The organism is Planomicrobium okeanokoites (genome assembly GCF_003428875.1).
GTDB lineage: Bacteria > Bacillota > Bacilli > Bacillales_A > Planococcaceae > Planococcus > Planococcus okeanokoites.
Map to the genome: position 1 here is coordinate 346,029 of NZ_QQRS01000004.1, position 44,717 is coordinate 390,745.

Below are 44,717 nucleotides of genomic sequence, written 5' to 3' on the forward strand. Positions count from 1 at the left end.
GCTGCCGGAGATGCGGTTTTCGACAGCTTCGACGCGATTTTTGCGAGCTCCGACTTCAGCGGATTTTTGCAGCATCCGGTCGACTCCGGTATCGATTTCATCCAACGAAACTTTTTCGCCGGTACGAAGGTTTTGCGCTGCTTCCGTCAGTTTCGCGAACAGTCCAGCTTCTCCTTGACCGAATAATTCGCCTGCTTTCACGCCAACTTCGAGCGTCAGGCCGTCCGCAATGGTGAAAGTTTTCAATTTCACATCAGTGAAATCAGCTGTTTCATGCGAATTTTTGTCTGCGTAAGGCGGATTTTTCGTATCCGTCCCATTGAACAGGTAATTGCCGTTCACTTGGGTGTTGGCGAACTGGCGAAGCTGCTCCGTCAATTCTTCGACTTCCGTCGCGATGATATTGCGATCTTCATCGTTCAACGTATCGTTATTGCCTTGTACAGACAATTCGCGCACACGCTGCATGACATTGACCATGCTGTTGATCGTCTGGTCCGTTTCATCCAGCACCAAATTGGCTTCACTAGTATTGCGCTCGTATTGGCCGTTTGCCGAAATGGCTGACTTCAATTGCATCGCTTGGCTCACACCATGCGGATCGTCTGAAGGCTTATGGATCTGCTTGCCTGTCGAAGCGTCGTTATACGCTTTGTTCAGGCGGCTCATGTTCTGGCTGACATGGTTCATTGAATTCTGATGTAGCATCTGATGTGAAATTCTCATTTTACTTACCTCCGGTTACCGATTATTAACGTGCAGCCATCCGGTTAATAATCGTATCAAGCATCTGATCCGTCGTCGATATCAGCCGAGCTGCGGCACTGTATGAATGTTGGAATTTAACAAGATTGGCCATTTCTTCGTCCAAAGAAACGCCTGTTACAGACTGGCGGCGATTTTCCGTTGCCTGCAAAGTCGCTTCAAAGTTTGCAACTGAACGTGTTGCCGATTGGCTCTCAGCGCCTAACGTGCTGACCAGCTTCTGGTAATCAGATTTTACGCCTTTAATGTCCGACTCCATCTCTGCTGCCGGTGCACCAAGTGTTGCGCCGAAGTCGACTGCCATTGCGGCAATGCTTGTGGTATTACTGAACAGCGGCGTACCGCCTTCTGTTTTATTGTTGGCTGCTGCAAATGTTGTTGCCACTGACATCAATGCACTGTGGTTTGATTCAACTTTACTTTCAGCTGCAATCAAACCGGCGATCTTCCCGCCTGTCACTTCAGTAGCACCATCAATTTCGCTTACTGTTGTGCCAGTAACGAGGGCAAGCGGTGCGTCGTCTTTTTGAACCAGGCTGATGTTATAAGCCCCGTTCGACTGCGCATCGACTTTGATCGGTGCAAGCGCCGCTAACTTTTCGACAAGTACATCGCGCTGGTCTTTCAAATCATTTGCTTGGTTGCCTCCGCGGACAATCGATTCGTTCAATGAAGCGATTTGCTTCAGATAATCGTTCGCTTCGGAAATGGCTGCTGTCTTTTGCTCACTTAAGTCGATTTTCATGTTAGCCATCGAGCTGTCCATTGCTTGAGCCGCTTCGACAAACGCTTGCGCGCGTTCTTTGACGACTGCCTGGGCGGACACGCTGTCCGGGTTGTTCGAAAGATCCTGCCATGCGTTCCACAACTGGTCCATAGCTGCGTTCAAACCGGAATCGCTCGGTTCATTGATGATCGATTCCAAGCGGTCGAATGCTGCCTGTTTGGTCTGTGCATCTGCAAGTGTCTCTGATTGGTCACGGTATTGATTGTCCAGGAAACGGTCCCGCACACGCGTGATCGAGTCGATGGAAACGCCTGAACCGAGCTGGCCAGGGTTCGTGCTGTTCGTCCAGACATCCAGTGAAGGAGTCGTGCTCTGGTTCACCTGCTGGCGCGAATAGCCTTTCGTATTGGCGTTGGCAATATTATGGCCGGTCGTTGAAATGCTTGCCTGCCCGACGCTCAAGGCGCGTTTTCCAGTCTCTAATCCGTGAAATGTTGAAACCATGTGTTTCCCTTCCTTCTGCTCCGCTCAGGCTTTCGTATCGAAAAAGCCGCGGTTGCCTGTTTGTGATTTTTGGCCGGCTTGGCCCATCGGTGATTGGTAGTTGAATTGCTGCTGCTGTGATTTGGTGATCTGGTCGATCATATGTTGTACAAAGCTCATGGAATCTTTCAGCAGGCGGTCATTGATCTTATTTTTCGCCTGCAATTCCGCGGTAAGCTCCTGTAATGTTTTCAATTGGGATTCAATCTTTTGTCTTGCCTGTCCACCAGGAACTTGGTCCAGAAATGACTGGAAACCTGCTGCTGCAGAATCCTGCGCAACGCTTTCCATTACTGCCATCCGTCCTTGTTCCGCTTGTTCGAGCTGTTTGACCAGCTTCTTCTCTTCTTTCGTTACACCATTCAAACTGTCCACATTGCGCTCGATCAATGCCGCTTTCTTGTTGTCAGCACAATTGATAAGCTGCTGTTGGACGTCTATTAATTGTTCCAGTGCCGTGACCATTGCATCCAATATCCGACACCCTCCTTTTAACTGACCGTTTTATTTTCCGTACCAGAAATCAAACATCTTTTCTGCCACTTTTTCACTGTTCACCTGGTAGTCACCAGACTGGACCTGGGCTTTCAGCGCCTGAATCTTTTCATGGCGGTCAAATTCCGCTTTGCTTTCGAACATCTGCTTAGCCTCATTTGAAATCTGCAGCTGATCCTCTTTTTGCAATGGCTTCGCTTTATCCACCTTCGAAACCTGCATTTGCTTTTGGTAAGATTGAATAAAGGAAGAACCGTTTGTTTTATCGATATTCATTCCTTCACCGCCCCGTCTTTTATATTTTAATTTCTTAGTTTCCAATATCTTGCCGTTTGAGCATGCTCTTTCGGCTTGTTCGCTTCTTCCAGGAATTTCTCCGCTTTCAAGGTCTTATTGACCTCAGCAGTGAACTCTTCGAAACAGCTGTTGCACAGCATCTGCCTCTTGATAAGAGTACCACAATGCGCACATCCGTAACCCAGATTCGGGTAATCCTCGACGTAGATCCGGCCGTCGCGGATGAAATCCGCAATCCGTTTTTCCGCTACGCCTGTAAACGCGCTGATTTCTTCAATGGAAGCAAACCGGTTTTCCTCCACTTTCAGGAAATCGGTGATGATCTTGAACTCCTGCTCCATTTCCTTGTAGCAATCCAAACAATAATCCGTATGATCCTTCAAAAATAACTTACCGCAAATCGTGCAGTTAGCTAATCGATCTGACTGCATAATAATCACCCAGTTCCTTTATAAAATAAATATCGGCATATTTCGCGGTTTGTTTAGCTTTTTTTCAAATTGCTTTTCAATTACTGCACTTTAAATTCAGTAACCAGTACGCGGTCCACTTTTCCAGTCTGGATAATGTCCGCCAATTTCCCTTTCAATTGCTCTTCCAGTTCAGCAATGCCTTCCTGTCCGACCAATTCCTCTTTCGTAAATCCGGCCACTGTCGAAATGATGGCTGCCCGTACTTCCGGCGTCCGCTTTTCAGCCTCTTCCTTCGCCTTTTCGCTGTCCAATAAAATATTGAATTGGACGATGCCGAAATTCGGCGACGCCAAATTTGTTGTAATTATATCTGTATCAATGCTCATTGCTGCGAGTTCTTCCGCAGATGGCTGCTTCTCTTTTTCCGAAGAGCCTTCCGCATCTTTTCCTAAGAAAAAGAACGCACCGGCTCCTGCTGCACCCAATACAAGCAATGAAACTAGCAAGACTTTCATCATTTTCCCCATAACGCACCTCTATTTGCTATTAGTCTGTTTCTTCATGTGTATACAATGAAATCAACACTTCGACCCGGCGATTCTCTGCACGGCCTTCCGCAGTCTCATTGCTGGCGATCGGCTGATGCTCTGCAAAGCCGGTTGCGCTGAATTTCGTTGGATCCAATTCGTTGTTTTCCAGTAGAATCTTCATGAAGTTGATGGCACGTGCCGAGCTTAATTCCCAGTTGGACGGGAATCTGTCGGAAGTCGACGGAATGTTATCCGTATGCCCTTCGATGAAAATGCTGCGCGGTGGATCCGTCACCAGCAGCTTGCCGATTTCTTCTGCGACAGTCCGTGAACTTTCTGAAATATCCGCGCTTCCTGAACGGTAGAGCACGCCGTCTTTAATTTTCAGCACCAAGCCTTTGGAAGTCAGTTCCGCTTCCAATTTATCTTCCATATTGCGCTCTGCGATGTAAGCTTTCACTTTATCCTGTATCGCCGCAAGTTCTTTATAATCTTCCGCAAGAGCCAATTGCTCGATCTCTTCGGCAGTCATTTCAATCTTATTATCAATTTCCTCTTCCACTTCCGGCGGCGTTGTCGCTTCCCCTTCAGTCGGATCGACATCATTCGGTTCCGCCAGCTTCGACGTTTCTTCAAATGTTTCGACCGCTGACTGCTGATCCAAAATACCGGTGCCGCCTTGCAGCTCCCGGTTAAATGAATCGGAAATCTCCTGGAATTTCTGCGAGTTCACTTCACTTGCCGCGAACAGCACGATGAATAAAGCAAGCAGCAAGGTAAGTACGTCTGCATATGGAATCAGCCAGGATTCGTCTACGTGATCTTCATGTTTTTTCTTACGCTTCAACGCCGACACCTTCTTTTACTTCCTCTTCAAGAACTCGGTCCTTGAGCGGCAGGTAAGTCAATAGTTTTTCTTCCACTGTACGGACCGGCAAGCCTTCGTGAACCGCCAGCAAGCCTTCCAGCATGATGCGCTTGGTCCGTGCTTCGTGCTCGGATTTCCGCTTTAATTTATTGGCGAATGGATGCCATAGGACGTATCCTGAGAAAATCCCGAACAGCGTCGCGATGAACGCGGCGGAAATCGATTTCCCGAGAAGTGCGATATCATCGAGGTGGCCAAGTGCTGCGACCAGTCCGATAACCGCTCCTAACACCCCTAGTGTCGGGGCGTATGTACCGGCTTGCGTGAAGATTTTTGCGCCAAGTTCGTGACGCTCTTCCATTGCCGCAATATCTTCTTCCATCATTTCGCGGATTTGCTCCTGCGGCTGGCCGTCAACGACCATTTTCAAGCCGCGCTGCAAAAATGGATCTTCCACATCTTCTGCTTTTTCTTCCAAAGCCAATAGCCCTTCGCGGCGTGCAAGCATCGCCCACTGTGAGAACATCGGCACCATTTCTTTGATTGACAGTGTTTTATTTTCCGAGAACAGGACTTTGAATAAGCTCGGAATCTTTTTAACTTCTTCCATCGGGAACGCGACCATGATACACGCGATCGTTCCGGCAAAAATGATGACGAGTGCTGCCGGGTTATATAAAGCAATCGGGTTGGAGCCTTTCAGGACCATGCCTCCAACCAATACGACTACGCCAAGTATTACGCCAATCCATGATGTTTTATCCACATCTGTAACCTCATTTCACTGCTTTGTCTCTGTCTGTGGGTGTTAATTTATGAGTTGATGATATTCCGCAAAACAGCTGCGCTTGCCTTGGGGCTTGCGCTGAGCTAACTCGGTCTCGTTCCACTTCGCCCGAGTAGATCTCAGCACTTCGTCGAAACAGAGTTGGAAAGCCAACTCCGTTTCTGCTCCCTTGGGCGTCTTCGCTGTTTTGCTCCATATCATTTATAAATATATAGCTTCACTTTTTATCTTTTGTAGTAAAGAACGAGAAAATTACTTCCCCTTCACCAATGCCATTGCTTCTTTCCATGTGTCGCGCAGTTCTTTGACTTGGCCTTCTGCTTCTTCGAGGATGGCCATGTCGTTTTTCATGTTCGCTTCTATAAGACGGAAGTTAATGTATTCGTATAATTGAGCCAGGCCTTCTGAAATTGCGATATCACGGTCAAGTGTGATTTGGAATTCCTGGATGATTGCCTGTGCTTTGAGTAAATTGGTGTTTTTTTCTTCAATTTTGCCTTCTTCCATCGCGCGTTTTGCCAGCTTGATGAACTTCAGGCAACCGTTGTAAAGCATTAGAGTCAGTTCCTGCGGTGATGCAGTTATGACTGAGTTTTGTTGGTATGTCTGATACGGGTTATTGATTGCCAATTGGAGAACCTCCTTGTATTACTTCCGTTGGTCGATGAATGAGCCTTCGGTAGATTTTGTCTGGTACGCACCGACATATTTTTTTGATGCCTGGCTTGTCTGGTTCAGCCGGTTCATCTGGGTTGTGAATGATTGATGCAGTTTATTCAATAGAGGCTGCATTTCATCTTCGTAACCTTTCAGCTGGCTGATGACTTTTTTATCTTCCGAGGTCCATTCGAATTCAACGGCTTTTGTATATTCACTTAGCTGATCGATGACTGCCTGGCGTCTTTCAAACAACGCCTGCATTGATTCGATTTGCCCAGCTTCATTATTATCCATTTTTGTATGGACCGTTTTTGCCTGTGCATTCAATTTTTCTGTAAGCTCGAGAAATTCAGCCAGTCTAAGTTGATACGCGTCCATTACATGCCACCGAACATATTTTGCTGCATCCACATGCTTTGACTATTCATCTGGTTCATCGCTTTTTCCATTGCAGTAAATTGTTTCCAGTAACGGCCTTCAATACGACTCAATTTATCTTGCCAATTGCTGATATCGCTTTCCATCCTTTTTATACTCTTAGACAAAGTACTGTTATCGATAAAGCTTCCAGGATTCCCGGCTCTTGTACTCAAGGATTTAACAGCATCATTCAATCCTTGATAAACCCGTTCAGCAATGCCCAGGTCTCCCGTTTTCTTGGTGAATAAGTTCATCACTTCATCTGGTTTATCCGCTAAAGCTTTTTGGAGTTTGGCATCATCAATGAAAAGCTTGCCGCCGTTTGTATAGGACCCCGTTGTAATTCCAATTTCTGAAAGAGTGCTTATATTTCCAAGAAGCCCCAAGTCATCAACTGCCCCAGTTAAATTTCTTCTTAATTCTTGTAAGGCAGTTTGAAGTGTTGGGTCATTTCTCAATAAGCCGCTGCGCGACTTTTCTTCCCAAAGCTCAATTTCGTTTTCAGTCATTGCTTTTTTCTGGTCATCTGTTAGCGGCTGGAAATCGGGATAACGTTTTTCTATTAGTTTCGCCTCAATATCAGCAATTGTTTTGTTATAATTCTCCACAAAACTTTTAATCGATTCCAATGGTTTTGCAGTATCTGAATTCACAGTGATTGTAGACGTTCCCACTTGATTCAGGTTTAAGGTTAAACCGTTAACAGTGGTCTGGTTTGATTTCAAACCGGTAATTGGAATGCCGTCGAAGTTGACGGAGCCATCTTGTCCGTTGGTCGTCATCGCTGTTGTTGTTCCACCGTTATTCACGATCTTGTCTGCAAGGGCTGCATCACTGAATGACATCGAAAAGTTTTGATCGACGCCCATTCCTTTAGACGCTATAAAGAATCTTGACGTTGTATTGTCAAAACTTGCACGAAGTGCCGGAACTGACGCAGTCGTTGAATCTTGGATCGCTTTGGCTACATCCGAGAAAGTCATTGTTGCTGTTACGTCAACCGTCGCTGTTGCACCGCCAGAGCCCGTCACAGTGATGGTTCCAGCTGTGCCAATTTGGTCTCCTGATTGTGCTTTAACTCCAGGACTGTTTTCAATTCCAGCTGAAGAATTCACTTTTGCAGCACTAGCAATGCTTACAACTTCCGCAGTGTATGTCCCTGTCATAGCACTCGCTGTTGTAGAAACACCTAAACTTGCTGCATTCGATGAAGTTGCACTGTATGCGTTGAATGCGGAAGAAAATCTAAGGCTGCTTGTGCTCGTACGCAAGTTTGACAATGATAAGTTGAACTCACGGTATGATTCCTGTTGCCATTCCGTCCACATTTTTTTCTGTGTCAACCTGTCTAATGGCATCTTTTCAGCAGCCATTAAATCTTTCACTATTTGATCTATATCCATTCCAGTTGCCAATCCACTAATCCGCAATCTCCTTCACTCCATCCATGACTTTTCTTTTAAAATTTTTCGTCCACAATTATTCCCATCAATTCCGCCATCGAAGCATATATATCCAGAAACTTCTTATTAGGAATCTCTTTAAGCACTTCATCTGTATTCGAGTCGATAATTTGAACATAATATTCATTTAATTTTTCATGCAGTTGAAATTTCACAGCGGTCTTTGTTGGTTCGAGAAATTCGTTTATTCCTTCCACCTTACTCTTAACCATCTCTTTCGTTATCTCTTCCTTTTCAATCGGCCATTCTGATTTAAACTTATGTTCCGCTTTGCTGACGTCCATCTTGGGACTCTCAATTTTATTAGGAAATGTGATAACCGGCGTATTTTTAACTTCCATTGCTGTCTATCCCCTTGTCTTTTCGATATCAAGAACATAAATGCTTTTGCTATTCTTATATATCGGCACAAAAAGAGATATTTTTAGTATTTATTATAATTTTATTCTGCAAAAATAATTTATACCTTTTAAGATATGTGAAAATGTAAAAAAAAATAAAACCGATGGATAAGTATCGGTTTTATCTACGTTAATTTATTCAATTGACGATTTACACCTGTTACCCAATGATTATTGAGGCCTGTCGGGTCATTACCTGCACCAACTGGAGCGTATTTTGCGCCGATTGCGGCAATCGTAGTTTTACCTTGGTTCAAATAGTTCTGGCGCAGATTGCGGGCCATATCGAAAATACTTTCTTCGACAGAGTCATAACTGCGGAGACCGTTCTTGCCCATCATCCCAGCGATATTATTTTTTTCATTCGCAGCTCGTGATGTTCCATTGCCTGTTTCGTGGATTGCGATAGCCGACAGAAGATTGGGATCAAGATCATATTTTTTACCGGCATTGATGAAGTGAGCAGAAGTGCCGCTCAATTTGCCGCCTAACGTATTTTCAAGTTTGAGGAATTGAATCGGCTTGAAGTTTAAATCTGTTTTTAAATTCGGCACTGCAGGCTGTGCAACAGTTTCAGCAGCTACAGGAGTCGACGAAGCTGGCAAAGAAACGGAAATCGGCTTATAGGTATTATTCAATTGAGCCATCATCTGGCCATTGTCTGAATTAGCAGTGGGGTTCAACGCCGCCAGCATGGACGGATCCATTTCGCCTCCTTGCATCATGGAGCTTAATAGACTCATGAACATTGAGGTGTTGTTACTGGAGCCGTTCAGCGGATTAGCGGAATTTCCTGTCTGGTTCGCTGCCGATGAAGCCTGGACCAATGAAGCCATTGTTGTATAGTAGAACCAATTTGATGAAATCGGACTCGTCACGAGGGTCACACACCTTTTGTCAGTATAATCATGAATTTATCATACAGGAGAATGAACGAAAAAAGAATAGGATAATTGTGACAATAAAAAACAAAAAGGAAGAAACTACCGGAATCGATAGTATCCTTCCTTGTACTTCATGAATTTTCTCCAACAAAACATTCTACTATTTCAAGAGTTCCAAAACCTGTTGCGACTTACGGTTTGCCTGGGCCAGCATCGCTTGTGTGCTCTCTGCAAGAATAGAATTTTTCGTTAAATTTATAATTTCCTTAGCCATATCCGTATCTCTGATTCTTGACTCAGCTGCTGTCAGATTCAGCGCTGATGTGCTGGCGTTATTATATAAATACCTCAATGCATTTTCATAGGCGCCGAATTTTCCGCGCTCTGCCGAAACCTGCTGAATAGCAGCATCCAATTTTTCAATTGATTTCATCGCTTCTTCCCATGGATCCACTTTCATATTTTCAATTCCCAGCGCAGCTGTTCGGACATCTGATAGATTTATGCCAAAGGTTTCACCGGCGTTAGCCCCTATTTGCAATTTCAAGTCAATATTTTCTTTTGGCAGGAATTCCCCGGCTATATCCGCAGCCAAAGATTGCAACTGCGTTGAAAAGTTTCCTTTTATGTCTAAGTAATTTCCTCCCGTGGGCTCGGAAAGCCGCTGCAATTGTTCCTTAGTATTTCTATCGGTTGGTCCCACTATAGTGAGTTTAATTCCTTGTCCACTCATGCTCAAAGCCAGATCATCAATGTCATAGACGGATAGTCCATCTCCTCCATCCCTATCATCGGCGGTGTTATTATCATGGACAGGAGCATCTGTGACGAGAATGAATTGTTTAGTAGCATCCGCCCTAAATGGATAACGTAATGCTTCTTTGATTCCTTCTAAACCCGACTCTGGAATGTCTCCACCTCCGCCAACCTCTATACTTGTAAGACTACCTTTAAATTCTTCAACATCTCCGGTAAAAGGATTTATCATTATTTGATCACCATTATTAGTCTCTCCATACGACACTAAGCCTAGTCTTATATTTACACCTTCAGTTTGTAAAGCAGTTGCAAAATCCTTAATATTAGCTTCTACTCTATTAATGTCTGCACCCATACTGCCGGTTCTATCGACAATAAAAATAATATCCGATTGGTTACTTGTGATTTCAGGTGTATTGACGGTATCTGTTCCAGGAATATTCAACAAGTTAATGCCATTAAATTCAGTATTGTCAGCAATGTTATCAATATTTCTCAAAATCTGATTTACTTCGTTCTGGATGGCGGCTTTATCACTCGAGCTTAACGTATCACTTGCAGCTTGAACTGATAACTGTCTTAATCGATGCAAATTTGGATCAGCAATTTTAGCCAACCCACTTTCTGCCGTTTGAATAAAAGAAATTCCATCCTGGATGTTCCGTTGCGCCTGTTCTAAGCCTCTTATTTGTGTCCGCATCTTTTCAGAAATGGATAATCCTGCAGCTTCATCCGCTCCCAGATTAATGCGTAGTCCGGTTGCTAACTTTTCCATGCTTTTTGCTGTCAACTTATTATTTTCTGTCAGATTATTATTTAATTTCATCGCCGACAAATTATGTTGGATGTTCAAAGTACATTCCTCCGAAATGGTTCTATATAAACTATTTTAAGAAATTAAGTAATGTTATCTTTCAAGACGTAATTTCACCTTTTATATTATACCTTTATTTACATAAAAAGGAAGAGCAATTAAAAATAATATTAAAGAAAAAAAGATCGGGAAAATTTCCCGATCTCCAAAATACTATTTCTTATTTGAACTCTTAGTTTCCACTGTCGCATGGCCAATTACCAAGTAACCGCCCACCATTCCCCGGAACTCCAACAGTTGCTCGCCATCGATCCACTCGAAGTTCGCCCGCTCAAACCGGAAATGTCCTTTTTGGGCCTGTTGCTCAAATCCTTTTTTCCCATTGATGGCTGAAACTCCATTGATTGTGGCAGTTTCCAATACAAAATCTTTTGTTGAGAACTGAGATGGTAGTGAAACTTCTACTGAGAAAACACCCGAGTTTCCTTTAATGACGCCCGGTTTTACTTTAAAGCTGTCTGCTGGAATATAAACTGCAATTGAATGCTTCAACACAGTAGCCCAACCTGCATGATCCGTCACTGTCAACTCCAGTCGATATGTTCCAGGCTGATCGAAGGAAACTTCCTCGCCTTTAGCAAATTCTTTTCCGTTTACAGTTAATTTTTCTTCTGCGATTCCGGATACAGTATCTTCTGCAAAATAATCCAGCGTCAAGACCGAATCTAAAGCATATTCTTCTTCAAACTCCCATTTCGCCGCCGGAGCTGTCTTATCGATTTTCACTTCTTCTGTTTTTACCTGTTCTTCATTACCGGAAATATCCGTACTGTAGAATTTCACTTCGGTAATTCCTTCAGAAGTTATGTTTAATTTTTCTCCTGCAGTGAATTCCTCATTTTCAATTGAATAATAGGTGCTATCGAGACCACTCAAGCCTTCAATAACGGTGAAGTTAACACCAAAATCCTCTTTCAGCCATTGTCCACTAATATTAGAAGTCGTTTCTGGCGCCGTCAGGTCAATCTTCACATCGACCGTTTTCACTTCTTCCTTATTTCCTGCATGGTCAACGCTATAAAATGATACCTCATTGATGCCTTCTTCAAGAATATTCGTGGTTGCGCCTTCCTCAAATTCAGAGCCATTTACCGAATAAAAAGTTTTAGCCACTCCGCTGAAATCATCAACTGCTGTCAATTCAATTGTAAACTCCTGATGCCATTGATCGTCGGCATTCGAAGTCGTTTCTGGAGCTGTCGTGTCAATATTGACTTCGACAGACTTCGCTTCTTCTACGTTACCCACTTTATCGACACTATAGAACGAAACAGTATTAACGCCTGCTTCCGCAAGAATAACTTCTGTTCCTTCTGTGTATTCAGAACCGTTTATGGAATAGAAAGTTTTTTCAACGCCGCTCTTATCGTCAGTAGCAGTTAATTCGACAAGAGCCTCTTGCTGCCAGCCCTCCGGAACAACCGCCTCTGTCACTGGCGCAGTTTTGTCAATTTTCACTTCTGCAGTCTGAACTTCTTCAACACCGCCTGCTTTATTGACACTGTAGAACGACAAAACGTTGATTCCTTCTTGGTCAATTACAAAGTTTGTGCCTTCTGCATATTCATCGTCGTTAACAGCATAGAAAGTCTGAGCCACTTTGCTCTTATCATCTGTTGCTGTCAGCTCAACAGCAAATTCCTGATGCCATTCGCCGTCCGCATTCGAAACCGTTTCCGGAGCTGAACGATCTATTTTCACTTCGGCAGTTTTTACTTCCTCAACATTTCCTGCTTTATCAACACTATAGAAAGAAATTGTATGGATTCCATCTTCATCGACAATAAAACTCGTTCCTTCAAGGAATTCTGAGCCATTTACCGAGTAATAGCTGGTTTCTACTCCGCTTTTTTCATCAACAGCCGTCAATTCTACTGCATATTCCTGATGCCATTGGTCGTCTGTATTAGAAACCGTTTCCGGAGCGGTCCGATCAATTTTTACTTCTTCCGTTTTCATTTCCTCAGTATTTCCAGCAACGTCTGTGCTGTAGTACGCAATAGTACGGATTCCTTCTTCATTGAAAGTATAGCTGTCACCCTGCTGGAATTCAGAACCATTTACCGAGTAAAAAGTTTCTTTTACTCCGCTTTCTTCGTCCTCAGCTTTCAGCTGCACCGTAAATTCCTGATGCCATTGCCCATTTAGATTCGAACTCGTTTCTGGCGCAACCTTATCAATTTTCACTTGAGCAGTTTGTACTTCTTCAATGTTGCCAGCTTTATCAACGCTGTAGAATGAAATATTTTGAATGCCTGCTTTTTCAACCGCAAAGCCCATGCCTTCAACAAAATCCGTTCCATTCAAAGAATAGTAAGTGGTGTCTACCCCACTCTTATCATCTTCAGCCGTCAATTCCACATTAAAATATTGGTTCATCCAAGCATCAATCGCGTTGGATGTCGTGACTGGCGGAGTCACATCATTTTGCGCCTGCACCATCACTGCATTCGAATAATCCGAATCACCGAAGCGGCTATGCGTAACAGTCACTACGTATTCATGAGTCCCGTCTTCAATATCACTTATTGTGTAGCTGATTTTATCTGTCGACCCCACTAAAACATAATCGCCATCAATCACTTCAAAAACGTGATAAGCGTATGCATTTGAAATCTCGTTCCATCTCAAAACAGCTGCCGCTTCATCAAAAGAAGCCAGCTTAAGTTCAGGGCTTTGAACTGTCGGATGTCCAAGAGTCAATTTAACATTTGCTGGAGCCGATTCCCCGAAACGAGTGCTCACCGCTGTCACTTCATATTCATACCAGTCTTCAGGCATGTCTGTGAACACTCGGTTCAGACGGTCTGTTGACATGATAAATTCTTTCTCACCATCGTTGATCCGGTAAATATTATAACTTGTGGCAAATTCGACTTCTGTCCATTTCAATAATAAATCATTGCCGTTTTGAACTGTCAGCGTCAAACTTGTTGGTGCCTGCATCTCCGGATGCTCGAGTGTCTGAACTGCTTGGCTTGCAGCTTGGGATTCACCAAACCGATCGCTGAAAGAATGAACTTCATACACATAATCGCCCGCTGGCATATTCGGGAACAAACGGTTCAGGCGATCTGTAGTCAGAACCAGTTTCTTTGTGCCATTGATGACCTGATAGACTTTATAGCCTGTGGCAAATTCCACTTCTGACCATCTCAGGAATAAGTCACTGCCATTCATGACAGTAATCGAAGAACTAAGAGGTGCAGCCATTTGCGGATGAATTAATGTATGGATTACTTGGACTGCATTTTTCGATTCACCGAATCGGTCGCTTACTGAATGTACTTCATAAGTATATTCCCCTGCTGGCATATTCGGGAACAAGCGGTTCAAGCGATCTGTAGTTAAAACCAATTTCTTTACACCATTTTTTATTTGATAAATTTTATAAGCAGTAGCAAATTCTACTTCTGGCCATCTCAGAAGTAAATCATTCCCATTCGTGATAGTCGCTGTCAAACTTGAAGGAGGGGCCATTTCCGGATGGACAAGTGTATGAGAAATGGTGCTGGACAATAAGGATTCACCAAAACGGCTGCTCACCGAATGCACTTCATACACGTATCCCCCCGCCGGCAGGTTTGCAAAGTTCCAATTTAATCTGTCTGTGTTTTTAACCAAATCTTTTACACCATTTTTGACTTGATAAATGTTATAGGAAGTAGCAAATTCTGCTGTATCCCACTTTAACAAAATATCATTTCCATTTCGGACAGATAAGTCTAATCCTTGTGGGGGTGTAATTTCAGGATGTGTTAACGAATAAGAAACCCGGCTCGAAGATGAAGACTCACCAAACCGATCGCTCACTGAATGCACTTCATATACATAATCCCCTGCAGGCATATTAGAGAAATTCCAGTTTAGACGATCAGTCGTCTTGACCAATTCTTTTCCAGCACTTGTTACTTGATAAATATTATAGCCAGTAGCAAATTCCACTTCTGTCCATTTAAGAAAAAGATCATTTCCGTTACGTATAGATACACTTAAATCCTGAGGAGCGGCCATTTCAGGGTGAACTAAACTTAATTTCACAAGTTCTGAAGATGGTGACTCTCCTTCAGCGGCATTATATGACGTTACTTCAAAAGCATATTCACCTTCTGCTTGGTTAACCAAATTTAGATAAGGGTATTTCGGTGAACTGATCATTTTTCTTTCACCATTACTTATCTGATAAACATTATAATGTTGCACATTAGTTACAGCTGTCCATCTGACTTGGATATTATTCCCATTGTTCAAAAGAATCTTTACATCATTCGGCGCCTCCAATGGAGCAGCAAATACACTGACTGTCGGCAAAATGAATTGCAGCACCAAAAGAATGCTTAAAACCAATGACATTTGACTGTATTTTTTCATTTTAAAAACACTCCTTTTTACCCACTCGATAGACAATAAAAAAAGCCCTCTAAGCTTATGATAATTTTATAGTGAAAAAAGAGGCTCTCAATAAGAGAGCCTCTGACTTCTTAGCTTCATCTACTATTAACGTAGTAATTGAAGTACTGCTTGTGGTGCCTGGTTTGCTTGAGACAACATTGCTTGAGAAGCTTGAGTCAAGATGTTGTTCTTAGTCAAGTTCATCATCTCTTTAGCCATGTCAACGTCACGGATGCGTGATTCTGCAGCCTGTGTGTTTTCGGCAGAAGCGTTCAAGTTGTTGATTGTGTAGTCAAGACGGTTTTGAACAGCACCTGTGTAAGCACGGGAATCAGATACTGATTGAATTGCAGCATCAATTGCAGTTAAAGAACTAGCTGCGTTTGCCGCTGTATCAACACCGACCATACCAGTTGCCAACGTAGTTAATGTAGTAGCCAAATCAGCTTTGCTCAAATCCAATGTAAGTGTTTCACCTGAGTTGGCACCGCTTTGGATCGTCATTACTCCGTCTGCTGCTGAACCAGCAGAAGCATTAAGTAATTTTTGTCCGTTGAATTGAGTGTTAGTAGAAATATCTGTTAACGTTGAAGTCAATTCAGTAAGCTCACCTTGAATTGCCGTTCTTTCATCGTCACTGTTTGTATCGTTTGCTGCTTGTACAGTCAATTCACGCATACGCTGAAGAATAGCGTGTGATTCGTTCAATGCACCGTCAGCAGTTTGGATAACAGAAACTGCATCCTGAGAGTTTTTAGAAGCTTGCTCAAGACCACGAATCTGTCCGCGCATTTTTTCAGAGATCGAAAGACCAGCTGCATCATCTGCACCACGGTTGATGCGCATTCCTGAAGAAAGTTTTTCCATTGAGTTTGAAGCGTTGCCACTTACCTGGCCCATTTGGCGGTGAGTGTTAAGAGCTGCGATATTGTTGTTAATAATCATTTTGTATTACCTCCGTGTAATGTTTTTTTGTTTTTTGCAAGGGTGTTCAAATCCGTTTGAACTTCCTTACACTATCTTTATCGGAGGGCGCCAGAAAATGTTTAGCGTTTTTTTAATTTATTTTTTAGAAACTTTTATTTTCTTTTGGAAATAGAATAAAGCCCGCATCCCTGCAGGCTCCCCACTCATTTCTTCATCTTCAAAAAATCTCCGATATCAATCACATTCGACATTGCCTTCTTATTTTCTTCCTGAATTTCCAAGTACACTTCTTTCCGGTGGATCGTGATATGCTTTGGCGCTTCGATGCCAAGTTTCACTGTTTCTCCTTCGACGCTTGTAACGATTATTTCGATTTGGTCGTCGATGATGATCGATTCACCTTTTTTTCGTCCGAGTACGAGCATCGCTTACACCTTCCTTGCTTCAGCTTGGAATAGCGGCTGTTTGATTTCGTAGGTTTTATTGTCCAGCACGGTTTGCATGCCGAGTTGCTTCCTATTGTTGATGACAAGCGGCGCTTTGAGGTTGGTCGTCGCGTGCTGCATTTCGCCAGGTACGGTCACGGTGGTCAGCACTAGTGCGTCGGATGGATCTTCGAGCTCGAGGCGCTCGACGGTCTGGTCAGAAATTTTAACGTCATAGTCCTGGAAGAATGAAAACGGATCGACGAGGAAAAAGCTGATGTCTTCCGCTTCCAGCGACTGCAGGAAGAAAAATGGCGTTTCTTCTTTTGTGTCGGCCGGGATCAATACGTATTTCTGGTATTCGTCAAAGCCAGGAATTCCTCTGGTAAATGTTATGACACTTGAGTCTGCTACTTCTATTTCACCGAAACGGGTCGTTTGGAATTTCATTTTGGGTTCTCCTCATTTCTGTTCGTGATTCATTTTGTTAGTTCTTATTTTTGCACATAATGGAATGATTAAACAGTAATTTTTTGCGCTCGTGCTAAAATCCCTATGCATTATTCGATTTACAGAATAAAAATTATTGAAAAGCACATTTTTTATTGTTTAATCTTTTAGAATTTATCCAATAAAACAGGATGCGCCCAACGATTTAATTAATATTTTATTCTAAAGAAATAAAAACACTAAAAATAAATCTAAATATAGGTATTTTTACTATTTTTACAAAATACCACTCTAAGCTTATCTGCACTTGTAGCTCTAGTGCCGGAGACGTATATTCAGATTATATAGATAAAATATTCAAAATATTTAATTTTCACAAAAGGGAGGAATGAGCTTATGAAAAAGAATTTTGTACTTGCTTCGCTGCTTCTGGGAATTCTGCTCAATGGCTGGGCAATCGCTTTTCTCGTATTGCCGTTTTATCAGACAGTGCTTGTACTTGCCGGCATCTCCATCCTGGTAATGACTGCTGTGCAAGAGAGATTCATCTTTTTGTATGCAATAACCATTGCCCTTTCCTACGGTGTCTTTCTTACAATCTATGCTTTTGTCAATCAGCAATCGGCCGAGATTCAGCTCCTGTATATGTACGGGCATCTATTGCTGACGAGTTTTCTTCTATTGTATTGGATCCTGATGAACTTCATTAAAAAAATTGGTTATGAAAATAATGATCTTAAGCACGAGGTTCGGCTGCTGCAAAAATATAAAGGCGTGACAAAGCTGCTGACGCTTCCGGAATTCGATGAACAGGCGCAATGGCTGTTGAAATCGAAGGAACGGAATAAAGAAGAGGCTTGGTTCGTCAAGATTTCCATCACTTCTCCCAATAAACGCGTGAAAGTGAATCTGCAGGAAGAGCTGGAACGTCTGGCGTTGCAGAGTATCCGCCAAAAATTCGACTTGGCGACAGGCGATATGGGGGCTATTTATCTTCTATTGAAGAATACACATTCAGAAGGTGTGCAAATCGTATTGGACCGTTTCCGGGAAAAGGTCCAGGCTGAAATCAATCTATCGGATTCGCCATACGCCACTGTAACCGAGCAGGTAACAGACGCCGAACATTTAGCCGGATTGATGGGGAAACCGTTATGACTTCCATCATTCTTATAATTATGGCCTTTTTCTGGACGCTGCTTATTTTCTACTCGATCTTGACTATTTCAGGTGTGTGGTTCCGGATTACATTCAAAGATCCGGAAGAACTCACTAATTATCCGAGTGTCGCGGTGCTGATCCCTGCCCATAATGAAGGCATCGTCATTGAAAATACACTGCGGGCCATGGCGCGCCTTGAATACAAAGGCAAGCTGGATATTTATGTGCTGGATGACAGGTCGAAAGACGAGACGGCGGAAATTGCCATAGAGTTTGCGGCCGTTTTTTCCAGAATCCATTATATTTCCGTCCCCGACGGTTCGCCTGCGGGCAAATCACGGGTATTGAATTACGGACTGAGCATTTCCGATTCGGATTATTTCATCGTTTACGATGCTGACAATGAACCCGAAACCGATGCACTGGAGAAATTAGTGCGCACAGCGGAAAGCACTAAAAACGCGGCCGGCGCAGTCGGTTATGTGAAGACCAAAAATCGCAACGCCAATACCTTAACCGGCATGATCGCTTTGGAATTTCAAGTGTTTCAATTATTGATGCAATGCGGCCGCTGGAAAGTATTCAAGCTCGGTTCACTTGCGGGCACGAATATGCTTCTCCGGAGATCGGTTCTTGAAGAAATCGGTGGTTACGATGTATTCGCCCTTGCAGAAGATGCGGAACTGACAATCCGCCTCACGTCCAAAGGCTATTTGCTGCCGGTTGTTCCGACGTCGCGGACCTGGGAACAGGAACCTGAAAGCATCAAAACATTTATCCGGCAGCGGACACGCTGGTTGACCGGCAATATCTATCTTCTGGAGAAATCCTTGCAGGATCTGACGCATTGGAAAGGTAAGACGTTTTTCCTCAGCCTCCAGCATGTCATGACTTATCTTGTTTTCGTATTGGTTCTGCTGTTTTCGGATATTTTCTTCATCCTCAGCGTGGCCGGCTACGAGTTTCCGAATATGGGGGCACCGCTCCTGATCCTCTGGTTCATGAGTTATATCGTCTACACCAGCCAATTATTGAGCGCGTTGGTGATCGACCGCAACGTGACGCTGAAAAATGTCTTTTTCGTCTTCACGATGTATTTCACCTATGCCCAGCTGTTTATCGTCCTGCTGCTGCGCAGTTTTTCGCTTTATGCGTGGAGCCGCCTGCGCGGCAGAACAATTGCCTGGGACAAAACGAAACGCTTTAAAGGAATCGGCTGATGAAAATGAAGTTCGTGATGCTGTTTCTGGTTTTATTGATGATGGGTGGTTGCGGGAAAATGGAATCCGTTCAGGAACAGGTCGAAAAAAATTATACGAATGCCGACGGACTGATCCACGCCTACCCGACAGAGCAGGATTCCGAATACTTATCCGAAACGCTCGGCTTATATATGGAATATTTAACGCTCGTTGAAGATGACGTGAACTTTTCCAAGCAGGTTGAAATCCTGAAGAACCATTTTGTTGCCCAGGAAAATGGCCATTCCTTTATCCGCTGGCGCCTGAACGAAAAGGCTTCGACGAATGCGCTGATCGATGATATCCGGATCATCAAAGCTCTGGAGCAGGCGAGTGACATTTTTGGCAATGCAGAATATAGAACTCTTGCCGATAAACTTTCAGAAGCTGTAGCTGCTGTTCAGACTCAAGAGAGTTTAACAGTGGATTTCTATGACTGGTCGCTCAAGATGCCTGCCGAGCGGCTGACATTGAGTTATCTGGATGATAACGGAGTGATTACGCCTGAATCTTACGGGTTGCTGGATATGGCCGATACAGGCGAAGTGTTTTCTCCTGAATACTACGACACAGCGGCCGAACAGTACATCAGCAGCAAAGAAGTGCACATGATCGACCAATTGCTGATTGCGCTGAATCGTGAAAAAAGTGGCCAGCCCTCCGAACAATTCGCGGAATGGCTCAAGGAAGAATGGAACCAGGAACAGAAACTCTACGGCAGATACGACCGGCAGAAGCTGAAAGCGACGGTGGACTACGAGTCCCTGGCTGTCTATTATTATTTGCACACTTATTTTTCATCACTGGGCGAAGTCGAACTGGCAGATGAAGTTTTCCGGCATGCCAAGGAAATTGCCAGAGGAGAAATGCTTGATAATGCCCATTTCTTCGACTTTATCCATTACCAGATACTCGTGCAAAAACAATAGTTTTTCTAAAAGCGCTTAAGGAAGCTTCCTTAGGCGCTTTTTCTGATAGAAAAACAAATAAAAAAGGCTGGATTTTCTCCAGCCACTCCTCATTCACCCCTTCTTCACAAACTCCGATTTCAACTTCATCGACCCAAAACCGTCAATCTTGCAGTCGATATCATGATCGCCGTCGACCAGGTGGATGCTTTTCACTTTTGTGCCCTGCTTCAAGACAGATGAACTGCCTTTCACTTTCAAATCTTTGATGACCGTGACGGAATCTCCGTCCTGCAGGACATTGCCATTAGCGTCTTTTACGACTTTCGCTTCTTCAGCCGATTCAGTTTCCGCTCCTGGCGTCCACTCATGCGCGCATTCGGGGCACACGAGCTGGCTGCCGTCTTCATAGACATATTCGGAATTACATTTCGGACAATTTGGCAGTTCATTCATTATTGTTGCCTCCATTAAATCGATTCAAATAAAACACTCTCAGGAAAAGCTTATCTTAAGAGCACTCTTTTGACCATAAGGAATAGATTAATCATTTGTTCCTAAATCCAGCAAATACATCGCCTTATCTTCTCCTTCGCCGTTGACCACCAAGGTTCCTTCATCTGTAAAACGCGGCCGAACCAGCCGTTCCTCAATTGCGGAGAATGCCGGTACTTCCTCCAATTCGGTTCCTGTCATTCTGTATAGCTGCACGTCACTGGAATCCGCTTCATCCGAGACGCTTAAAGCGAGGTAATCCCCGTACACGGCAAATTCGAAAAAGTCAGGGGCCGGAATTTCTATAAATTCACCGGTTTCAATATCCACATAACCCAATACGCTGTCCGTCATCCCTTCATTGCTGAAATGCGCGTAGATTCGGTTATCGATTAAAGTCACTCCGGCAGCTGACTGATAGGGCAAAGTAAACGTTTCAATCAACGTGTTTTCTCTCAAATCGTACAGATGGAATTCACTCACCACTTTTTCTCCAACCAGTGCACCTTCCGGAATGACAACGCTGTCTCCCCAAACGGAAGCGGCACTATTCGAACCCCGTCCCGTCATTTCATGAACGGTTTGCGATTCCATGGTATTGAGGTCGATCGACAGATATTTCGGCTTGTCATCTTCCACACCAAACCGGGCATATACTAAGTTCTCATCTTCGATATGGAGATCAATTACACTAACGTCTTCAATAGTCTCAACTTCCGCTGTATCCCGGTTCATGATTTTCAGATTGGCGATTTCTTCCCCATTTTCTTCCCAGACCAGCCAGTTTCCTTCAACAGTAAATTGATAGGTGGATACCTTTTCTTCCAGACTTGCCACTACTAATTCTTCTCCGGCAGCCGGATCAAACGAATAAAGATTGCTGCCATCGTTATAAAATAATTTCTCTGACTGATCGTCATACTCAGATTCAATCAGCACCGGATAATCATGTCCTGGGACTACCAGCTTTTGCGGTTCTGATAACTCTGCTTCTCCCTCAGCCCCGCGCCCTTCCTGCCAATCACTCACGTAAGGGTAGCCTAGTATTCCGCCTAGCCCGATCACCGCTACACCCGCAAGCGCCGGCAAAACTTTCGGAACACGCGAAGGCTTCTGTCCATTCCCGCGATTCTGCGCAGCCTTTAAAATCTGCCGCTTCTTCGCATCCGACAGCGTCACATCTTCCGGCACCGACTCATCCAACTTCCCTTTCAGATCCTCACGCATGGTCAATCCCCTCCTCCGTAAATTTGACGCCGGCCTGCTGACGCCCACGGGCTAACCGTGTTTTCACCGTGTTGTCCGAGATCTTCAATACCTCGCTGATTTCCTTCACCGACAGCTCTGCATAATAATGGAGCCAGATCACTTCACGGTATTTCAGGGGCAGCCCACTAATCGCTTCTGCCATTTCGTTACTCCGCTCCGACGCCAGCGCCGTCTCTTCCGCTGAGCCCTTATTCGGCAAAAGTGGGTTCAATTTATTTCTCAGTTCAATTTTACGGTGCGCCCAGCTCCTGAAATGGTTATGGCATTCATTCACCGTGATGCGGTATAGAAAAGTTTTGACGCTCGAGCGCCCTTCGAATCGATCGAGATTTATGTAATAGCGGATAAACACGTCCTGCACGATGTCTTCCGCCTTCGTCCGTTCTTTGACGAACGAATACGCCAGCCGCACCAGATAATGCCCGTATTCATCCATCGCCTCCGTCAGCAGCCGGTCCTTCTCAAGCTTCTCCAAGCCCTCTCCCCCTTTTTCTATCTATTAGACAACGGTCAAAGCATTTGCGTTTCATTTTTGGCAATAAAAAATACCCTTTCTGCCAATTGTAGCGGAAAGGGGTAGAGATTAATGAAAAAGTTTTTATTGTTTCATGAAAAAGAACTCCCTGGAATACCATACTCCCCCAGCAAACAGTAGCAGAGCAATATAGGCAGGCAGAATATGAATAAAAGTGGTATACCCTATCACATAATGAATGATGATGGCAGCGCTGAAAGCCGGGATTCCGCCGAGCAAAAAGGTATACCAAACCCATTTCTGTCCTTGCTGAAATCCCCAGAGCGCGAGCATCAATACAAGTAAACCTACACTGATCAAGGCGCTTCCAAGTCCAGTGCGGTCATGGGCAATTACCGGAATCAACCGATCGTTTATGCCGGCTAATTGTTCCGGGCTCATGCAAATATAAGCGATATCCGTTTGAACAAATACCTCATTCACTCCGATCGTGGAAATGACGAGCCCAGCAACTGCAAGAGCCGTACCGAGTGCCACAAAAGCAAGCTGCCCCCACAAGCTTTTCTTCCATGCCCTGTGATTCGTCCGATTACTCGATGATGCGTGTTCAGCATGATTCTTAGTCATCAAATAGCCTTTCCAAAAAAACGGCAGTAAGATCAACCATAAAATACCATGCAGCCAGTCAAAATAACCGAATCCAAGAAACAGCAAAATTCCCAAAAAGCCCAAGATGCCAGCAATATGAATTGCTCTTTTCGCCCATTGCAGCCCAAAACGGACACCGTTCCGGGCCAATTGCATATAAATGATGCCACCCGATATCATTGTTCCGGCGACCGTCATCCGGTCATGTTGCATAAAACGATAGATATTCGGGTTAATCGCGATCAGTTCTTCTCTTGTCAGTTTCAAAAACGCCTCATCATATGGCAGGACAACGATCGTCATACTGACAATTAAAGCAGCAAGACCGCCAATCACCATCAGGAACCCGAATAACCAATGCCAGATCCACTCGCTGTACGTATTCTTTACGGCAATTTTTGTATCCAGCAAAGCTTCATTGATCCGTTTCGGCAATCCCGGCCCGGTAAAAACATAACCAGCTGTCAGCATCACCAAATCCGCTCCACCCTCGAATAAAGCCAGTGCATCTTTCGGTTCCTTGATGCCTCCGGAAACGATAATCGGGATGCTGCTCTTTTTTTTGATTTCTGTCACCTTTATTGCCAATTTTCCTGCATCGGCTAAAGGATATTCCAGCCCCTTGCCAGTATCTTTTGGCTGTTCATCGATGATGACGCCATCCACCCTATTACCTGCTGTCAGCTTTCCAATCGCATCAGAGTCCAATTCATCTCGTGGACATGCCAGTAATAACGGCTTGTCCTTACTAGCATCCCTCAACAGCTGCCACTCTTCTTCTCTATAATGACCTTCTACAATCAAGGCATCGCCGTAATCAGTGAGCATCTGCATTAAAGAGGAAATTTCGCTAACAGATTCTGCACTTCCAAGCCTGATAAATACCGGTTTCTGAAATTTTTTCAGCTTTCTCAGCTTCGTCACGGTCTGTTCCAGTCCGGGGGATTCCGCATGATAGGGAAAAATAAGATTGTCTTTCGCTTGCGTATATATTGGCACACTATCTTCTTCCGGCTTTGAAGCAACCGGACCAACTTCGATAAAACCGAACCCCAAATGGCCGAATGCCTTAGTGCCAGTCAGCGCAGAATCAATTTTCCCGCTTAATCCCACTGGATTGGAAATTTTGAATCCAAAGAGTTCCGTTTCCAGCTGTGCAGACGGATGGGTATGTCCGAGGTATTCGATTAACCTGCTTCCTCCCGGGTATGCAGAAATTCTGGCCATGCCCTGATGTATAAATTCTCTCCCGTCCTTCGCCCTAATACGGGAGAGCGCCGGTTTAAAAATGGTGTGGTAAGTCCAATCCGGCAAAGAAATCACGTCCTCGAACTAGTATATTTCTATTTTACCTCTTAATTATGTTAAGTGATATAAACTCCTTAAAAAGAAAAAGGCCGTTCGGTGCTGTTCATTATCCAAAATTAAAAGAGGTGGCGTTCCTGCTGGAACACCACACTTTTCGACATTATGCTAAAATTTTCAATTCGCTGCTTTCCGCTTCCCCCACACAAACCCTCACCAGCTCCACCTGCTCTTCAATCCCTTTCAGTTTCGCCGGGAAAGTCTCCACCTGATTGCCCTCCCGCTCCACAATGGCGCGAAGTTTTGGCTGGTCCAGGTAATTTCGGCTGATGATGATGTCGCCACCCGTTCCCTGCCCTTGGATACGCGCCGCCAAATTGACGGTGCGTCCGAAATAATCGAGGCGGTCATTGGACGTCACGGCAATGGCCGGTCCGCTGTATAAGCCGACTTTTAGGATGATCGGATCCTCTTTGCCTTTATTGAATTCGACGAGGTTCTGTTGAATATCGAGAGCTGCCCGCAAGCCGTCCTCCGGCAGATGGAATACCGCCATCACGGCGTCGCCGATCGTTTTCACGACACTGCCCCTATTTTTGCCGATCGATTTCGTCAGGTAATCGAAATGCCTATTGACCTGCCCATAGGCGCTGGCATCTCCCACTGTTTCATAGAGCGACGTCGAGCCCTGCAAGTCGGTGAACAGGATCGTCACATGATCGATGCCGATCTGCTGGTCCGGCGATAACATTTCGGATGAAAATAGATCCCGGAATTCCTGCATCGCTGTCACTTGCGCCGCTGTCACCGTGTTCTTGCTCCAGTCGGATTGTTCCAAAGCAACCAGGATATCATGGCTGCTGGCGTTTTGAACGGTTATTTCGGACGAGCCCGCAACGACTGTCTCTGACCATCCCGCATCGGTATAAATTAAAGGAAGACCGGTCGCTTCCGCATTTCGCTCCACTGCTGCCATATCGTTCGCCTGCAAAACCCGCAGCCGTAAATTTTCTTCACCAGGCACCGGCAGCCGGACTGTCGCTCCTTTAGCAATGACTTTCTGCAGTTTCACATGAGGCGTAATCATGGGACCGCCTACACAATATACTTCAGCATATGCTTTCCGGATTGAGGAATGGACTGAAAAATTGAGCTCGACGAATTGGTCGAAGCTGGCATCGTAATTGATTCCGCATAAATCGCAGTGGAATTGGCTGGTCAATCCGGACAATGAATTCTGTTCAGATTTTGAGACCCGGCAATTCGGACAGATCATATTCCAGCTCAGGTTTAAAACACCGGATTTGGCAGCATACAAAAACAAGCGAAGCACTTCATCTGTTTCCATTCCCCATGCTTCCGCAATCCGGACCGGTTCCATATGTGCAGCGTCATGATCACTCTTGGTAACGATATATGCATGAAGCAAGTCGACGCTCCGGGGTGTTACCGGCCAGTTGCGGAGCACAGTTGTAAGCCTGTCAAGTTCAGCAAAATCCACTGTATGCTTTTCCTTTTTCTGCGGCGGATCGAAGAGATCACCTGATTTCCCCACAATAAACTCTTCAATGTAAGCAAATGTGTTGAGCATGGACTTATATCCCGTCAACGGGATAGCGGCCAGGCCCAGAATATTCTGCGGAACGAATTCAGCAGTCAGACGGACTCTGGTGACGTCAGTTGAATTCGGAGCCGCATCCAGCAGTTCGATTCCGCCGACAAAATGTTTGATCGGACCACTCAGATAACGCCTTTCCACTTCATAACGCTTGTTTTCTTCCCATTGAAAAGGGAACTCCTGCCATCGAAGCGGGACAAGCCCCCCGACTTTCGCAAAGGCTTCGCGATGAAAAACGCCTTCCCCCTCTTTTTTCACGTTGCCGAATTTGACGGGAAAAAGGCCAATATACAAGTTCAACCGGTTATTATCGGCCAGCAATGCCCAGATCTTTTCTTTACTGAACGGATAATCCCGTTCCAAGACGTATCTTTTTGTCGCGTACTTCATCTGTCACTCTCCTACGAAATAGCGATGGCTATCGCTAAAATGATGATGTGGAAAATCTGGTCGGCCACTATGCACAGCCATGCCTGTTCGGGGCCTTTCGCCGTCTGCACATTGCGCACCCAGAATGATACGAATGTCCTTCTGTCCAAAATAATGTGGCTGATGATGATCAAAGCAATCGCCGCGAGCGACAAGCCGCCTGACATAGCGCCGAAAATGCCCACCACAATCGTATAGACTGCGACATGCACCAATAAAGGCAGCCACTTGCTCGCTTTATTTTTCGCCATCCATGACGATTGCAATAAAAAATCACCGATTAAATGCCCGATCAACAGGAAGTCAAACTGGCTCATAAGCGGTACTCTTTTTTGTGGTCCGCTTCGTATTTCGCCAAATCATATTCACTTTCCGCAAGGACCGTTGTAAACGCATCGACGATGGCACTGTCGAAAAGTGTGTCTTTGCAGCGGATCAACTCTTCAGCTGCGTCGCTGTAAGGCATGCCTTTACTATAAGAGCGCGCGGTTGTCATCGCGTCGAATGTATCCGCGACGCCAACGATGCGGGCGAATAAGGAGATTTCATTCCCTTTGAGGCCATCCGGATAACCGCTGCCATCGATGCGTTCATGATGGGAACGGGCGGTTTGGATGACATCCGCCATTGCTCTTTTCGGTTCCATATTTGACAGGATGTCGGCACCGACTACGGTATGCAATTTAATCGCTTCGTATTCCTCTGTCGTCAGCCGGTCAGGTTTGCGGAGGATATCATCCGGGATGCCGATTTTTCCGACGTCATGCAAAAGTGCCGCTTTATACAATTCCTTTTTCTTATCGGCTGCCATGCCCAGCTTACCGGCAATCCACACCGAGTAATTGGCGACCCGCTCCGAGTGCCCCGCAGTGTAGGGATCCCGGGCATCGAGCACTTTCGCCAGAGTGCGGATCATGCTGAGAAACATCTGCTGCAATTCATCGTACATCTGGCTGTTGTGAAGCGCCATCGCCGACTGGCTGGCGAGCGCCACTGCCAGGGAGACATCCGCCTCATTAAAGAACTCACACTGTTTTTTATTCAATAGCTGCAGCGATCCCAGCACCTTGCCTTTTACCGTCAGCGGCACCGTGATCATCGACTTCGTGACAAAGCCGCTCGACTCATCCACCCGATTAGACCAATCGGGATGTTCCTGGACGTTGCGGATCAAAACCGGTTCTCCGCTCATGATCACTTTGCCGGCGATGCCCTCGTCTTTCTTCAAACGGATATTGACGATCTTGTCAGCGGATTCCCCGTATGCCGCGACGACTTTGATCTCTTCGCCGTCCTGGTCCAGCACCCAAAGCGTGCCTGCCTCAGCACCGACCATCGTCACCATCTGCAGCAGGATGTTCTGGAACACTTCTTCTATCTCCAAATTCGAATTCAATTGTTTTGCAGCTTCCAGCAGCTTCAATAATTCCTGAACCTGCAATTCCAAATTCTCTACGCGTTCCACGGTACTCCCCCAATGACAGTCATTTATTGATTATTATCGGCTGAAAGCCCTTTAACCTTAACCCTTCGCGGATAATAAAAAGCTGAACCTCATGGATTCAGCTTAATCCCCCATCGATCCTAAGCTTTCATAGATTTCAAGCAAGTTCCCAGCAGGATCACGGAAATGCGCCACTTTGATGCCCCAGTCTTCCTGCACGGTCGGCTCGGTGAGAAAGTCGACTTTCTTCTGGAGTTCGCGGTACGTTTCCTCCACATCCTCTACTTTGAAAATAAGCGCTGCTTTATCTGACCGTTTCCGGAGCAAATGATATTCCGCACCGATTGCGTCGGCCATCCGCTTCCTTTCAAACAAACCCAATTTTACTCCCGCAAATTCAAAGTCGGCATAATTGGAATCTTCATCTCCCCACACCACATTGAAACCCAGAACATTTCGGTAGAACAGAAAACATTCCTTGTAATTGTCCACCAATAAGCGAATATGCGTCAGTTCCAATTAAATCCCTCCCCTTGCAGTGATTTGCTTTCTTTCTCTTTCTCTACAGTCTGCCGATTTTCCTCTATCGATGTAAAAACAGCTCCCGCAAAAATAGCGGAAGCTGCCTCTTTTATTTCTTCATGCAATATAATCTTCTTTCGCTGCGACCTTCTACTAATTGCTTAAACCGCCCCATTACTATCAGTGGATATATCATCAGGAAGTTTCCTGGAATTTTTTATTGTATTATCATCTTCTTAATCAACGAAGTGACGAGCACCGGATTGTCCAAATGGACAGCATGCCCCGCCTCTTCAATCACCACATGTTCACTGGTTGAAGACAACTCCGCAAGTTCCATTTGGAAGTTCAGCCACTCCCGCATGGACTCTGCCGTATGGTGAGGCTGAGTGCCACCGGTCACTACCAGCAATGTGGTGTTTCCCAAGCTTTTGCCCCGAACCTGTTCAAGACTTTGTTCAAATTCTTCCAAAGTCGCTTCGACGGTAAACTGACTTAAATATTCTTCCTTCACTTGTTCAGAAAACAACGGCACCATCTTTTGGTTCTGGTCTTCGTGGCAGGAATCCAGCAAGATCACACCTGCTGTATCGTCAGGATAGAGATGTGCGAAAAGGCGGACGTTGATGCCGCCGAACGAGTGGCCGACCATTAAATAAGGCGGCTCGACCTTGGCCACTTGAAGCAGATCTTTTAAATTCCAGACAATTTGCAGACTGTGCAAAGGTCCATCACTCTTGTCACTCTTTCCCACACCCGCCCGGTCATAAAAGAACATTTCCACCGATCCAGCCAATCTTTTGCGAATCGGCTCCCAGTTTTCCATGTCCCAGCCATAGCCTGACTCAAAGACGACGACGGGTCCTTTCCCCGTTTTATCCGTCCGTTCATAATAGAGCTCTGCACCGTTTATTGCTATTCTACCGCCAACACTATTCCCCATTCCAAGCACTCCTCTTTTCAGCTGACAGCAATCGGCGGAATATATTTTTCATTGATTTCATCTGCAGCGACTTCAGCAGTCGTATAATCCAGAATAACACCTTGGTCATATGTAAACAGATGCTCCAATCCCAGCCGGCCCTCCAGCACCGCCGGCAAATAAGCACGGAGATTTGAAGCTACACCCCGGTTGTCTTTATGAAGAATCCAGTCAACCTGCTTCCAGTCCAGGATGCCTTCCGCCGTCCCGGCTGGCGTCACCAAACGACTGCCTTCCGGCAAATCAGCTGTAAAAAGATACATGCCTTCCCGACCTTCGTTACTCTTGAATATCACATTACCTGCATAAGTCAGCTCTTTCAGGAGAATTCCCGTTTCTTCAAAAGTCTCCCTGATGACACTTTCAAATGGCGTTTCCCCGTTCTCTATTTTGCCGCCAACACCGTTCCATGTGCCCATCTGCGGCTTTTTCAACCGGTTCAGCAGCAGGAATTGGTTTCCGTTTCTGATCAAACAAAGCGTATATTTCAGCATAATGAAAACCCTCTCGTTTCTTTAGACTAGATTTATCACCCAGTTATCTCCCAATAAACCATCTCTTCACTCTCAGCCACTTTTTTCATCCCGATTTTTTCGAGCACACGGATCGATTCCTGGTTATCCACCAGCGTTTCCGCTTTGATCTTATGTATACCATCCTGTTTCCATGCCCAGTCGACCAAGGCCTTTACCGCTTCTGTCGCATATCCTTTGCTCCAGTATTCTTCAAGCAAACCATAGCCGATTTCCACTGCGCCCTTATCATCCGGCGCACCTTTGAATCCCAGATCCCCGATGATCTTGTCGCCTGCTTTCAGTATCGCCAGCCACGGTCCCCAATAAAGGACGGCGGGATCTTCCGCCAATTGCTTCAGGTGATTTGCAACCTGTGGTCCATTTTCGTATTGTTGTTCATTCAGCATCGGAATTACATCTTCCGTGCAAGTGCTGATAATCAATCGTTCAGTTTCTATTTTCATTTCCCACAGTCACTCCGCTTTCCATCTTGTTGTTCATTGCTTCCTTTAATACCAATAACGCAATTTCATGGTCATCCATTACATGCGGCACTTCTTCCGGCTCAACCCAAATGCGTGTCAGGGTCTCATGCTCCCGTAGAAATGGCAGACATTCCGTAACGTCCATCCGGTAAAACAATTGGTAACCGACCTGCGGATATTTTCCGTTCTCCACGAACTTCACGTTTTCTGTATGATCGACACAAATCGCTCCGATATAGGTTACATCCCCTTTGACATAAGCTTCTTCATATACTTCGCGGTGCAGCGTTTCTTCAGGGCTTTCCCCGAATTCAATATGGCCGCCCGGAACATTAAAGCCTCTGCCATCCACATGGACAAGCACCACTTTCCCTTCAAAAAAGCAGTAACCGTGGACACTCGTCACAATATCATTCGATTTCATCTTTCTGTATGGTTCCCAACTGAGACTGATGGTATGACCGCCCCAATTCACATATGCCTGATTTTCCATGCGCTTGCCCCTTATCTTTGTTTCGTAATTTTTTTCAGCTTTGGCAGTACTATAGAAAAGCCCAATCGCTCCTAAGCTCAATAAAACGTATAAAACAGCACGATTCGCCAATTAAAACCCCTATTTTAATTAATCATATCATCCTGCCGCCAAGTAAAATACTGAATTTTACAATTCCTGAACTCTTATTTTTTCCAACTCCATACCAAATCTCATGGAGTAAATAAGAAAATCTATATTTCACCAGTGAAATATTCATACCATATAATGTAATTTTATGGCGGTGATTGAAAAAGAATATATGTATATTTTCTACTTTCCACTTTCTAAAAACCCTTCAGACTAACGTTAGGAGATTGTTTTTATGAATTACCTGTTTATTATTATACAAAGATATAATATATCAAAAATATATCAAAATATTTAAATGCGTTCACAAAACCATTACAAGGGTTTAATTCGTGAAAACCGCATGCTACACTAATCAAGGCTTCAAAGATAAATGACACGGACCATCAAATTATTAATATCTCATCAGACATTTTGGTTTTAACTATAAAATACGAGAATCACTATTCAACGATATGAATCCAGTGAATTCCAGACATTTAAGGAGAAATAAAAACATGAAAAAAACAAAAAAAGCATTACTATCTTTCACTGCCACTATTGCCCTTTCAGCTGCTATCGCTGCACCTACTAGCGCAGCTACACACCAAGTAAAATCCGGAGATACACTTTGGCAAATTGCACAGGATTATGGAACTACGGTTTCTAGCCTGCAAAGCATCAACGGTATTTCAGGCCATATGATTTATCCTGGCCAAACATTCCAGACTAGCGCAGGTTCTTCTGCAGCATCAAGCAGCACGACAGCGCCACAGGTTTCACAAGTGAGCAACCCCACTTCTTCAGTTGCATCCATTGCACAGCAATATATCGGAGTTCCATATGTATGGGGCGGCTCAACACCAGCAGGATTCGACTGCAGCGGATTTATCGCCTATACACTTAACAAAGCAGGCCACAACGTAGCCCGCACAAGCGCAGCCGGTTACTATAACATGGCGACGAAAGTCAGCTCTCCACAACAAGGGGACTTGGTATTCTTCTCTGGCACGTATAAAGCAGGGATTTCCCACATCGGAATCTATATCGGCAACGGCAAAATGGTCGCTGCCAATAACGGCGGAGTAGAAGTCGTCGACATCTTTGGCCCATACTGGGGAGACCACTTCACTGGCTACGGCAGAATGTAATAAAATCAATACACGAAACAGACCAGGATGTAATTCCTGGTCTGTTTTTTTGCGTGTCTTTAAATCTGATAGCAAAAAAAAGCCGGACCCCTAAGGATCCGGCTCTGCTTTAATCGTCTTTATTCAACCGTAACAGATTTCGCCAGGTTACGCGGCTTATCGACATCACAATCTCTGTGAAGTGCTGCGTAATAGCTGATCAGCTGCAGCGGAATAACCGATACAAGCGGAGTCAGCAGTTCATGCACTGTCGGAAGGACGTGGCTGTCGCCGTCTTCGCTCAAGCCTTCCATTGAAATGATCATTGTGTTCGCGCCGCGTGCTGCCACTTCTTTGACGTTGCCGCGGATGTTCAAGTTTACGGATTCCTGTGTCGCAAGCGCGATGACAGGCGTGCCTTCTTCGATCAAAGCAATCGTACCGTGCTTCAATTCACCGCCGGCAAAGCCCTCCGCCTGGATATAGGAAATCTCTTTCAGCTTCAACGCGCCTTCAAGACCAACGAAATAATCCATCAGACGGCCGATAAAGAAGCAATTGCGTGTTGTCGAAAGGAAATCATGCGCTAATTTCTCGATTTCTTCCTTCATATCGACTTGCGCCTGGATGGCGTTTGCCACAATACCCATTTCCTGTACAAGATCGAAACCAAGATCGCGTCCGCGTGCTTCTGCAGTTACGGCTGCCAAAATTGCCAGTACTGCCAATTGTGCTGTGTAAGCTTTAGTAGACGCTACAGCGATTTCAGGTCCTGCATACAGTAATAACGTGTGGTCAGCTTCGCGTGACAAAGTCGATCCCGCCACGTTTGTGATTGTGAGTGACGGGTGGCCAAGTTCTTTGATGCGCACCAATACCTGGCGGCTGTCAGCTGTTTCGCCCGACTGGGAAATGAAGATGAACAACGGTTTTTCGGAAAGAAGCGGCATGTTATAACCGAATTCACTCGCTACATGCACTTCCACTGGAATGCCCGCCATTTTCTCCAAATACTCTTTGCCGATCAGCCCAGCGTGATAGCTTGTACCCGCTGCGATGATGTACAGGCGATCAGCTTCCTGCAAAGCATCAAGGATTTCAGGCTGGATCGTCAATTTCTCGTCCTCGCCTTGGTAAGCCTGGATGATTTTGCGCATCACTGCCGGCTGCTCATCGATTTCTTTCAGCATATAATGAGGGTATGTGCCCTTATCGATATCGCTCATGTCGATTTCAGCAGTGAACGGTTCGCGTTCCACTTTTTCGCCTTCAAGCGTCAGGATCTCCACGCTGTTTTTGCGGACGATCACGATTTCCTTGTCCATTAATTCAACAAATTGGTCCGTCACTTGCAGCATTGCCATAGCATCAGACGCTACAACGTTGAAATCTTCTCCAAGGCCGACAAGCAATGGGCTCTTGTTTTTCGCGACGAAAATCGTCTGTGCTTCTTCAGCGTCAAGCAAGGCGATTGCATACGAACCTTTCATCAATTTCAAAGCTTTGCTGAACGCATCCTGCGTCGTCATGCCTTCGCCTTCAACAAATTTACCGATCAATTGAACGATGATTTCCGTGTCCGTATCGGATTCCATTTCCACATCAGCCAAATAATCGCGCTGCAGGTGGTGATAGTTTTCGATTACGCCGTTATGCACAATCGTGAAACGGTCTGACGTGTTCTGATGCGGGTGAGCGTTTACCTGGCTCGGCTTGCCGTGCGTTGCCCAGCGTGTGTGCCCGATTCCCGTGTTTCCTGTCACGTCGCCGTTCACAGCTCCGCGAAGATCCGCAATGCGGCCTTTTTCCTTGAATACTGTAATGCCATCGCCGTTGCGCACAGCAATACCCGCTGAATCGTAGCCGCGGTATTCCAAACGCTCAAGGCCTTTCAATAGGATTTCTTTTGAATCTTTTTCTCCGATATACCCAACAATTCCACACATAATTATAGTTCCTCCAATTTTTTTCAATATCAAAAAGAGCGTTCGCCATTTTGCGCGGACGCATGCTTGAACCCATCCATCCTGTTGTACAGCTGATCACTCAACTGCTTTGAAGATGGACATAACGACCGGGCTTCACGGCCGGGAGGTATCCGCCGAAATCTCGATACTCCTCCTCCTCGTCTACTGGGAAATGACTTGTCCGTCCGATTTCCCCAGTACAGGCGCTTCAACTAGTTTCCTTTTTACGCTTTACTACTATCCCCCTTTTTTGGCGGCCTTAAACAGGCTACTATATCATACCTTTTCCAATTACCTTAGTCAATCGTCCCTAAGTCCTTAGACAAAGATGTATTAATATCGAATAAAGGATAAAATTCGATTTTCACCTTTGCTTGCTGACAAAAATATTTATGCTTTTGTTAATTTATTTATTAATGCAGCCCTATAAAAAAACCGTTCCGGAAGCATTTCAGCTTCGGAACGGTCTCAATTTTTATTTCATGCCCATTTCAGCACGGACCACTTCTGCAATCCGCTCGACATAGCGTTCGCAATCTTCTTCTGAAGCTGCTTCCACCATGACGCGCACCAACGGTTCAGTACCGGAAGGGCGCACAAGCACACGGCCATTGCCGTTCATTTCCGTTTCAACTTCTTCGATTTCAGCAGCCACTTTCGCGTTATCCGTAACCGCATGTTTATCCGTTACACGGATATTGACGAGTTTCTGCGGGAAAATTGTCATTTCACCTGCAAGCTCGGACAATTTCTTGCCAGTGACTTTCATGATGTTCACCAATTGAAGGCCCGTCAACAATCCGTCGCCTGTTGTATTATAATCAAGGAAAATGATATGGCCTGACTGTTCGCCGCCAAGATTATAGCCGTTTTTGCGCATTTCTTCGACTACATAACGGTCGCCTACTGCTGTTTTCACGCTGGTCATGCCGTTTGCTTCCACTGCTTTATAGAAGCCCATATTGCTCATTACTGTGGACACCACTGTGTCTTTATTCAAGCGGCCTTCAGATTTCAAATATTTACCGCAGATATACATGATCTGGTCGCCATCGACAATGCGGCCTTTTTCATCCACCGCGATTAAACGGTCGCCGTCGCCGTCGAAAGCAAGCCCGATATCAGCGTTTTTCTCAATAACCAGTTCCGCCAGCTTCTGCGGATGAGTGGAACCGACCTGGTCATTGATGTTCAAGCCGTTTGGTGAAGCGCCCATCGAACTGATATCCGCATCAAGGTCGGCGAATACATGCGTCGCCAATGTTGAAGTGGCACCGTGTGCACAATCAAGCGCGACATGGATGCCGTCGAACTCTTCATCTACCGTCTGTTTCAGATACTGGATGTATTTCTGGCCGCCTTCAAAATAACTCGTAATGGCGCCCAGGTCACCGCCAGTAGGACGCGGCAGCGTATCTTCTTCCATATCCAGCAATGCTTCGATTTCAGCTTCCTGGTCATCGGAAAGCTTATAGCCGTCCGAACCGAAGAATTTGATGCCATTGTCTTCAACCGGGTTATGCGAAGCTGAAATCATGACGCCCGCTTCCGCGCTCATCACGCGTGTCAGGTAAGAAACACCTGGTGTACTGATGACGCCAAGACGCATCACTTCCGCACCGACACTCAATAATCCTGCGGCCAAAGCGCCTTCCAGCATTTCTCCTGAAATACGGGTATCGCGCCCAATCAGAACTTTCGGTTTATCCTTCGAGCTTTTCGTCAATACATATCCGCCGAAGCGGCCCAATTTAAATGCTAATTCCGGTGTCAGTTCGCTATTCGCTACGCCGCGAACTCCATCTGTTCCAAAATATTTTCCCATGCTTATATTCTCTCCTTAAATCCAATGCAATATCGGATAATAATTCCTATTGTATATGGATGGTTGCAGTAGAAGGAAAAGTCAGCCATTTCGCTTTCTTCAATCCTTCTGCCCCAACTTCCAGTTTATGCTGTCCCTTTTTTTCCGCTGCATCTACATATACCACAAAATCTTCCAACTTCAAACTATCCAGCAATTCTTCCGTTCAATACGCTATCAACGAGACCAGACCATCTTCGGGATCGAGAAAATCGGCTTTATTGCCATCGTCCAGCCCTCTGATTTCCAGTGGAAGGTTCTCGAAGATTTGCTGATGAAGTGCCTCATCCGGATTCGCACTGTTGAAATTGATGTCTTCCGGCATCAACACGGTTTCGTCCACACTGATTTCGGCGTCCACGATGATGCTTCCCGGCTCTACAGCGCTCGTTCCTTCAGGGGCCGCGAGATCCACTTCAATCGCCGTATCAGTCAGGGTTACGCCGCTGATATTCACTTCCACTTCGTATTCTTCGATTGTGTCAACGATATTCCGCGGCCCTGAAATCTTGACGGTATCGACATCCGTTTCAATTTCATCCACGGTGATCCCTTCACGTGCCGTTCCCGTCTGGGTCAGTGATATCGGAACTTCCCGGCTGTATTCTTCAATGACAGCTTCGACCTCCACCACTTCCGGTTCGATTGTTACATTGTCCAGTTTCGTCAGGTCATTCGCAAGTACTCGGACTCTCGCTTCCCTCGTCACGGACGAATCCAAGCCTGGCTCTTCCGTTACTGTCGCTTTTACAAAACTGATGGAATCAATGACACTTTTCGGTCCGCTGACTGTAACCGTATTGGGATCAGCCGTTATACTTTTCAGTACATAGTTTTCCGCAATCAGCCGTTCATTCAGTTCGGCATCGATTTTAAATTCTTGAGTGACCCGTTCCTCGATCAGAACATCCAGGAAAGTCGGATCGATCCTGACGCCTAATTCTTGAGAGATATTTTCCGTTTGCACACGGATGCGATGCTCTCCGAGCGGCAGGTTCCGCAAGTCTACAAAGACCGTAAAATCTTTGATTTGCTGCGTTGTTTGAACCTCTCGGGTGGGTCCTGTAATCTGGACATCCACAGTCGCCGGCACACCGCTGACCATCAGGCTTGTATCGTCGTAATACACTTCGAGCGGTACATCTTCGATAATTTCAGTCATCGTATTGCTGGCCGCTGAATTATTGTTTTCTTCTTCCGCTTTTACGGAAAAGAACATAAGAAAGGCTAGCAATAATGCGGTAATCCTCAAAAACCAGGGGTTATCCATCATTTTATCCATTCTTTTTTCCCCTCCAGTTCCACCAGGAAGAAGTTTCGTTCTGCTGTTCTTCGCCAAACCAGATGCGGCGCAGTTTCACTTCAAAATCCTCCAAAGACAAGTTACGGTGCAAATCGCCATTCGCCGTCAGGCTGATGGCGCCCGTCTCTTCCGAAACGACGATGGTGATGGCATCTGTCACTTCACTGATTCCAAGTGCCGCGCGGTGGCGGGTTCCAAGTTCTTTGGAAATGAACGGACTTTCCGATAAAGGAAGATAGCACGCCGCCGCCGCCACTTTGTTCTTTTGGACGATCACGGCTCCATCGTGAAGAGGTGTATTGGGGATAAAGAGGTTTATCATCAACTCTGACGTAATGTCTGAGTTCAAAGGTATTCCGGTTTCAATATACTCACTCAATCCGGTTTCACGTTCAATGGATACCAATGCGCCAATACGCCTTTTCGCCATGTAACTGACGGATTTTGTCATTGCTTCGATCAGCCGGTTGCGTTCTGATTCCTCGTTCAGCGTGCTGCTGGAAAACAGTTTTCCGCGCCCCAGCTGTTCGAGCGCCCGTCTGAGTTCCGGCTGGAAGATGATGATGATCGCCAGGAAACCCCAATTGAGCACTTCCTGCATAATCCAGCCAAGCGTCTGCAGATTCAATGCCTGCGTGATCAATTGGGCGATGATGATGACGAAAATCCCTTTCAATAATTGAACGGCTTTCGTCCCTTTAATGATCGTGATCAATTTATATAAAACGAACCAAACTAATAAAATATCAGCTATATTGATTATGAGTTCGAGTGGTGTTAGGTTTGTAATATTATCCAAAAACGGCATCTGCAACCCTCGCTTTTCTACATCTGCATGAAATAAGTATATCATAAAACATTCTGGTCATGCTTTATAGAAAAGCCATGCGGCACTGAAAGGCTTAAGACAGACCAGCTGGAGTCTGGACAATAGAAAAGCAACAGTAACTGCCGGAAACTGAATGCAAAAAATCCGCCCCCAAAGGGACGGATTTATTCGCCGATCATTGCGTCTTCATTATTAAAAATGGAAGCTGCGTCTTTAAAGCCATTTTTAATGGTATACCATAACCAGTCGAAAATCTGGTCGATTTCTTCCACTTCGCCGGTGATTACCCCACTGGAGGCCATATATTGCCCGTTTACGACGGTGACATTACCATGAAGTTCCCCGTCGACCCGCAGATCGCCGTTCCTTACCGTGATATCCCCCGTCACCACTTCACCTTCCGGTACAATGACAGTATTGCCTTCCACCACCACATTCGGCTGCTTTGTAAAGGAGAATTGCTGATCATTATTAAAGTCCGAGAATAATGTCGCACTCATCAATACGAAGAAAATTGCTGCAGCCGTCAAAAGCGGATGCTGCTTGAACCAGCGCTGCGCGCCTGAACGCTGTTTCTGCTTCGGCAGTTTGCTCATCGTGGCTTCGACAAAGCCTTTTGGCGCTTCTATATGGGATGCACTCTGGACGAATGCAATCGTTTTGTTCAATTCATGGTAGATCTTCTGACAATCTTGGCAGGTCGCCAGATTTTCTTTCAACACCCGTTCTTTGGATGGTTCAAGGTCACCGTCTAAATAATCGTTCATATACTGGACGATGTAATCCGGACACGTCTTCATCCTGCTCGCCTCCTACAAATTGCTTAATTGCTTCCGCAAGGCTTCGCGCCCGCGGTGTATACGTGTTTTCACAGTCCCAAGCGGCAAATCCAGAATTTCGCTGATTTCAGCCAGCGGCAATTCTTCAATATACTTTAATACAATAGCTGCCCGGTACTTATCTGGCAAGCGGCTAATCTCATATTGTACCCGCTCCTGGACTTCCATCTTCACCAATTCATCTTCGGGAAGTTCGTCGTCGTTGGCGATGCTCGAGTACATATTCAAGCCTTCTGCCCCACGCACTTCTGCATCCAGGTGATAATCCGGTTTTTTCTTTCTGATCCGGTCGATGCACAAATTTGTAGCTATGCGGTAAAGCCAAGTGGAGAATTTCCTTTTCTGATCGAATGTATGAATATTGACGTAAGCACGCATGAAAGCTTCCTGAGCTATATCTTCGGCTTCATGTTTATTGCCGAGCATACGATAGCAAATTTGATACAGCTGGTGCTGATACAATTCTACAATCTCTGCGAATGCGTCCTGGTCGCCTTTAATGACTTTTGCTATTCTCTTGTTCACTAACGCATCCATGATCTCATTTCCCTCCGCCTATGCGGCTATGTTTTATATACGTATCATTTATAGAAAGGTTTCATTTATTTTCTCTTTTATATGGTATCAAAGATTACCCAAATAAATCCATCTAAATTTCATACGAAATAACTAAAGGGTTTGTTCCTTATTTCACATAATTACTTTCCATAAAAATAAAAAACAGGCTTTCGCCTGTTTTAAAGTAGTTTTTCGCCAAGCAATGAACCAATCAAAGCCACTGCAACGTCTGCTGTTCTATTTTTTTCATCCAGAATCGGGTTCACTTCCACGAATTCAGCGGATGTGATGATGCCTGCATCATGTAGCATCTCCATCGCCAAATGGCTTTCCCGGTAGCTGATGCCGCCTGGTACTGGAGTGCCAACGCCTGGCGTATAAAGAGGATCAATGCCATCAAGATCCAGTGATAAGTGGACACCGTCTGTCTTGCGCTCTTCTTTTAAGTAGCGGATTGAATCTTCGATAACAAAATCCATGCCCATCTTATCGATTTCATGCATGCTGTAAACTTTGATGCCGCGCTCACGGATTAATTCGCGTTCGCCCGGGTCTACCGAACGTGCACCGATGATAACGATGTTCTCCGGCTTCACTTTCGGTGAAAAGCCGCGAATCTGCGTCAACTTCTCGTGGCCGTGGCCAAAGCTTGCAGCAAGCGGCATACCGTGGATATTGCCTGACGGCGATGTTTCACTCGTGTTCATATCTGCGTGGGCATCATACCAGATCACACCTAAATTTTCGTGGTTCGGCGAGATGCCTGCAAGTGTTCCGATGGCGATACTATGGTCACCGCCGAGTACCAGCGGGAAGTTTCCTGTTTTCGTAACTGCCTGGACTTTTTCGCCAAGCGCTTCCATCGCTTCAGTGATGACTTCCATATTGCGTAGGTTTGTGTCTGTATCGACTTGCCCATCCGCATGGCCGACTTGGATGTCCCCTTCATCCTTGACGGTATGCCCCAGGTTTTCGATGCGCTCAACCACACCCGCATAACGGATTGCGCTCGGTCCCATATCAACGCCGCGGCGATTCTGTCCATGATCCATTGGAACTCCAATAATTGATACATTTAATTTATTCATGTTTTTATACCCCCTTGAGTTGTCAAACCCATTGTAACCGCTAACAACAACATGGCTCAACCACACAAGATTACGTATTTTTATTCATTCGTTTTTTCAGCAATTCTTTAACTGCGGGCCATTCCTCATCAATAATTGAATAAACAATAGCATCTCTTGGCAGGCCGGTCGAACGGATGCGTTCATTGCGCATCGTCCCTTCCTTTACTGCCCCTATAGCTTCAAGCGCTTTCTGCGAACGGACATTTTCACTGTCCGTTTTAAACTGGACCCGTATCATCTCCCGCTCTTCAAAACAATAAGCCAGCAGCGCGTATTTCACCCGGCTGTTCAATCCGCTGCCATGCATTTCTTCCGCATAAAACGTCGAACCGATTTCACAGCTTTTATTCGCTTCATCGATTCCGTAAATCCGGGTCGTGCCGACTACTTTTCCGGTGTCCGGCTGTTCTACAGCGAACACCAGCACATTCGAGCCATTCAATCCGGCTTCCAGCCACTCAACTAACTGCTCGAACGTCTCCACTTTTATCAGCATATGTTCGAAAATATCCGGTGTGTACAGTTCCCATAATGTTTCAAAATCCTCCCGCTTCAATAACCGCAATCTCACGCCTGGCTGTTCGATGATCATCCAACTTCCCCCTTAACTGAAATAAACCGCCTGTATTCTTTCCAAAAATTCCTTTTCCAAGTCATTCTTTTCTTTGCAAATAAAATAAGTAGCGACTTCAGGCAATGGAAACAAGTCAAAATGCGCTTCCAACAGACGGCCTTCGATCAGTTCCCGCCTTACCATCGACCGCGGCAAAAATGATACGCCCAATCCTTCCTGTATAAAACGCTTGGCAATATGCGCCTGCGTCACGGTCATTGTCCGCACCCCCGGTGTTTTCGAGCTTAATTTGACCAATAATTCATCCCAAAACACCGGATGATGATGCGTGAAAAGATAGTGGGACCGCAACATCGTTTCATCGGAAATGACCGGTCCCGACTCATCATCGTAAGCATCCCGCGGAACCACAAAAACAAGCTCATCTTTATAGACCACTTCACTGTGCAGCACACGGCTCACCGGCTGAATGGCGGAAATTCCTGCGTTCACTGCCCCGCTCTCCACCAGCGCCTCTATCTTTTCCGATTCCTCCACCTGGATCACCAATTCCAAATCGGGATGCCGTTTCGTAAACGACTTCAACAGATAAGGCAGCACCGTCTCTGCCATCAAAGGCGAAATCGCCAGCACCCACTTCTTGCGGTATCCCTGCGCAAACGAATGGACCTTTTCCACACTTTGCTCCAGCTGCCGCAGCAGCCTGTCCGCTTCCCCTTTGAACAACTTCCCTTCCTCCGTCAGCGATACCCGGTTCTTCTGCCGCTGGAATAAAACCACGCCCAGGCTTTCTTCCAACAGGCGGATGTGCACAGTAACACTTGGCTGTGACATCAGCAGCCTCTCGGAAGTCTTTCGGAAATTCAGTGTCTCTGCGGCATCGGTAAACGTCTTTAACCAAGCCAAGTCGATGGCGATCACTTCCTTGCTGATTAATATTTTGAATTGATTTAATTATAAATCATTAATTTTCATAATCAATATGTCGGGGTAAACTTTAAGAAAAGGAGGAATTTACATGTTCCAAAAAGGGTTGAAAGATGTAGTGGCTGTTCAGACGAAAATCGCTTCTGTAGATGGAGAGAAAGGAGAATTACGGTATCGGGGAAGCTTAGTTGAAGAAGCGGTCCAGGATAAAAGCTTTGAAGAAACTGCTTACTTCTTATGGCATGGGGAATTTCCGACAGAAGAACAGGCTTATGAGCTGAACCGGCAATTCATAAAGTACCGGACACTTCCTGAGCACATTGCAAAGATTGCTGAAGAGCTGCCGGTTAATGTTCCCCTTATGGATAATATGCGCACTCTGATGTCAGCCTATTATGATGATGAGTATGTCACACTGGCTCCTTCTGAGCAGTCAATTGCACTCACTTCTGCGTTGTCCGTCATGACCGCCATGCTTTACCGGCTTCAAAACGGGTTGGAGCCAATTCATCCGAACGACGGACTTGGTCACGTCGCCAATTATTTATGGATGCTTTTCGGTGAAGAACCAGCCGCTGCACACATCGAAGCGCTTGAAACATACTTGAAGCTGACCATGGAGCATGGCATGAACGCTTCGACTTTTGCTGCGCGGGTCACCGTTTCCACAGAATCGGATATGGTGGCGGCCGTCACTTCCGCGCTTGGCACTATGAAAGGGCCGTTGCACGGAGGCGCGCCTTCCGGAGTCATCACCTTGCTCAACGAAATCAGCACAGCTGATGATATCGATTCGGTGATCAGCAGCAAGCTGGAAGCGGGAGAAAAAATCATGGGCTTTGGCCACCGCATCTACCGAACCGAAGATCCGCGTTCCATTCTTTTGCGCGGGAAATGCCTGGAGCTGCAAGGCAGCGATCCTTGGCTGGATCTTGCAGTGGTTGCCGAAAAACGGATTATCCAGCTGCTTAACGAACGAAAACCCGGACGCGCCTTGTACACCAACGTAGAATTTTACGCCGCAGCCATTATGCGTTCGATTGACATGCCGCCAGCATTATTTACGCCTACGTTCAGCATCGCGCGAATCGTCGGCTGGACAGCCCACACGATTGAACAGCAGCAAGACAACGTCATCTTCCGACCGCAGTCGATTTATGTTGGAAACTAAAGAAAAGCGCAAGCGCCCGTTTAGATTCGAAAAGCATAAGACGATTTGGCGAAGCGGCGTTCTTTGCCGCATAGCCAAAGTGGCTTATGACTCGAGAATCTGGGCGCTGGAGTCTGGACAAAGAAAAGCGACGGCACCCGTTTAGCTCTGAAAAGCATAAGACAGACCAGCAGAGTGGCGCTCTTTGCCACGGCAGCTGGGTTGGCTTATGACTCGAAGAGCTGGGTCGCCGGAGTCTGGACACCAGAAAAGCGCAAGCGTCCGTTTAGATTCGAAAAGCATAAAAAAATCCCGTATCCAATTGAATGGATACGGGATTTTTACACATGGATAGTACAAATACACATGGAACAATGGAGCCTAGGGGGCTCGAACCCCTGACCTCGACGCTGCCAGCGTCGCGCTCTCCCAGCTGAGCTAAGGCCCCGCGCTGAACAGGCGCAAGGTAATTAAAAGATGAGCCATGAAGGATTCGAACCTTCGACCCTCTGATTAAAAGTCAGATGCTCTACCAACTGAGCTAATGGCTCATAAAAAATGGCTGGGGTACCTGGATTCGAACCAGGGCATGACGGGATCAAAACCCGTTGCCTTACCGCTTGGCTATACCCCAATGCCAATATAAAACTGGTGGTGGGGGGCAGATTCGAACTGCCGAACCCGAAGGAGCGGATTTACAGTCCGCCGCGTTTAGCCACTTCGCTACCCCACCGATATGAAATTCGAAATACTACATGGTGGAGGATGACGGGATCGAACCGCCGACCCTCTGCTTGTAAGGCAGATGCTCTCCCAGCTGAGCTAATCCTCCATTTATTTTAAAAATATCATCTGGCATGATTTGCAGACTATGCTTTGCAGAAGTTAAAGGAGGTGTTCCTTCCTCGCTTCGCTGCGTCGTCGCAAATTACCATCTTCGTTTAGTAATTTGGTGACCCCTACGGGATTCGAACCCGTGTTACCGCCGTGAAAGGGCGGTGTCTTAACCGCTTGACCAAGGGGCCTTGATAAATAATGATGTAACCCATGTAAAGAAACTTCATTTTAAAAATAAAAGCTTCCAACCGGGTTCGAACCGGTGACCTCTTCCTTACCATGGAAGCACTCTACCTGCTGAGCTATGGAAGCAAGGCAAAAGAATCTCGGAACAAAAATAAAACATAGAATAGCCCAGCGACGTCCTACTCTCACAGGGGGAGATCCCCCAACTACCATCGGCGCAAAAGAGCTTAACTGCCGTGTTCGGG

45 protein-coding genes, 7 tRNA genes and 1 rRNA gene (1 of these 53 only partly in view) are annotated in these 44,717 nt (G+C 45.6%); 5 read left to right on the plus strand and 48 right to left on the minus strand.

Features of this window, described 5'->3' with window-relative positions; genetic code table 11:
- From flgL to fliW, 18 genes are all read right to left on the minus strand, one after another.
- Positions 1-726: the 5' portion of a flagellar hook-associated protein FlgL gene (gene flgL, locus D2910_RS11680; RefSeq protein WP_117313600.1), read on the minus strand. It extends 153 nt beyond the left edge of the window; only the first 726 of its 879 coding nucleotides appear in the window; the start codon lies at positions 724-726; its stop codon lies beyond the left edge, outside the window.
- Positions 727-751: 25 nt separating this feature from the next.
- Positions 752-1,996: a flagellar hook-associated protein FlgK gene (gene flgK, locus D2910_RS11685; protein WP_117313601.1), complete on the minus strand. Its 1,245-nt coding sequence runs from the start codon at positions 1,994-1,996 to the stop codon at positions 752-754.
- Between the two features lie 24 nt (positions 1,997-2,020).
- Positions 2,021-2,500 (minus strand): flagellar protein FlgN, encoded by a 480-nt coding sequence (locus tag D2910_RS11690; protein ID WP_240633619.1) that lies wholly within the window; start codon positions 2,498-2,500, stop codon positions 2,021-2,023.
- A 39-nt stretch (positions 2,501-2,539) separates the two neighbouring features.
- On the minus strand, positions 2,540-2,806 hold the full coding sequence (gene flgM, locus D2910_RS11695) for a flagellar biosynthesis anti-sigma factor FlgM (RefSeq protein WP_117313650.1): 267 nt from the start codon (positions 2,804-2,806) through the stop codon (positions 2,540-2,542).
- Positions 2,807-2,832: 26 nt separating this feature from the next.
- Positions 2,833-3,258: a flagellar protein gene (locus tag D2910_RS11700; RefSeq protein WP_240633611.1), complete on the minus strand. Its 426-nt coding sequence runs from the start codon at positions 3,256-3,258 to the stop codon at positions 2,833-2,835.
- Between the two features lie 80 nt (positions 3,259-3,338).
- Positions 3,339-3,767 (minus strand): flagellar basal body-associated FliL family protein, encoded by a 429-nt coding sequence (locus tag D2910_RS11705; protein WP_084243347.1) that lies wholly within the window; start codon positions 3,765-3,767, stop codon positions 3,339-3,341.
- Positions 3,768-3,786: 19 nt separating this feature from the next.
- The gene (gene motB / locus D2910_RS11710; RefSeq protein ID WP_205854610.1) at positions 3,787-4,617 is read right to left on the minus strand and encodes a flagellar motor protein MotB; all 831 of its coding nucleotides are present in this window, start codon (positions 4,615-4,617) and stop codon (positions 3,787-3,789) included.
- A complete protein-coding gene (motA, locus tag D2910_RS11715; RefSeq protein WP_117313603.1) occupies positions 4,607-5,404 on the minus strand; it encodes a flagellar motor stator protein MotA in 798 nt (265 codons plus the stop codon). The genes motB and motA overlap by 11 nt, the downstream gene beginning before the upstream one ends.
- Before the next feature lie 273 nt (positions 5,405-5,677).
- Positions 5,678-6,055: a flagellar export chaperone FliS gene (fliS, locus tag D2910_RS11720; protein ID WP_117313604.1), complete on the minus strand. Its 378-nt coding sequence runs from the start codon at positions 6,053-6,055 to the stop codon at positions 5,678-5,680.
- Between the two features lie 18 nt (positions 6,056-6,073).
- On the minus strand, positions 6,074-6,463 hold the full coding sequence (gene fliT / locus D2910_RS11725) for a flagellar protein FliT (RefSeq protein WP_117313605.1): 390 nt from the start codon (positions 6,461-6,463) through the stop codon (positions 6,074-6,076).
- Positions 6,463-7,920 carry a flagellar filament capping protein FliD gene (fliD, locus tag D2910_RS11730; RefSeq protein ID WP_240633612.1) on the minus strand — a complete coding sequence of 486 codons (1,458 nt, stop codon included), beginning with the start codon at positions 7,918-7,920 and terminating at the stop codon, positions 6,463-6,465. Before fliD ends, fliT begins: the two co-directional genes overlap by 1 nt.
- 44 nt (positions 7,921-7,964) lie before the next feature.
- Positions 7,965-8,309: a flagellar protein FlaG gene (gene flaG / locus D2910_RS11735; RefSeq protein ID WP_117313607.1), complete on the minus strand. Its 345-nt coding sequence runs from the start codon at positions 8,307-8,309 to the stop codon at positions 7,965-7,967.
- A 185-nt stretch (positions 8,310-8,494) separates the two neighbouring features.
- Positions 8,495-9,247 (minus strand): glucosaminidase domain-containing protein, encoded by a 753-nt coding sequence (locus D2910_RS11740; protein ID WP_117313608.1) that lies wholly within the window; start codon positions 9,245-9,247, stop codon positions 8,495-8,497.
- A gap of 166 nt (positions 9,248-9,413) precedes the next feature.
- On the minus strand, positions 9,414-10,865 hold the full coding sequence (locus tag D2910_RS11745; RefSeq protein ID WP_117313609.1) for a flagellin N-terminal helical domain-containing protein: 1,452 nt from the start codon (positions 10,863-10,865) through the stop codon (positions 9,414-9,416).
- Between the two features lie 174 nt (positions 10,866-11,039).
- Positions 11,040-15,257, minus strand: a complete 4,218-nt coding sequence (locus tag D2910_RS11750; RefSeq protein WP_117313610.1) for an OmpL47-type beta-barrel domain-containing protein — start codon at positions 15,255-15,257, stop codon at positions 11,040-11,042.
- 126 nt (positions 15,258-15,383) lie between these two features.
- Positions 15,384-16,223: a flagellin N-terminal helical domain-containing protein gene (locus D2910_RS11755; protein ID WP_117313611.1), complete on the minus strand. Its 840-nt coding sequence runs from the start codon at positions 16,221-16,223 to the stop codon at positions 15,384-15,386.
- Positions 16,224-16,408: 185 nt separating this feature from the next.
- Positions 16,409-16,630, minus strand: a complete 222-nt coding sequence (csrA, locus tag D2910_RS11760; RefSeq protein ID WP_084243366.1) for a carbon storage regulator CsrA — start codon at positions 16,628-16,630, stop codon at positions 16,409-16,411.
- 3 nt (positions 16,631-16,633) lie between these two features.
- Entirely contained in the window at positions 16,634-17,080 is a 447-nt protein-coding gene (gene fliW, locus D2910_RS11765) for a flagellar assembly protein FliW (protein ID WP_117313612.1), read from the minus strand.
- Between the two features lie 396 nt (positions 17,081-17,476).
- On the opposite strand from fliW, the gene D2910_RS11770 reads away from it, so the two are divergent.
- From D2910_RS11770 to D2910_RS11780, 3 genes are read left to right on the plus strand one after another with little or no spacing between them, the layout of a single operon-like run.
- Entirely contained in the window at positions 17,477-18,238 is a 762-nt protein-coding gene (locus D2910_RS11770) for a hypothetical protein (RefSeq protein ID WP_117313613.1), read from the plus strand.
- Positions 18,235-19,461, plus strand: a complete 1,227-nt coding sequence (locus D2910_RS11775; protein ID WP_117313614.1) for a glycosyltransferase family 2 protein — start codon at positions 18,235-18,237, stop codon at positions 19,459-19,461. The genes D2910_RS11770 and D2910_RS11775 overlap by 4 nt, the downstream gene beginning before the upstream one ends.
- Complete coding sequence (locus tag D2910_RS11780) at positions 19,461-20,411, plus strand: hypothetical protein (RefSeq protein WP_117313615.1); 951 nt, start codon at positions 19,461-19,463, stop codon at positions 20,409-20,411. The genes D2910_RS11775 and D2910_RS11780 overlap by 1 nt, the downstream gene beginning before the upstream one ends.
- Positions 20,412-20,504: 93 nt before the next feature.
- Here the strand turns inward: D2910_RS11780 and D2910_RS11785 are convergent, their stop codons facing one another.
- From D2910_RS11785 to D2910_RS11840, 12 genes are all read right to left on the minus strand, one after another.
- Positions 20,505-20,846, minus strand: coding sequence for a zinc ribbon domain-containing protein YjdM (locus D2910_RS11785; protein WP_117313616.1), 342 nt, complete (start codon positions 20,844-20,846; stop codon positions 20,505-20,507).
- Positions 20,847-20,933: 87 nt separating this feature from the next.
- Positions 20,934-22,112, minus strand: a complete 1,179-nt coding sequence (locus D2910_RS11790; RefSeq protein ID WP_117313617.1) for a hypothetical protein — start codon at positions 22,110-22,112, stop codon at positions 20,934-20,936.
- Complete coding sequence (locus tag D2910_RS11795; protein WP_117313618.1) at positions 22,105-22,629, minus strand: sigma-70 family RNA polymerase sigma factor; 525 nt, start codon at positions 22,627-22,629, stop codon at positions 22,105-22,107. Before D2910_RS11795 ends, D2910_RS11790 begins: the two co-directional genes overlap by 8 nt.
- A gap of 123 nt (positions 22,630-22,752) precedes the next feature.
- Entirely contained in the window at positions 22,753-24,504 is a 1,752-nt protein-coding gene (locus D2910_RS11800) for a beta/alpha barrel domain-containing protein (RefSeq protein WP_240633613.1), read from the minus strand.
- 241 nt (positions 24,505-24,745) lie between these two features.
- A complete protein-coding gene (locus tag D2910_RS11805; protein ID WP_117313619.1) occupies positions 24,746-26,590 on the minus strand; it encodes an adenylate/guanylate cyclase domain-containing protein in 1,845 nt (614 codons plus the stop codon).
- 11 nt (positions 26,591-26,601) lie between these two features.
- Positions 26,602-26,946 carry a DUF3307 domain-containing protein gene (locus D2910_RS11810; RefSeq protein ID WP_117313620.1) on the minus strand — a complete coding sequence of 115 codons (345 nt, stop codon included), beginning with the start codon at positions 26,944-26,946 and terminating at the stop codon, positions 26,602-26,604.
- Positions 26,943-28,094, minus strand: a complete 1,152-nt coding sequence (locus tag D2910_RS11815; RefSeq protein ID WP_117313621.1) for a GAF and HD-GYP domain-containing protein — start codon at positions 28,092-28,094, stop codon at positions 26,943-26,945. The genes D2910_RS11810 and D2910_RS11815 overlap by 4 nt, the downstream gene beginning before the upstream one ends.
- A gap of 102 nt (positions 28,095-28,196) precedes the next feature.
- Complete coding sequence (locus D2910_RS11820) at positions 28,197-28,592, minus strand: VOC family protein (RefSeq protein WP_117313622.1); 396 nt, start codon at positions 28,590-28,592, stop codon at positions 28,197-28,199.
- A 220-nt stretch (positions 28,593-28,812) separates the two neighbouring features.
- Complete coding sequence (locus tag D2910_RS11825; RefSeq protein ID WP_117313623.1) at positions 28,813-29,538, minus strand: alpha/beta fold hydrolase; 726 nt, start codon at positions 29,536-29,538, stop codon at positions 28,813-28,815.
- A 17-nt stretch (positions 29,539-29,555) separates the two neighbouring features.
- Positions 29,556-30,071 carry an NUDIX hydrolase gene (locus D2910_RS11830; RefSeq protein ID WP_117313624.1) on the minus strand — a complete coding sequence of 172 codons (516 nt, stop codon included), beginning with the start codon at positions 30,069-30,071 and terminating at the stop codon, positions 29,556-29,558.
- Between the two features lie 35 nt (positions 30,072-30,106).
- Entirely contained in the window at positions 30,107-30,556 is a 450-nt protein-coding gene (locus D2910_RS11835) for a GNAT family N-acetyltransferase (protein ID WP_117313625.1), read from the minus strand.
- The gene (locus tag D2910_RS11840) at positions 30,540-31,070 is read right to left on the minus strand and encodes an NUDIX hydrolase (protein WP_117313653.1); all 531 of its coding nucleotides are present in this window, start codon (positions 31,068-31,070) and stop codon (positions 30,540-30,542) included. Before D2910_RS11840 ends, D2910_RS11835 begins: the two co-directional genes overlap by 17 nt.
- Before the next feature lie 626 nt (positions 31,071-31,696).
- Here D2910_RS11840 and D2910_RS11845 point away from each other — a divergent pair.
- Entirely contained in the window at positions 31,697-32,329 is a 633-nt protein-coding gene (locus D2910_RS11845; protein WP_158241209.1) for a C40 family peptidase, read from the plus strand.
- Positions 32,330-32,448: 119 nt separating this feature from the next.
- Here the strand turns inward: D2910_RS11845 and glmS are convergent, their stop codons facing one another.
- The 10 genes from glmS to D2910_RS11890 form a co-directional block, all read right to left on the minus strand.
- On the minus strand, positions 32,449-34,254 hold the full coding sequence (gene glmS, locus D2910_RS11850) for a glutamine--fructose-6-phosphate transaminase (isomerizing) (RefSeq protein WP_117313627.1): 1,806 nt from the start codon (positions 34,252-34,254) through the stop codon (positions 32,449-32,451).
- A 496-nt stretch (positions 34,255-34,750) separates the two neighbouring features.
- Positions 34,751-36,100 carry a phosphoglucosamine mutase gene (gene glmM, locus D2910_RS11855; RefSeq protein WP_084243384.1) on the minus strand — a complete coding sequence of 450 codons (1,350 nt, stop codon included), beginning with the start codon at positions 36,098-36,100 and terminating at the stop codon, positions 34,751-34,753.
- A 46-nt stretch (positions 36,101-36,146) separates the two neighbouring features.
- Positions 36,147-36,278, minus strand: a complete 132-nt coding sequence (locus D2910_RS17095) for a hypothetical protein (RefSeq protein ID WP_276310423.1) — start codon at positions 36,276-36,278, stop codon at positions 36,147-36,149.
- A 27-nt stretch (positions 36,279-36,305) separates the two neighbouring features.
- Complete coding sequence (locus D2910_RS11860; RefSeq protein WP_117313628.1) at positions 36,306-37,421, minus strand: CdaR family protein; 1,116 nt, start codon at positions 37,419-37,421, stop codon at positions 36,306-36,308.
- Positions 37,414-38,250 carry a diadenylate cyclase CdaA gene (gene cdaA, locus D2910_RS11865; RefSeq protein ID WP_084243386.1) on the minus strand — a complete coding sequence of 279 codons (837 nt, stop codon included), beginning with the start codon at positions 38,248-38,250 and terminating at the stop codon, positions 37,414-37,416. Before cdaA ends, D2910_RS11860 begins: the two co-directional genes overlap by 8 nt.
- A gap of 185 nt (positions 38,251-38,435) precedes the next feature.
- Positions 38,436-39,071: an anti-sigma factor family protein gene (locus tag D2910_RS11870; RefSeq protein WP_117313629.1), complete on the minus strand. Its 636-nt coding sequence runs from the start codon at positions 39,069-39,071 to the stop codon at positions 38,436-38,438.
- 12 nt (positions 39,072-39,083) lie between these two features.
- Positions 39,084-39,647 carry an RNA polymerase sigma factor SigW gene (sigW, locus tag D2910_RS11875; protein WP_084243388.1) on the minus strand — a complete coding sequence of 188 codons (564 nt, stop codon included), beginning with the start codon at positions 39,645-39,647 and terminating at the stop codon, positions 39,084-39,086.
- Positions 39,648-39,847: 200 nt separating this feature from the next.
- Positions 39,848-40,756: an arginase gene (rocF, locus tag D2910_RS11880; RefSeq protein WP_117313630.1), complete on the minus strand. Its 909-nt coding sequence runs from the start codon at positions 40,754-40,756 to the stop codon at positions 39,848-39,850.
- 70 nt (positions 40,757-40,826) lie between these two features.
- A complete protein-coding gene (locus D2910_RS11885) occupies positions 40,827-41,390 on the minus strand; it encodes a GNAT family N-acetyltransferase (protein WP_117313631.1) in 564 nt (187 codons plus the stop codon).
- Between the two features lie 12 nt (positions 41,391-41,402).
- Complete coding sequence (locus D2910_RS11890; RefSeq protein ID WP_240633614.1) at positions 41,403-42,293, minus strand: LysR family transcriptional regulator; 891 nt, start codon at positions 42,291-42,293, stop codon at positions 41,403-41,405.
- Between the two features lie 97 nt (positions 42,294-42,390).
- Between D2910_RS11890 and D2910_RS11895 the strand changes: the two genes are divergently transcribed.
- Positions 42,391-43,470, plus strand: coding sequence for a citrate synthase/methylcitrate synthase (locus D2910_RS11895; RefSeq protein ID WP_117313632.1), 1,080 nt, complete (start codon positions 42,391-42,393; stop codon positions 43,468-43,470).
- Positions 43,471-43,824: 354 nt separating this feature from the next.
- On the opposite strand, the gene D2910_RS11900 is transcribed toward D2910_RS11895, so the two are convergent.
- The 8 genes from D2910_RS11900 to rrf all read right to left on the minus strand — a co-directional run.
- Positions 43,825-43,897 (minus strand) — tRNA-Ala (locus D2910_RS11900).
- A gap of 30 nt (positions 43,898-43,927) precedes the next feature.
- Positions 43,928-44,000: transfer RNA gene (locus tag D2910_RS11905), tRNA-Lys, on the minus strand.
- Between the two features lie 8 nt (positions 44,001-44,008).
- Positions 44,009-44,083 (minus strand) — tRNA-Gln (locus D2910_RS11910).
- Positions 44,084-44,098: 15 nt separating this feature from the next.
- Positions 44,099-44,182, minus strand: a tRNA-Tyr gene (locus tag D2910_RS11915).
- Positions 44,183-44,205: 23 nt separating this feature from the next.
- Positions 44,206-44,281, minus strand: a tRNA-Val gene (locus tag D2910_RS11920).
- A gap of 118 nt (positions 44,282-44,399) precedes the next feature.
- Positions 44,400-44,474: transfer RNA gene (locus D2910_RS11925), tRNA-Glu, on the minus strand.
- 51 nt (positions 44,475-44,525) lie between these two features.
- A tRNA-Thr gene (locus D2910_RS11930) sits at positions 44,526-44,598 on the minus strand.
- Between the two features lie 40 nt (positions 44,599-44,638).
- Positions 44,639-44,717: ribosomal RNA gene (gene rrf, locus D2910_RS17110) — 5S ribosomal RNA — on the minus strand; the annotation flags it as partial.

Coding starts and splice junctions, on each gene's coding strand:
- D2910_RS11770 (WP_117313613.1), top strand. CDS start 17,477: ATGAAAAAGAATTTTGTACTTGCTTCGCTGCTTCTGGGAATTCTGCTC.
- cdaA (WP_084243386.1), bottom strand. CDS start 38,250: ATGCCGTTTTTGGATAATATTACAAACCTAACACCACTCGAACTCATA.
- D2910_RS11805 (WP_117313619.1), bottom strand. CDS start 26,590: ATGAAGTACGCGACAAAAAGATACGTCTTGGAACGGGATTATCCGTTC.
- fliW (WP_117313612.1), bottom strand. CDS start 17,080: ATGAAATTCCAAACGACCCGTTTCGGTGAAATAGAAGTAGCAGACTCA.
- flgM (WP_117313650.1), bottom strand. CDS start 2,806: ATGAATATCGATAAAACAAACGGTTCTTCCTTTATTCAATCTTACCAA.
- D2910_RS11785 (WP_117313616.1), bottom strand. CDS start 20,846: ATGAATGAACTGCCAAATTGTCCGAAATGTAATTCCGAATATGTCTAT.
- D2910_RS11870 (WP_117313629.1), bottom strand. CDS start 39,071: ATGAAGACGTGTCCGGATTACATCGTCCAGTATATGAACGATTATTTA.
- D2910_RS11835 (WP_117313625.1), bottom strand. CDS start 30,556: ATGAAAATAGAAACTGAACGATTGATTATCAGCACTTGCACGGAAGAT.
- D2910_RS11790 (WP_117313617.1), bottom strand. CDS start 22,112: ATGCGTGAGGATCTGAAAGGGAAGTTGGATGAGTCGGTGCCGGAAGAT.
- D2910_RS11885 (WP_117313631.1), bottom strand. CDS start 41,390: ATGATCATCGAACAGCCAGGCGTGAGATTGCGGTTATTGAAGCGGGAG.
- glmS (WP_117313627.1), bottom strand. CDS start 34,254: ATGTGTGGAATTGTTGGGTATATCGGAGAAAAAGATTCAAAAGAAATC.
- D2910_RS11825 (WP_117313623.1), bottom strand. CDS start 29,538: ATGGGGAATAGTGTTGGCGGTAGAATAGCAATAAACGGTGCAGAGCTC.
- csrA (WP_084243366.1), bottom strand. CDS start 16,630: ATGCTCGTACTCGGACGAAAAAAAGGTGAATCGATCATCATCGACGAC.
- sigW (WP_084243388.1), bottom strand. CDS start 39,647: ATGGATGCGTTAGTGAACAAGAGAATAGCAAAAGTCATTAAAGGCGAC.
- D2910_RS11775 (WP_117313614.1), top strand. CDS start 18,235: ATGACTTCCATCATTCTTATAATTATGGCCTTTTTCTGGACGCTGCTT.
- D2910_RS11895 (WP_117313632.1), top strand. CDS start 42,391: ATGTTCCAAAAAGGGTTGAAAGATGTAGTGGCTGTTCAGACGAAAATC.
- glmM (WP_084243384.1), bottom strand. CDS start 36,100: ATGGGAAAATATTTTGGAACAGATGGAGTTCGCGGCGTAGCGAATAGC.
- D2910_RS11700 (WP_240633611.1), bottom strand. CDS start 3,258: ATGCAGTCAGATCGATTAGCTAACTGCACGATTTGCGGTAAGTTATTT.
- D2910_RS11780 (WP_117313615.1), top strand. CDS start 19,461: ATGAAAATGAAGTTCGTGATGCTGTTTCTGGTTTTATTGATGATGGGT.
- D2910_RS11750 (WP_117313610.1), bottom strand. CDS start 15,257: ATGAAAAAATACAGTCAAATGTCATTGGTTTTAAGCATTCTTTTGGTG.
- rocF (WP_117313630.1), bottom strand. CDS start 40,756: ATGAATAAATTAAATGTATCAATTATTGGAGTTCCAATGGATCATGGA.
- D2910_RS11845 (WP_158241209.1), top strand. CDS start 31,697: ATGAAAAAAACAAAAAAAGCATTACTATCTTTCACTGCCACTATTGCC.
- D2910_RS11810 (WP_117313620.1), bottom strand. CDS start 26,946: ATGAGCCAGTTTGACTTCCTGTTGATCGGGCATTTAATCGGTGATTTT.
- D2910_RS11690 (WP_240633619.1), bottom strand. CDS start 2,500: ATGGTCACGGCACTGGAACAATTAATAGACGTCCAACAGCAGCTTATC.
- D2910_RS11860 (WP_117313628.1), bottom strand. CDS start 37,421: ATGGATAAAATGATGGATAACCCCTGGTTTTTGAGGATTACCGCATTA.
- D2910_RS11705 (WP_084243347.1), bottom strand. CDS start 3,767: ATGGGGAAAATGATGAAAGTCTTGCTAGTTTCATTGCTTGTATTGGGT.
- D2910_RS11830 (WP_117313624.1), bottom strand. CDS start 30,071: ATGCTGAAATATACGCTTTGTTTGATCAGAAACGGAAACCAATTCCTG.
- flaG (WP_117313607.1), bottom strand. CDS start 8,309: ATGGAAGTTAAAAATACGCCGGTTATCACATTTCCTAATAAAATTGAG.
- D2910_RS11755 (WP_117313611.1), bottom strand. CDS start 16,223: ATGATTATTAACAACAATATCGCAGCTCTTAACACTCACCGCCAAATG.
- flgK (WP_117313601.1), bottom strand. CDS start 1,996: ATGGTTTCAACATTTCACGGATTAGAGACTGGAAAACGCGCCTTGAGC.
- D2910_RS11800 (WP_240633613.1), bottom strand. CDS start 24,504: ATGGCCAGAATTTCTGCATACCCGGGAGGAAGCAGGTTAATCGAATAC.
- fliT (WP_117313605.1), bottom strand. CDS start 6,463: ATGGACGCGTATCAACTTAGACTGGCTGAATTTCTCGAGCTTACAGAA.
- D2910_RS11840 (WP_117313653.1), bottom strand. CDS start 31,070: ATGGAAAATCAGGCATATGTGAATTGGGGCGGTCATACCATCAGTCTC.